Genomic DNA, 52736 nt, shown 5'->3' with positions numbered 1-52736 from the left:
GTAGCCGTGACAGCAACTATGACCACCACGATGACGCGCCCGCGCGCCATCTGGCCCCCCACCGGCTCGCCGCCGATCCGGAGGCCACCGGTCGAGGAGGGGACTGTGACACGGGTACCACGGGGGATCGGTCATGCCGACGCACCTGTGACCGTGTGGTCCCGGGCCACGGCCGACTTCGACCGTTGGCTCAGCGGCGACTCCGCCGCCCTCGATGAGCTGGTCGCGACGATGACCCCGATCCTGTGGCAGATCGCCCGCTCCTACCGGCTCACCCAGGAGCAGGCCGAGGACGTCGTCCAGAACACCTGGCTCACCTTCGTACGCAAGCACTCCTCGATCCTCGACACCGCAGCCGTCGGCGCCTGGCTCACTCTGACCACGCGCCGCGAGGCCTGGCGGGTCGCGAAGCGGTCCGGGCGGGACGTACCTGTGGAGGACGAGGCGCTCGAGTCCCGCGTCCCGACGCAGCGCTCCGCGGAGTCCCTGGTCGTCGAGGGCGACCGCAACTCCCTCATCTGGGCAGCCGTCGAGGGCTTGCCCGAGCGGTGCCGGCGACTGCTGCGCGTGGTCGCCTTCTCCGATCGGCCGGACTACGCCGGTCTGGCCGAAGAGCTCGACATGCCCATCGGCAGCATCGGCCCCACCCGCGGCCGCTGTCTCGGGAAGCTGCGGGACGCACTGCGCGCTGTGTTCGACGAAGGGGAGGTGTCGTGATGGGTCGCTCGGAGGAGCCCACTCGCGAAGAGCTGTTGGGCCTGGTTCGACAGGCTTATGTTGCCGGTGACCCCGTCCCCGGGGGCCTGATCTCCCGGATGCAGGCGGCCGCCGCAGGCGCCGCCGAGGAGTCCGGTCTCGGGCTCGACCTGGAGCTGATGCTCCTGGTGGAGTCCTCGGGTGCCGAGGCGGCCGGAGTACGCTCCTCCGCCCCTGCCTCCGCCCGCTCTGCCTACACGTTGCGCTTCGCCCAGTCCGGCGTGGATGTCCTGGTGCGTGTCGCGTCCGACACCGACACCACCGCCCGCCTCGACGGCTGGGTCGTCCCCGGCTCACCCATGACCGTCCGCGCCGTCCGCGCCGACGACGTCCGTACGCCGATCGTCGCCGTCACCCTCGGAGCCTCGGGTCGCTTCGAGCTCACCTCGTTGCCCGCCGGCCTCATCCGGCTGCGCTTCGAGCCTGCCGACGGCTCTGCTGCTTTTCTGACCCCCACGTTCGAGATCTGACCAGGAGTAACGATGGCCCACCGCCCCACCCGCAGAGAGCGCGAGCCCCTGCTGTCGGTCGCGTACGGTTCCACCGAGGCGCGAGTCCTCGACCCGACCAACGCGGTCGCCGTCGACGGCGTTGCTGCTCGCTCGACGATCTATTCGTCGTCCGTTCTGCTGATCTCCAAGTCGGTCGACTTCGAGGACACCTTCAAGCGCATCGAGAAGGCCGCGAAGGGTCTTGGCTGGCGTGCCATTGCTGAGGACGAGCCCGAGTGCGCGGTCGGGCTCCGGTTCGGCGTACGTCGCGTGCGGCTCGGGGTTCGGCCGGGCAAGGCATCACAAGCCCCCGATGCGTGGACGGTTTTGCAGTACTTGCGCGCCGAAGGTCTCGATAATGTTCGGGGCGTAAGCCTTGAACACGTGTTGGTTCCCGTGCCGCACAATCACCCGGATCCCCACAATCACCCGGACCCTCACAACCACCCGGACCCTCACAACCACCCGGACCCTCACAACCACCCGGACCCCCGCGGTCAAGACGGCGGGTCCGGCTACGACCCGCTGGGAACTGGCGGCCGGCAGCCGGTTGCATTCGTCGGCGCGCCGCCCAACCGGCGTCCAGATCACGACCTAGGGGACCGGACCAGACCGGTAGTCGCGATCTTGGACACCGGCTGCGGGCACCATCCATGGCTTGGCTTCGTCGAGCGCGACGTACGACTCGACAACCACCAGATCGGCTGGACGAGCGCCGTTCCAGACTCGGAGATTGACGGAGACCTGGTGGGTCGCCTGGACGGACTGATTGACCCGGTAGCCGGTCATGGCACGTTCATCGCTGGTCTGGTACACCAGGCCTGCCCGGACGCGGACATCTATTCGTGGCGCATCGTCCCGCCGGATGGCCCGGTGACGGAGACCGACTGGATCACTGCCCTTGCGCAGATCGCCGAGCTCGTCAGGCTTTATAGGAACGGTGATCCGCGCGGACGGCGAATCGACGTCCTCAGCTTGTCGATCAGCTACTACCACGAGACGCCGGCCGACGAACTGTTCGATGGGACGCTGTACGACATCCTGGCGGATCTCTCGGCAAACGGTACGGTCGTGGTCTGCGGCGCCGGAAACGATGCCACCTCACGTCCAGCTTTCCCCGCAGCCTTTGCCCCATGGGCGGATGGTCAAGGTCCGGTGCCTGAGCGTGCGGGTGAGTTGCCGATCGTCTCGGTAGGCGCGCTAAATCCCAACGGAACGGACGCGATCTTCAGCAACGCCGGACCATGGGTGCGTGCCTACGAGGTAGGAGCGGGCGTCGTGAGTACGTTCCCCGTCGCCTTCAACGGTGGCTATCAGCCAACACAAGCAACAGACTTCATGGGACGACGCCGGACGACCCTTGATCCAGACGACTTCAGCAGCGGGTTCGGGCTGTGGAGCGGGACCTCGTTCGCCGCGCCGCTGATGGCCGGTCGTATCGCGCACCATCTCTTCGAAAATGGCGCACCCGGCTCCGTTGAAGACGACGTGAAGCGCGCATGGTCCGCACTCGAAGAGCTGACGAGCCTGAGGCGCTGATCATGATGCGGCGGGGGGAAGATCCGCCCGAGGAGCTACATCGTCTCGGAGTAGCCGCGCTCAGCGCCGGCGACTCCGAAGAAGCGCGTGACCTGTTCCGAAGGGCGCAATCACTCGCTGACGACCCCAACCTCTTGGCGCGGATCGAGTCATCCATGGCGTTCCTTGCCGCGGATGAGTCGGATTTCGACCATGCCCTGGGCCGTCTTGATCGTGCGTTGGGGGGAGCCGGACTTTCCCCTGCGACTCGTGGCGCCCTGCTGCAGCAACGCGCCACGCTGCTCAGACGGGCGGGGCGTGCCAGTGAAGCCCTGGAAGCGTTTGGCCATGCGATCGACGCGCTTCAAGGCCAGCCAGCCAAACTTGCCAAAGCACATAACAACCGCGGCACTGTGTATCTCGACCAACGCGAGCCGGCTCTTGCCGCGCACGAGTTCGAGTTGGCGGCGATCGGCTACCGCGAATCCGACGACGAGGTGCTGGCGGCGCAGGCAGACCACAACAGGGCGTACGCGTTTTTCCTCGCCGGAGACTTGGTTGGCGCACTCGCGCTGATGGAGTCGTGCTATGACGCACAGGCTGCGGTGGGGCCATTGGTGAAGGCTGTGTGTGATGCCGATCGGGCAGAGGTGCTGATGGCAGCGGGGCTGATCCGGCAGGGCGGGGCGAAGCTGCGGCAGGCAGCTGAGGCTTATGGCTCGAAGGGGCAGCGTCAGCGACAGGGCGAGGTTGAGTTGGTGCTGGCGTCCCACCTGGTGGCGACTGATCCGACCGAGGCCGAGCGGGTGGCGCGCTCGGCGCTGGGGTGGTTCGAAGAGGCCAAGGCACCGGGGCTGGCGCTGCGGGCGCGGGCGGTGGCGTTCGAGGCGGCCGTGACCGCACGCCAAGATCCGAGCGAGGACGGCGAGGCGCTGGCCGGCCCGCTCGAAGAGCAAGGGCTGAGCTGGCCGGCGCTTCGGGTGCGTTTGCAGGCCCGGCTCGCGCGCATTCGTTCGGCCGAGAGCGCCGGCTTGCCGACAAGGTCAGCGAGCGGCAGGGTCATCGGTCCGGTCCCGCCGGAGGCGCCCATCGACATCCGCCTGCTGGAGCGAGAGCTGCGTGCCGAGCTGGCGGTCGCCGCTGGCCGTGCGGTGGCTGGGCTTCGCGAGCTGCGGGCCGGGCTCGATGACTTCCATCTGTGGCAGAGCTCGTTCGGCAGCCTCGACCTGCAGACCAACGTCGCCGGGCACGGCCGGACCTTGGCCAGGCGCGGCCTGGAGCTGGCCGTCGAGTCGGGCGAAACCGACGTGCTCTTCGAGTGGTCTGAGCGCTCGCGGATGCTGGCTTCGCGGGTCCAGCCGGTGCGGCCGCCGTCTGATCCTCAGCTCGCCGCCGACCTGGCCGAGCTGCGCGGTGAGGTGTCGCCCGAACGCGAGCACGAGCTGCGTGAGCAGATCCGTCAGCGAGCCTGGCGGGTCAAGGGATCGGGGCAGGTCTCCGACCCGATCTCACTGCCTGACCTGCGTGAACGCATCGGAGATCATGCGCTCGTCGGGTACGTCGTCGCCGCCGGACGGATCGTCGCGATCGTCGCGACCGACGACGCGGCCACCCGGATCGACCTCGGCGAGCAGGCCGCGCTCGGGTCGCTCCTGGGCGGCCTGCTGCCGGATCTCGATGTCGCCGCGACCGACCTCCCGGGGCCGCTGGGTGCCGCCGTACGCGGCGACCTGACTGCCCGGCTCCAGCAGCTCTCCGACCTGCTCGTCGCGCCGATCTTGGACCGGATCGGCGACCGGCCGGTCGTGCTGACTCCCTCGGCGGTGCTGGCGGCCGTGCCATGGACGCTCCTGTCGGGCTTCACCGGCCGGCCCGTCACGGTGGCCCAGAGCGCCACCGCCTGGCTGAGCCGCGCCGACACTCCGCTGCGCACCCAGGTAGCCGGATTCGTCGCCGGGCCCCGCGTCATGCGCGCCGCCGACGAGGTCGCTCACAGCGCCACCGCTTGGCGCGGCTCGCACATCCTCACCGGCGCCGACGCGACCGCATCCGCCGTCTCCGCGCTGGCGGCCGAGGTCGACGTACTCCACCTGGCCGCACACGGCCACCACTCCGCCGACAACCCGCTCTTCTCCGGCCTCGAGCTCGCCGACGGCACCTGGTACGGCTACGACATCGACGGCCTCTCCGCCGTCCCCGACGTCGTACTTCTTTCGGCCTGCGAGGTCGGACGCTCAACCATTCGCTGGGGCGAGGAGCTGATCGGCCTGGTCGGAGCCTGGTTGCACGCCGGCGCCCGCGCCGTGATCGCCTCGCCCGCGGTGGTGGCCGACGAGGCTGCGTACGAAGTCTTCAGCCGCCTTCACGGCGCCCTCGCGAAGGGCCTTGCTCCTGCCGAGGCCCTCGCCGAGTCCCTCCCGGCAGCGACCACGGACGCCCCGCCGGCCCCGTTCGTCTGCTTCTCGTAGGTCGGACTGGGAGCATCGGTGTCCGGGTGGGCGAGGACTTTTCCGGGCCCCGCCCACCCGGCGTGCTTCGCTAGTTGGGCTCGTTGTGTGGGGCTGCGAGAGCGTAGATCGCCAGCGCAGTCGGCACGATCGTTGCGCCTGCGAGGTACACGCGTGCCTTCAAGCCGTCGAACGACATTGGTCCTCCTCTCGTCGGGTAGATGGGAGATGGCTGCGGGAACGGGGTTGGTTCAGGACGCCAGGGGCGCGGTCGTCGTCGAGTGAATGAGGACCACCTGGCCGTCGGCACTCCCCCTCTGCATCAGTGGCCCTCGTTGTGCGGGGCTGCGAGGGCGTAGATCGCCAGGGCGGTCGGCACGATCGTTGCGCCTGCGAGGTACACACGTGCCTTCAGGTCGTCGAATGTCATTGGTTCCTCCTCTCGTGGGGTAGAGACGGAGATCGGTGCGAGTCACACCGACGGTTGGACGGACCCATCGTCAGCGTCGACTGGCTCTGAAACTTCCTCGGTGCGGGGCAGAGAGCAGGCGACGATCAACAGGACGAGGCCGGAGAACAGAAAGACGTCCCCGATGCTCAAAACCTTCATCAACACGGGAACTGGGATCAGGTCTGCGAGCGGGGTCCAGAACGGCGACACGTCCTCGAGGCGGATGTAGCCGGGGGCGTCGGTGGCCAGATCGGTCTCGGTGTAACCCGCAGTACGTGCGCCCGAAATGCTGTACGGCATCGCCCCGAGAACCGCGATCGGGATGGCGTTCGACATGGTTCCGAGCGGGATCAGTGACAAGGCCCAGCGACCCGTTGCCCGATTCCCTAGCGATCGGTTCAGCCAAGAGAAGGTCAGCGCGACGACGATGATGAAGACGGCGTAAACGCGCCGCTCTGTGGTCTCCGGAACCTGTTCTGGCCACCAGCCGCGGTAATGCACGAACTGGAGTGCGGCGGCGATGGCGATCAGCCACGTACCGCGGATTCTTCTCAGCGACACCGCGACGTTCGGGCGGGCGACGATGATGAGGCCGACGATTGCCGGCAGCACCATCAGCGTGAGCATTCCTGGGCCGGGCATGCGAAGCAGGCTAGTGGCGTTGCGCGGAACCCGGGAGAGGAATGAGGCAACTGGGATCGGGCTGCCGGAGGTGTCGGCAGCCGGCCTGGCGCATGTGGCAAAAAATTCTCAAAGCCCTTGTATCAGCGGGGCTCCTGCGAACTCCTTGGGGCTGTCCGGACCGAGATTCGGGGGAATTCGGTTCGGACGCTGGCGCCGCCGCCTTGGGGGAGGCAGGCGGTTTCGGGGCCACAACGTGGGTTGGGCAAGAGGGGGATGCCCAACCCGCGAGTGGCCAAGACATGGGCCGGGCGGGGCGGTGAGGGGATTGACTGCCCCGCCCGGCAACCTTCGATTCTTCCGCGCCGACGCGGCTACGGCAATGGTTCCGCCGCCGCAGAACTGAAATGTGTTCTAGGCGGAACGGTCGAGGCGGCCGAGGCGCTTGCCGAGTGCGGGGGTGACCCGGTCGACCCAGGTCGCGGTGATGTGGGAGTCGTCGTAGTAGGTGACGACGTCGCCGACGACGAGCGGGCAGCGCTCGGTGCAGACCAGGTCGACGATGTCGACGTACGCGGCCTCGGTGCCCTCGAGCGCCTCCTGGGTCACCTCGTTGGAGTCGACCTCGGTGCCGTCGGGCTTCACGACGCAGTCCTCGAGGAGGTTGCGGGCGTCGGAGAGACACTCGCCGGGGTCGCTGTCGACAGCGGGGACATCGGCGAAGACGCGTACGTCCGGGGTGACCTTCTCGAAGGCGCTGACGCCGTGGCGTACGCCTTCGCGCCACTGCACCTCGGTCGAGACGCCGTCGCGCTCCTCCATGTCGAGCATGCCGCGGGCGCCGACGACGATCGTGTCCGGATCGAGCTCGGCGATCTGCTCGTTGGTCCACGACCGGAAGTCCTCGCACTCCTCGACGGTCATCTTCGAGGACTTCTGCTTGACGCCGTACGCAGCGCAACCGAGCTTCACGAACGGGACCAGCTTCACGTGCTGGCGCTCGGCGAGGGTGTCGAGGGCCGGCAGCCACATCCCGATGTGTGAGTCGCCGACCACCGCGACGGTGCGCTCGGCCTTGCCGTCGCCGTAGACGCAGTCGCCGTCGAGCTTGGTCTCGCCGTAGCCGGCGTAGCAGTAGCCGCCGCGCTCGGCCCACGAGTCGGTGGCGTCGAACTCGACCTCCGGCGGTAGCGGCGCGCCCTCCTCGGCGGCCTTGACCGTCTTCTTCAGCACGCCGGTGACCGGCTTGTCGTCGGTCTCGAGGACGTCGGGGTTCTCCTTGAACCACTCCTCGGCGTTGGCCTTGGCGACGTCGACCTGGTAGCCGGCGTACGCCTGCGAGCTCGTACCCGCGACCAGGGCGAGAGCCGCGGCGGCGGGCCAGAGCGCCAGCGCGCGGCGGCCCTTGGTGAGGTGCGGGATCTTGTGGCGCTGGAACGGCATCTCGATCCAGTGGTAGCTCGCCGCGGAGGCGGCCAGGATGAGCGCCAGCATGATCAGCAGCTGGCGGACGCCGCCGCCGGGGATGGCCTCGGGGGCGAGGATCAGGATCGGCCAGTGCCACAGGTAGAGGCTGAACGAGATGTCACCCAGGTAGCGCAGCGGCTGCTTCGAGAGCAGCCAGCCGGTCGGGGTGGCGGGGCCGGCGACCAGGAGGGCGACCGTGGCGAGCACCGGGACCAGGGCGTGCCAGCCCGGGAAGTGCGTCGCCTCGCTGAAGTTGGTCGTGGCGTAGACGAGGGTGCCGACACCGGCGATGCCGAGGGCGGCTGCGTACGGCTTCTTGATCCGGGTCAGTCGTCCGGCGACGCAGGCGAGCAGCGCCCCGGCGGCGAGCTCGAACGCCCGCGCCGGGGTGGAGAAGTAGGCCGTGGTCGGGTCGGCAGCGGTGGCGTGCAGCGACCAGGCGAGGCTGACCACCGCAACGAGTGCGGCGAGCGCGGTGATCGCGCGGCGGCGGTGGTGCTTCGGGATCCAGAGGGCGACCGCGAGCACCAGCAGCGGCCAGACGACGTAGAACTGCTCCTCGACCGAGAGCGACCAGTAGTGCTGGAACGGCGAGGGCGCGGCGTTGTTGAAGTAGTCGACCGCCTCCTTCGCGAAGTGCACGTTCGCCAGGAAGACCGCCGCCCAGCCTGCGTCGCCCGCGATCTGGTCGGTGCGGGTCTGGGGCAGGACGATCGCGCTGTAGGTGAGCACGACCAGCATCGTCGCGGTCGCCGCCGGCAGGATGCGGCGGGCGCGGCGAGCGTAGAACTGACTGATGCTGACTCTGCCGCTGCGGTCGGTCTCACGCAGCAGCAGAGTGGTGATCAGGAACCCGGAGAGGACGAAGAAGACGTCGACTCCGACGAACCCTCCCTCGAATCCTGAGAGCCCCGCGTGTCCTGCGATCACTAGACCGACAGCGACGGCACGGAGACCTTGAACATCGGCGCGCCAATTCGAACCCATTCGATCAACAATAAGTCAATGGCCCGGTTGGGTCATAGCCGACGGTCCCGCTGGGTGGTCTGATTCTCAGCCGATTCTTCACCTTTGGCGAGCGAGACCGCAGCTGTGGCGAACGAATCTTCGGTTGTGGCGGACGAATGTGCAGTTTCGTCCGTCAGAACTCACGTCTCGGCTGACAGAAGTGAAGATTCGGTGAGAATCGGTCAGAGTCGCTCGCGGAGCCAGGCGAAGTCGCTGGCGTGCTCCGCTGCGCCGCCCGGGGTCTCGCAGATCACCGGGGCCCCGGCGTCGCGGACCACGCCGGCGAGGAGGTCGGGGTCGATGCGGCCGGCCCCGAAGTTGGCGTGGCGGTCGGCGCCCGAGTCGAACTCGTCGCGGGAGTCGTTGCAGTGGACCAGGTCGATCCGGCCGGTGATCTTGAGGACGTCCTCGACCACCGTCTCGAGCGGGTTGCCGCCGGCGTGGGCGTGGCAGGTGTCGAGGCAGAAGCCGACATTCTCCGCACCTTCGGCGGTGGAGATGGCCTCCCAGACGCCGGCGATCCGGTCGAGGTAGCGCGCCATCGCGTTGTCGCCGCCCGCGGTGTTCTCGATCAGGAGCGGAACCTTGATGTCGGTCGCCTCGATCGCCTTGCGCCAGTTGTCGAAGCCCTTCGCCGGGTCGTCGTCCTTGTTGACGTGGCCGCCGTGGACGATCAGGCCCTTGGCGCCGACCTCGGCCGCGGTGTCCATGTGCTGCTGGAGGAGCTTGCGGCTCGGGATCCGGATCCGGTTGTTCGTCGTGGCGACGTTGATGATGTAGGGCGCGTGGACGTAGAGATCGACACCCTGCTCCTCCGCGCGCGCCTTGAGGGCGGCTGCGCCGTCCGCGTACGTCACCACCGGGCCCTTGTAGGACTGCGGATCGCCCAGGAAGAACTGCACCAGGCCCGCGCCGCGCGCGGTCGCCTCGGCAACGGGGTCGGTCTGGTCTACGTGGGCACCGATCGCAACAGCCATGGCTTCAGTCTAGGACGCGGCACCGACATATGTTGGCTTGACTTCATACCTTACGGGGGTATGGTAGGCCGCATGGACGAGCACACCGGGCCCGAAGGCCACGCGGATCACGGATACCTCCACAACAAGAACAAGGAGGCCTATCTCAAGCGCCTCAAGCGCATCGAAGGTCAGGTGCGCGGGCTGCAGCGGATGGTCGAGGACGAGGCGTACTGCATCGACATCCTCACCCAGGTCTCCGCCTCGACCAAGGCGCTCCAAGCCGTCGCCCTCGGGCTGCTCGATGAGCACCTCGGACACTGCGTCGCCGGCGCGGTCCAGAACGGTGGCGCCGAGGCCGACGAGAAGCTCGCCGAGGCCTCTGCCGCCATCGCTCGCCTCGTCCGGTCCTGATTGTCAACAATCCAACAACCCAGAGAGATTCTCATGAGCACTCAGAACTTCACTGTCGTCGGTATGACCTGCGGACACTGCGTCTCCTCCGTCACCGAAGAGGTCACCGAGATCGCCGGCGTGAGCAATGTCGACGTCGACCTGGCCTCGGGCAACGTCACTGTCACCGCCGCTGAGCCGATCTCGGACGACGCGATTCGCGCGGCCGTCGAGGAGGCCGGCTACTCGCTGGCCTGATCATGATGACCCCCACCGCCGCGAATCCGACCGAGCAACAGCTCGAGATCGAGGGCATGGCCTGCGCGAGCTGCGTGCGCCGTGTCACCAAGGCCATCAGCCGTGTCGAGGGTGTCGAGGACGCCAACGTCAACCTCGCCACCGAGACCGCCCTCGTTCACTTCGACCCCACCCGCACCGACCTCGCCGAGATCAGCGCCGCCATCGAGAAGGCGGGCTATCAGGCCGTCCTGAGATCGTCGACTGTCGACAATCCACAGGAGCCGCACATCGACGAGGCGGCGACGGCTGAGTCGGGTCGGGACGTACGCCGCACGGAAGAGCTCGTCCAGCTCAAGCGGCGGTGGGTCACGGCCCTGGCGGTGGGGCTCGGCCTGATGGCCTTGATGTACATCCCGCTCCCCGTCGACGCCATGGAGCCGGTGATGTCGATCGTGCTCGTGGTCGCCGCGGTCACCCAGTGGTGGGCGGGCCGGGACATCTACGTCGCGGCGGCTCGAGGCGCACGCCACGGGACGGTCGACATGAACACTCTGGTCACGCTCGGCACCGGCATCGCCTTCGCCTACAGCGCCTTCGTGACCCTGTGGATGGGGCAGGCCGAGGCGTGGGGCCTGCCGCTCCACCTCTACTTCGAGACCGCCCTGGTCATCGTCGCGCTGGTGCTGATGGGCCGCTGGCTCGAGGCCCGTGCGAAGTCGCGTACGGCCGACGCGGTCAAGGCTCTCGTCGGCCTCATGCCGGAGACGGCCACGGTGGTCCGCAACGGCCGTGACGTCACGGTCCCGGTCGCGAACCTGCAGGTCAACGACCGGATTCGCGTACGCGCCGGGGAGAAGGTCCCGGTCGACGGCCGCATCGTCGCCGGATCGTCCTACGTCGACGAGTCCATGCTCACCGGCGAGAGCGACCCGGTGCGGAAGACCGAGGGCGACATCGTCATCGGCGCGACGATCAACCAGACCGGCTCGTTCGAGATCGAGGCGACCGCGGTCGGCGCCGAGACCACGCTGGCGCAGATCATCGCCATGGTCGAGTCGGCCCAGGGCTCCGGCACCAAGCTGCAGCGCCTCGCCGACCGGGTCTCGGCGGTGTTCGTGCCCGCCGTCCTCGTCGTGGCGGCGCTGACCTTCATCGGGTGGCTAGTCCTCGGCCCCGACGCCGAGCGTCTGACCAGCGCCGTCACCGCGGCCATCGCGGTCCTCATCATCGCCTGTCCGTGCGCCCTCGGCCTGGCCACGCCCGCCGCTGTCATGGTCGGCGCCGGCCGCGCCGCTGAGCTCGGCGTACTCGTCGGCTCCGGCGAGACCCTGGAGCGCGCCCGCTCCGTCACTGCGATCGTCTTCGACAAGACCGGGACGATCACCCACGGCAAGCCCGAGGTCTCCGAGATCACCCCGGCTGCCGGCTGGACTAGCGACGAGCTGGTGCGGATCGCCGCCGCCGCCGAGACCGGCAGCGACCACCCCCTCGCCACCGCGCTCCGAGCCCGTGCCGAGGCCTCGGCCGACACCGGAGACGCGGAGGTCTCGGCGTTCGAGGCCCACCCGGGCCGCGGGATCAGCGCGTACGTCGACGGGCGCCGGGTCGTCGTCGGCAACTCGGCGATGCTGGCCGAGGACGGCATCGACGCCGCCGACAACGGCTCCGTCCTGGTCGCGGTCGACGGCACGTACGCCGGATCGATCCGGGTCGCGGACCAGGTCCGCGACGAGGCCAAGGAGACCGTGCGCCTGCTCGAGGAGTCGGGCGTCGAGGTGCACATCCTCAGCGGCGACGCAGCCGCGACGGTGGCGAAGGTGGCCGACGAGGTCGGCGTACGTCACGCCGCCGGCGGCCTGCTGCCCGAGCAGAAGCTCGCCAGGATCCAGCAGCTCCAGGACGAGGGCAAGGTCGTCGCGATGGTCGGCGACGGGATCAACGACGCCCCGGCGCTGGCCCAGGCCGACGTCGGGATCGCGATCGGCACCGGCACCGACGTCGCCCTGGCAGCCTCCGACATCACCCTCGTGGGCGGCGACCTCCGCGGCGTGGTGACCGCGCTGGCGCTCTCCCGGCGTACCGTCGCGACGATCAAGCAGGGCCTGTTCTGGGCGTTCGCCTACAACGTGCTCCTCATCCCCGTCGCCGCGCTCGCCCTTCTCGACCCGGTCCTCGCCGGCGCCGCGATGGCGATGAGCTCGGTCAGCGTCGTCACCAACGCGCTGCGCCTGCGCGGCTTCCGCCGTCCCGAGACCCCCGAGGCGTACGCCGGCCGGGGCTTCGTCACCCGCGTCCGCGACGGCGGGTACCTCCTGGTCACGGCCGTGATCGCGATCTCGATCGGCGCCGGCCTGACCTACCTGAGTCGCACCGAGCCCGCTCAGCGCGGGATGAACGGCATCCTGGAATGGGCGCAGGGGATGAGCCCGATGCGTCCGTCGATGACGGAGATGCACGAGGTCGACATCGCCCCTGTCGCCTCCGACGAGTCGGGCATCGACGTCGCGATCACGCAACGTGAGGGTGGCCTCCGGTTCCTCGTCACGGACGCCGCGACCGGCGACCCGGTCACCGACCTCGGCCGCACCCACCAGGCCTGGATGCACGTGATCGTGACCAGCCAGGACCTCTCCTGGTTCCGCCACCTCCACGCCGAGCCGACCGGCCGACCGGGCGAGCTCGAGACCGACGTGACCTTCCCCGCCGGAGGCACCTACCGCGTCGACACCGAGTTCCGGCGCCGGGCCGACATGGCCGACGTGCTCGACCGGCAGCAGCTCACCGTCGAAGGTACGCAGCCCCCGGCCGTCCCGCTGGAGGCGAGCCCGAGATCGTCGACTGTCGACAATCTAACCGTCACGCTCGAGGGCACGCCGGTCGCCGACCAGCAGAGCGACCTGCACTTCAGGTTCGAGGACAGCACCGGGAAGGTTGTCGACAATCTGCAGCCCTACCTCGGCGCGGCCGGCCACGTCGTGGTCATGAGCGCGGACGGCGAGACGTTCGTGCACGGCCACGCCGAAGGCGACGAGCTGGCGGTCCCCGGTGCCTCGTTCGGGCCCGAGCTCGGGTTGCACCTGGACGTACCGAAGGCTGGTCTCTACCGCCTCTGGGCCCAGTTCCGGCTCGGCGACGGAGAGGTGATCACGGTGCCGTTCACGGTCGAGGCCGTGGATTCGGCCACGGAAACCGCTGGTTGATACCCTGACTCGTCCCTCTCCACAGACGGAGATGGGACATCGCATCAGCCCTCCTGCCATGGAGAGACCATGGCCGCCGAGTCCGTAGGAGGTGGAGAACGCTATGCGCGCCTATGAAGTAATGGTGATCCTCGAGCCCAGCCTCGATGAGCGCACCGTCGCCCCGACCCTTGACAAGTTCCTGAAGGTCGTCACCACTGATGGTGGCACCGTCGAGAACGTTGACGTCTGGGGACGCCGTCGTCTGGCCTATGAGGTCAACAAGAACGCCGAGGGCATCTATGCCGTCGTCAACCTGACCGCCGAGCCCAAGACCGTTCTGGAGCTCGACCGCCAGCTTGGCCTCAACGAGCAGATCCTGCGTACGAAGGTCATCCGTCCGTCCAAGTGACGCGGATGTCACCGTCGGTAATTGTCGGTGCGGGGTCCTATGTTTGGGCCCATACGGGAAATAGCTCCTGAACCGACACCGACACCCAGATCAGACTCAAGGGAGATCTCATGGCAGGCGACACCGTCATCACCGTGATCGGCAACCTCACCGACGACCCGGAGCTTCGCTTCACGCCGTCCGGTGCAGCCGTTGCCAACTTCACGATTGCTTCGACGCCCAGCAGCTTCAACCGTCAGACCAACGCGTGGGAGGACGGGGAGACCCTCTTCCTGCGCTGCTCGATCTGGCGCCAGGCTGCTGAGAACGTCGCCGAGTCCCTGCAGCGCGGCATGCGTGTCGTCGCTCAGGGTCGCCTGAAGTCGAGGTCCTACGAGACGCGTGAGGGCGAGAAGCGCACTGTCTTCGAGCTCGAGTGCGACGAGATCGGTCCCTCGCTCCGCTACGCGACCGCCAAGGTCACCAAGGCCAGCCGCCAGTCCGGCGGCCAGGGTGGCGGCGGCGGTTACAACCAGGGCGGCGGCGGTGGCTACAACCAGGGTGGTGGCTACGGCGGCCCCCAGGGCGGTGGCCAGCAGGCTCCGGCCGGTGGCAACGACCCGTGGGCCTCGCCGGCTCCGCAGCAGCCCGCCAACGCGGGCGGCGGCGCACCGGCCAACGACCCGTGGGCGACCCCGGGCGTGGGCAACGACGAGCCTCCCTTCTGATCAACAGATCCACATTCCGAATCCCTCAACCATTCCGGCGCTTGCCGGGCTTCTAGAAAGGAAGCACCACAATGGCCAAGGCAGTGATTCGCAAGCCTAAGAAGAAGGTTTGCCAGTTCTGCAAGGAGAAGGCGACCGGTGTCGACTACAAGGACGCCACCCTCCTCCGTAAGTTCATCTCCGACCGCGGCAAGATCCGTGCCCGTCGCGTGACCGGCAACTGCGTCCAGCACCAGCGCGACGTGGCCATCGCCGTCAAGAACGCGCGCGAGGTTGCTCTGCTGCCCTACACCTCCACCGGTCGCTGAGGAGGATCGACATGGCTACCAAGATCATCCTTCAGCAGGAGGTCACCGGGCTGGGTTCCGCCGGTGACGTCGTCGAGGTCAAGGACGGCTACGCCCGCAACTACCTGATCCCGCGTGGCGACGCCATCCGTTGGAGCCGCGGCGCCGAGTCGCAGGCTGACTCGATCAAGGCTGCGCGCTCGGCTCGCTCCGTGCGCGACGAGGCTCACGCCGCCGAGATCAAGGGCAAGCTCGAGGCCAACACGGTCAACGTGAAGGTCCGCGCCGGCAAGGACGGCCGCCTCTACGGCGCCGTCACCGCCGCCGACATCGCCTCCGCGGTCTCCGAGACCACCGGCGAGTCGATCGACAAGCGCACCATCGCGCTGGGCAATCCGATCAAGGCGCTCGGTGCTCACGAGGTCTCCGTCAAGCTCCACGACGAGGTGTCCGCCAAGCTGGCCCTCAACGTGGTCCCCGCTTGATCTAGGGATTCACCCAGGCCCGCCTCCTCCGGGAGGCGGGCCTGTTCGTTTTCGCCGAGAAGTCAGGTACGTCGGCCGAGACGTCACTCAGGTCGTTCGACCGGGCACCTGAGTGACATCTCGGCCGACGCGAGTGACGCCTCGGGTCAGAACTTGTTGGCGATGTCGGTCAGCTTCGCGACGTACGCCGGCCAGTCGTACTCCGACGGGATGTTGTCGCCAGCCCGGCGCCAGCCGACGGCACCGTCGGCCTCTTCACGAAGGATGTCGGCCTGTCCGCCGTGACCGGCGAGGTCGGCGAAGAGGTGCACCAGCATCTGGTGCAGGGTGACCTCCTCGTTGCCCCAGTGCGGCACGTGCCCGACGGCGTCCAGCGAGAGCGCCTCGATCGTCTCGTCACCGTGGGCGATGACCCGGCGGTAGAGGTCGATGATGCCCTCGATCGTCTCGTCCTCGGTGGCGTACCAGTCCGCCTGCGGGTCGATGTCCCACTGCTCTTCCGAGATCAGCTCCTCGGGATGCGGGAAGGGACGCCCGAACGTCGACCCGAGATAGACGGCCTCGACCCCGGTGACGTGCTTGATGATGCCGAGAAGGTTGGTGCCGGTCGGCGTACGCGGCAGCCGCGCCTCCCGCTCCGAGAGGCCCTCGACCTTGGAGATCAGCGCCTCGCGGCGGGTATCGATGTACGTCTTCAGGGTGCTCTTCGGATCGGCGGGCATGTCCTGACCTTGACGCCAAGCCGGGTTCGGCGCAACCGAGTATGCGGGTGAGGCTCAGACGCCGGTGACCAGCCAGCGGTCGCTGCGGGCACGGAGCGTCAGCACCACGAAGCGGGCGCCCATGAAACCGACCGCGAAGGTGATCCACACCCACACCAGCCCACCGCCAAGGGCGACGGCTGCCGCGACGAGCGGGACATAGGCGACGAGGGTCCAGACTCCACCCCAGGCCAGATAGCGCCCGTCGCCGGCGCCGATGAGCACCCCGTCGAGCACGAAGACGACGCCCGCGATCGGCTGCGCGATCGCCGCCACGATCACCACCGGCACCAACAGATCGCGCACCGCCTGGTCCTCGGTGAAGAGTGCGCCGAGGAACGGAGAGAGAGCAGCCAGGAGTACGCCGGCCACGACGCCGATCACGACGCCCCACCACACCATCCGGGCCGTGATGGCCCGGGTCTCCCGGGTGTCGCCGGCCCCGAGCGACCGCCCGGTCAGCGCCTGGGCGGCGATCGCGATCGCATCGAGCACGAACGCCAGGAACGTCCACAGAGTGAAGGCGATCTGGTGGGTCGCCAGGGCGACGGCCTGGTCGCCGACGGCGAGATGGGTGACGGCGTACGTCGTGACCAGCAGAGCCATGCGCAGCGTCAACGTGCGAACCACGAGGGCCACGCCGGCCCGCGCGGAGGCCCGGATCCCGGGCGCATCCGGGTGCAGCGGTACGCCTTGGCCGCGGGCGGCACGCACCACGACGTACGTCAGCATCCCGGCCGCCAGCACCTGTGCGATCACCGAGCCGATCGCCGAGCCGGCGATGCCGAGCCCGGCGCCGTAGACGAGGGCGAGGTTGAGCACGATGTTGAGTACGTTGGCCACGACCGCCGCGACCAGCGGGGTCTTGGTGTCCTGCAGCCCACGGAGCACACCGGTGGCCGCGAGCATCATCAGCAGCGGTGTCACCCCGAGGACGGCGATCCGGAGGTAGGTGGTCGCGGGGCCGACCACCTCGTCACCTGCGCCGACCGCCCGGCTGAGTGGCTCGGCCAGAACCATCACCGGGATCGTGACGACGACCCCGATGATCACCGCGAGCCAGATCCCGTCGATGCCCTGTCGAAGCGCGCCGGCGGTGTCGCCGGCGCCGATGCGGCGGGCGACCGATGCTGTGGTGCCGTACGCGAGGAAGACGCAGAGCCCGACGATCGTCTGGAGCACGACGCCCGCGACACCGAGGCCGGCGAGCTCGCGCGTGCCGAGATGACCGACGATCGCGGAGTCCGCCAGCAGGAAGAGCGGCTCGGCGACGAGGGCCAGAAAGGCGGGGATCGCGAGCCGCCAGATCTCCTTGTCGAGGCCTCGGCGGTCGGTCTTCGAGTAGCTCTTCGCATCCGCCCGGCTCGTCACGGTCTCAAGGTTAAACACCGTCGGCGCGAGGCGTTGTTCAGGGCAGGTGGAAAACCTGTGGAAAACGTCGTTGCGGCGCTATGTCGACAAAACGCCCAAGGGTGCACGACGATCTCGGCGATGAACCCCGATGGGCTGCCGACTTTCTTTCGTCCACAGCCTATGGACAACAAAATCCCAGGTCAGAGTAGCTTTACCAATCGGATGACCCTAGTTATGCACAGGCAGTTCCCCAGGCTGTTCACATTGACCAGGGTGTCGTCCACCGCTATCCCCCGGTTATCCCCAGGGCCTGTGGATAACCTGCTGTCGCCGATGTGGGATGCGACGTAGGGTCACGGAGACTTGAGGGTGTCGTCGAGGGTCGGCCCAGGACTGCGCGAGCAGAACTGTCGGTGCCCACCCGTAGCGTGGAACCGAATCGACCGAGATCACGCCGCGACGATCCGCAGACCACGGAGGGGCAAGGGAATGAGCGTCACTGAGACCGGCTCGATGGGCGGTCCGGGCGACTTCCCGGAGCCGCCGTTCGAGGAGTGGGGCGACGGCCCCGCGGCGTACGAACCGGGCAACGCCCCGCGCGCGGTCAACGACCGCACGCCACCGCAGGACATGGCTGCCGAGCAGGCTGTCCTCGGTTCGATGCTGATCTCGAAGGATGCCATCGCCGACGTCTCCGAGACGCTGCGCGGCACCGACTTCTACCGCCCGACGCACGAGACCATCTACGACGCGATCATCGATCTCTACGGTCGTGGTGAGCCCGCCGACATGGTCACCGTCGCCGACGAGCTGCGCCGCAAGGGTGAGCTGGAGCGCATCGGTGGCGCTCCTTACCTGCACACGCTCGCCTCCAACGTTCCGATCGCCGCCAACGCCGGTTACTACGGCGAGATCGTCCGCGAGAAGTCGGTCCTGCGCCGCCTGGTCGAGGCCGGCACCAAGATCGTGCAGATCGGCTACGCCGGCGAGGGCGAGGTCGACAACATCGTCGACGAGGCCCAGGCCGAGGTCTTCAAACTCACCGACAAGCGCTCCGGTGAGGACTACTCCCCGCTCGCCGACATCATGGATGGCGTCCTCGACGAGATCGAGGCGATCTCCAACCGCGAGGCCGGCCTCTACGGCGTCCCCACCGGCTTCGCCGACTTCGACGAGCTCACCAACGGCTTCCACTCCGGCCAGATGATCATCGTCGCGGCCCGACCCGCGATGGGTAAGTCGACCCTGGCGCTCGACTTCTGTCGTGCGGCCTCGATCCATAACAACCTGACCAGCGTCTTCTTCAGCCTGGAGATGAGCCGCTCCGAGATCACCATGCGTCTCCTGAGCGCCGAGGCCAAGGTGCCGCTCAACCACATCCGCAACGGCAACATGTCCGACGACGACTGGAACAAGCTGGCCCGCAAGATGGGCGAGGTCTCCAGCGCGCCGATGTTCATCGACGACAGCCCCAACATGACGATGATGGAGATCCGCTCCAAGGCCCGAAGGCTCAAGCAGCGCCACGATCTCCGGCTCATCGTCATCGACTACCTGCAGCTGATGAGCTCCGGCAAGAAGGTCGAGTCCCGTCAGCTCGAGGTCTCCGAGTTCTCCCGTCAGATCAAGCTGCTGGCCAAGGAGCTCGAGGTCCCGATCATCGCGCTGTCCCAGCTCAACCGTGGTTCCGAGCAGCGCGCCGACAAGCGCCCGGCCGTCTCCGACCTCCGTGAGTCAGGCTCGCTGGAGCAGGACGCCGACATGGTCGTCCTCCTGCACCGCGACGACGTCTACGAGAAGGAGTCGACCCGCCCCGGCGAGGCCGACGTGATCATCGCCAAGCACCGCAACGGCCCCACCCGCGACCTCGTCGTCGCCTTCCAGGGCCACTACAGCCGCTTCGTCGACATGGCCCACTGAGCGCGGGACACGTCGCTGAGACGCAGCGGAGACTGACCTCCGCCGATGGTCAGGATCCGGCCGCGTCGCTCGGGGATTGACCTTCCGCCGCAGCCTTGATCCCCTCCAGCGTCTGCCGCATTCCCGCGCGCTGGACCTCGGTGAACGTCGCTTGCCCTCCCAAGAAGCCATCGGTGAGCTTCAGCGACATGTCGGAGATGCCGTCGGGTGTTTCGCGCCGCTGAGTGAGTCGCGTACCGCCGTGGCTCGTCGGCTCGAGGCGGAAAGACCAGACGACCCAGTTCTCCTGGATCCGAAAGGCCAGCTCCTGTTCGGCCTCGAAGCGAACGATCTCCCCGTGAGTGGTCCACTCCAGATCGCCGTGACTGTTCCGATTGGTGAACTGCGCGCCGAGCTCGACCCGCTCGTACCCGTCTCGGAGTCGCGTGGAGTCCACCTGCGGACTCCACTGCGGGATGCTGCGTACGTCCTGAACGAGTTCCCAGACCTGGGCGGGCGCGGCGGCGATCTCGACGGAGTCCTGGAGCAGCGGTTCGTAGTCCTCGGGCACGGCAACCTCCTAGTTGTGCGACCGATCGGTCGTGCTTCCCGACTCTAGCGACGCAGAGAGATTTACGTCCAGTCGGACGTATAGAATGTCTCACGTGACTTCTGAGGGCTCCGAGGACGGACGACGTGCCAGAGGTGACGCGACCCGGCGCAAGGTGGCCCGCAAGGCGGCAGATATCGCGACCACCCACGGGTTGGACTCGATCACCGTCGGGTCACTGGCCGCACAGGTCGGGGTGAGCAAGAGCGGCATCCTCACCGTCTTCGACAACCGGGAGTCGATCCAGGTCGCGGCGGTGCGTGAGGCGTCGCGGGTCTATCGCGAAACGGTCATCGCGCCGGCACTGCCGAGCGAGCCGGGCAAGGACCGCCTGCGAGCACTGGTCGACGCCTGGGTGGCCTACCTGATGGCCAACACCTTCCCGGGCGGGTGCTTCATCGCCGCGACCACCGTCGAATACGGTCACCGTGAGGGCGTGGTCGCCGAGGCGGTGCGCGAGCTGAAGCGCCAATGGCTCGACTTCCTGGCCGCCGAACTGACGGCCGCGCACTCCGACGACCCGAGTGGCGATGCCTTCCGGATCGACGCCTTCCTCAATGCGGGCAACAACAACTGCCAGCTCTTCGGAGACGACGCCGAGCTGGAGCGCGCCCGAGACCTGGTCCTGCAAGTGATCGGGTGAGACGGACACGCCAGAGCTTCAGCTCCGTTGCTCGAGCGGCACGTACTCGAAGGTCGGACCGGCTGTCGTCTTCCCGTCGCCGGTAGGCATCTTCATCAGCGCCATCGCCTGCTTGCGGAGCCCGAACATGGCTCCGACAGCGTCCTGCATCTGGCTGGGATCGCCGTTGAAGGCCTGCTCGAGCAGGTACAGAACCAGGCTGTAGGTCTGGTTGAACTCCTCTTGGGCGACGCGGATGGGGCTGCCCTCCGGATAGTCCGCGGTACGCGGGTTGGGCCGCATCGGCAGCACACCGTCGAAGTCGATCGCGATCTCCTTGCCGGTCGGGCCGGACTGCGGTGTGTCCCCGGTCTGGTAGCGGCGGCCCAGGCGGAGCTCCTGGAACCTGTAGTAGTGCGCGACCTCGTCCCTGTCCGGGTGGAAGACGTCGCGATCGCCGTCCCACACGTTCGTACGCGCGGCGCCCTCGCCCTGCTCGACGATCTCGGCCAGCGCGGCCGAAGCGGACTTCAGGTCGACGACCGGCAGCACCTCGCCACCTCCGCCCCGGAGGTGGAACTCGCCGATCTGCCGGGCCGGGTCGCCACTGAACACGTTCTCCTCGCCGAGCTGGTCGCACAGGGTGCGCAGGCCGGCCTCGATCGCGGCGTAGAACTGCCCGATCGTCTGATACTCGTCACCCTGCGGCGGTGCGTCGACGGACGCCGGCTGTTCGATGCGCAGGAACAGCTCGAGCGCCTCGGGGCCGAACGGGACGAGATGGACGTGGACGGACCGGTCGCCGTGGGGCAGCGGATGGGGGTACGCCGGGAGCAGCTCCGGCGCGTCCAGCACGGGAGAGCCGCCGACGGCGTTGAGCAGGTTCGCGGCCAGCGCCAGATGGATCATCTCCTCCGCGAGGACCGTGCCCACGACCTGGGCGGCCTCGGGGTTGCGGGCCGGGTCCAGGGAGTAGAGCGCGCACAGGTAGGGAGGAATCGTCGCGTGCTCGAGCTCGATCGCCCACTGCAGGTGGCGGCGGAGATCGTCGATCGTGTCGATGGCGTGGGCGCCAGGGGAGTCCATGGGGTACCTCGGTTCGTCAGGTCGGTATCTCCCATCACGACCGGACCAGCCCTCGGTTTGTGACGGCGGGTCCGAAAGCGGGAATCGCATCCGCGGACCTTCTGTCACAGATCGACGTCCTGTCCGGTCCTCATTGATGAGCGCCGTTCCGGATCGGCCGGAACGCGAGATGGAAGGAACACCATGAAGATCGTCGTGATCGGCGGAACTGGCCTGATCGGCTCGAAGCTCGTCCGGAAGCTGGCCGAGCACGGCCATGAAGCGGTGCCCGCGTCACCCAACTCGGGCGTGAACACCCTGACCGGCGAAGGGCTGGCCGAGGTGCTGGAGGGCGCTGACGTCCTGGTGGACGTCTCGAACTCGCCCTCGTTCGCCGACGATGCCGTGCTGGACTTCTTCCGTACGTCCACCGGGAACCTCCTCGCCGCCGAGGAGAAGGCTGGGGTCGGACACCACGTGGCCTTGTCGGTGGTCGGCACCGAGCGTCTCGCCGAGAGCGGCTACTTCCGCGCGAAGATCGAGCAGGAGAGGCTGATCAAGGAGTCCGGCCGGCCGTACTCGATCGTGCACGCCACGCAGTTCTTCGAGTTCGTGGGCAGCATCGCCCAAGCGGCTACCGAGGGAAACACGGTCCGTCTGTCCGACGCGCGGATCCAGCCCATCGCGGGCGAGGATGTGGCCGCCGCGGTCGGCCGAGTCTCCGTGGGTACGCCGCTGAACGGCACGCTCGAGGTGGCCGGGCCCGAGCAGTTCGGTCTCGACGAGCTGATCCGCACCGGGTTGAGCTACCGCGGTGACGCCCGCGAGGTCGTCACCGACCCGGAGGCGCGCTACTTCGGTGCCCTGCTGGACAAGGACATGCTCCTGCCAGGCCCCGACGCGCAGTTGGCGGCCACCCGGTTCGCCGACTGGCTGCCGCTGAACCCGCCGCCGGCGAAGTGACCACGACCGATCACGATCGTCGCGCGGCGGCCCTCTGAGAGCCTCTAGAGTTTGGCTGGTGCCGGACGGCGACCGAGACGCGACGGTGGGGGCGGTGGGATGACGGATTCCGAGGTGCGTGATCTCGGTGACGCTGAGGATCTCGAGGCGGCGACCGCTGTCTTCACCCGGGTGCGACCGCGCCTGTTCGGGATTGCGTATCGCATGCTCAGCAGCGTCACCGAGGCCGAGGACCTGGTGCAGGACGTGTGGCTGCGCTGGCAGGCGTACGACCGGTCCACGGTGGCCAACCCGGAGGCGTTCTTGGCGACCACCACCACCCGGCTGGCCATCAACGTCCTGCAGTCGGCGCGGAAACGGCGTGAGACCTACATCGGGCCGTGGCTGCCCGAACCGGTTGACACCGGGGCGGACCCGTACCTGGGTGCGGAGCGGGCCGAGGCTCTGCAGTTCGCGTCTCTGCTGCTGATGGAGAGGCTCACCCCGAGCGAACGGGCCGCCTACGTCCTGCGAGAAGCCTTCGAATACTCCTACGCGCAGATCGCGGACATCCTGTCCTCGACCGAACCGGCCGTACGTCAGCTGGTCAGCCGGGCACGCAAGCACATCGCCGGCGAGCGGCGGGCGCCGGTGGCCGCGGAAGAGCAGCGGGAGCTGCTGACCACGTTCCTCACCGCTGCCCGCGCCGGCGATCTGGCCGCGTTGGAGCGACTCTTCACGCCGGACGTGACCAGCCTGTCCGACGGCAACGGCCGGACGGGTGTCGCCCGTACGCCGCTCGTCGGCGCCGAGCGGGTCGCGAAGTTCCTCAAGGCGATCTCCACCTGGTTCTGGGAGGGCGTCGAGGTGCGCTGGACGACCACGAACGGACAGACGTCCGCCGTACTCGTCCGCGACGGCTCCGCGTACGGCCTGGTCACCATCGACGCCACCGCCGACGGCATCGATCAGGTGTTCTGGCTGGTCAACCCCGAGAAGAACAAGGGCGTGTCCGCCGCAGGCTGAGTCGCCGAGGACACACCAGGCGACCGCGAAAGAACGGGGCACGATGTGCGCACATCCTGGGGTCCGCTCGATCGACACGACCTGGTCGTCCGCAGGTTCGCCGAAGCCTGTGGCAGGGGAGACGTCACCGCGCTGACCGCCGTCCTGGGCGTCGAGGTCGTCGGCACCTGCGACGCCGGCGGACTCGTACCCGCCCCTGACGAGCCTCTGCACGGTCAGGCAGAGGTCGCCCGCCTGGTCGCGACGCTGTGCGGGCAGACCGGTGTCGACCTGGCAGTCGAGTCGATCAACGGCCGCGCCGGCCTGGTCCTGCGCCACGGCTCTCGCGCTGTCGCGGTCATCGGCGCGGAGACGGCCGGGTACGAGATCGCGACGCTGTGGATCGTGCTCAACCCCGCCAAGCTGGGCGACTGGCACCGCAGTTGACCGGGCCCGCACGACGTGTGCCGTGCGGTCCCGGTCAGCTCAGTTCAGCTCCGCGACCAGCCCTTCGCCTGGAGCTCCTGCTCGGACACGAACTCGAGCATCGGCTTGCCCGGCTCGCAGAGCATCGTGACGGTGAACCGCACCGGGATGTCGTCGCGGTTGTTGCCGTCCTGGTAGTGGATGACGTCCCCGCCCGGCTCCCAGAAGGTCTCGCCGGCACGGACGACACGCGGCGGCTCGCCCTCGAGCTCGAACACCATCTCGCCCTCCAGCACGTAGCCGAAGGCCGGCCCGGAGTGGCGGTGCGGCGGGGTGCCGGGGTCGCCCGGCGGGTACTCGATGACGATCGTCATCGCGTGCGCCCCCTCCGGGATGAAGGGCGGTTTGGCTTCCTGAAGCACGGTCAATGACATGGGAGTCCTCCTCGATGAACGGTGCACTCGGTAGACCGGACAGCGGTGAGATCTGTGACTCCCGAGTTCGCGGGACGTCTGGGCCGACGGTCACGATGCAGGTGAGAAGAGCCGGTCCAGGTGCTGGTCGATGGCCGCGAGCGCGGCCTGGGGCTCGATCACGCCGAGCTCCAGCAGCGGCGTGAATCCGGTCAGCGAGAGGATGAGGTCCGTCTCGATCGCAAGGTCGCGGTCGGCGGAGATGTGCCCATCGGCCATCGCCTCTCGGATGAGACGCTCGACCATGTCGCGACCCTGGCGCAGGCCGACACCGGCCACCTCGCGCAGCTCGGGGTCGTGCAGCGCCTCGAGGACGTACGCCGCGTTCATCCGGCTGGTGGCGCGCGCATCGGGGTGCAGCGGGAGCATCTCGGTGAGCACCACCCGGAGTACGTCGCGGGGATGTGGAGGCTGCGCGACCCCGGTCAGGGCGCGCGCGACCCGGTTCGAGGTCTGTTCGGCGGCGAACTCCATCGCGAAGGTCAGCATCGCGGCCCGGGACGAGAAGTAGTGCTGCAGTTGCCCGAGGGAGACATCCGCTTCCCGGGCGACCTCGCGCATGGTCGCTCGCGGCCAGCCCTGTTGCTCGACCACCCGCCACAGCGCGTGCGCGATCGCCTCTCGTCGCTCGCGGTGGTCGACCTGCTTCGGCATCCTCGGTCCCTTCTCGTTTCAATACGCGTGACATAATACACGTGACTTATATCCGCAGAGGGAGGTGACCAACGGTGATGCCCTACGACCCGTACGCCTTCGCGATCGACGACGCGGTCGCCGTCGCCCTCCTCGCCGACTTCCAGGTCCGTAAGGCGATCGCACGTGGCGACTTCGACGACCTGCCCGGCAGCGGTGAGCCGATCGACCTACCGGACCAGCACGATCCGGAGTGGTGGATCAGGAGCCTCATCGAGCGTGAGCACGTTGTGCTGCTGCCACCGTCGATCCAGCTCCGCAAGGACGATGCCGCACTGGATGCGCGCCTGGATGAGCTGGAAGACGAGAAGGCCGTACGCCGCGAGATCGACGACTTCAACGCGCAGGTGATCCGCGCCCGCTATGAACCGCCGGCGGGCCCGCCGCTGATCACGATGCCACGCGACCCCGACACCACGGTTGCCGAATGGGCCGCCCGCCGCGCGGCGCGAGAGAGGAGACCTCGCGAACCGGCACGCACGGATGATCGGCGACGCCGTGGGTTTCGGCTCTTCCGTCGTCGCTGAGCGCCTCGGCGAGCGCCGCGCGTTCGGTACGCTCGCTCAATGGCCGACCTCGATGCCGTCGAAGACCGGATCTGGGCGCTTCTCGCCCGTTACCGCAACGAGCTCGAGGACGCGACGATCTACGGGATGCCGTCGTTGCGCTGGCCGGGCTCGGGCGCCCATGACTACTTCGCGGCGGTCAAGCGGAGCTCGCAGAAGGTGAGTCTCTACGCGATCGCCGTCGACACCTGGCCGGAGGCGCTCGATGGCTCGTCGGAGGCGTTCCGCAAGCGGCGTACGGGCAAGGCGACCTTCTCCTTTCCCGCGTTGGACGAGGAGATGGCCGCCGAGCTCGATGGGTTCCTGGAGCGGCTCTACCGGCGCTACCGCGAGCATCACGCCGGCTAGCGCACCGCTCGCTTCACCAGCTCGGTGAGCTTCTCCTCGACGGCCGGCGTCATCGACGTGACAGCGAAGACGGTCGGCCAGATGTCGCCGTCGTCGAGGTTCGCCCATTCCTGGAAGCCGACCTCGGCGTAGCGCATCTTGAACTTCCCGGCGGACTTGTAGAACGCCACGACCTTGCCGTCGGAGTTGGCGTAGGCGGGCATGCCGTACCAGGTCTTCGGGGCGAGGTCGGGCGCGTGCGTGGTGACGATCCGGTGGAGCGTCTCGCCGATCGCGCGGTCGTTGTCGTCCATCGCCTCGATCTTCTCGAGGCAGTCGGCGAGGTCGGCCTCGGCCTTCTTGCTGCCGGTCCCACGCTTGGCGGCCGTACGGCGCTCGGCCGCGGCCTCCTTCATGGCTGCCTTCTCTTCCTCGGTGAACGTGGTGCTCTTCGCCATCGGTCTTTCCTTCCTATCGGGTCCGTTGAGACGAGCCTAAGGAGGCAGAGGCTCCGTACGCTTCTTCGTTCCTGATCAGTCCGAGAGAGGCTTCTGGGCGAAGACGATCGCGCCGGGGACATCGTCGTCCGGCCGCATGAGGAGCTCGGCCTCGATGCTGAACCCGGCCTCGCGCAGCCACTGCGAGATCTGCTCGGGCGTACGGCGATGGGTGTCGACGTTGATCGCGCGCCCGGTGTAGCCGGTGGTCGAACGCCGAGTCTCGTCGCCGACATGGAACCCGACCAGCACCGAACCGCCGGGCCGCAGCACCCGCCGGAACTCCTCGAACACTCCGGGCACCGCCGCGTCGGGGATGTGGATGACCGACCAGAAGGCGAGTACGCCGCCGAGAGATCCGTCGGCCAGCGGCAGATCCGTCATCGACCCGACCTCGAACCCGAGGTCGGGATGGTCCTGCCGGGCGATGGCGATCATCTCGGGGGAGAGGTCGATCCCGAACGCGTCGACGCCGAGGTCGTGCAGATGCCGGGTGACGTACCCCGGGCCACAGCCGACATCGGCCACCGGCCCGCCCTCGCGCACAGCCTCGGCGAACACCGCCAGGCCGGCGCGGAGGTACGGACGGTCGTCCAGCAGGCCGCGTACCTTCTCGGCATAGCCGGCGGCATCGGTGTCGTACGACTCGCGGGTCTCGTTCAGCCAGTTGTCGGGCACAGAAATGACCCTAGGGCAAGGCGAAGCGCGAGATACTGAGGCGAGCCGCGTGGGGGCACGGCATCCAGCCGGTCTGAGAGACGAACGGACACGACCATGACCACGCATGACCGCCCGAGCAGGGCCGAGCTCCACGACCGGCCCGGATCGCTGCGGGGCACCTCCTGGGAGCTCTTCGACGACCCGTCGCGCGGGACGCCGTCCTTCGCGGACGAGGAGGCCGTGGTGGCCGCGGCCGGTCTCGTCCAGCTGGGCGAGGCCTACGGGCTGGACTACCCGATCGACGCCTTCATGCCCGGCATGTCGAGGACCGAGAAGCCAGCCGAGCACGTCATCTACGGCAACGACCCGGCTCACCGAGCCGACTACCTCGACCGTTACTACCTGCAGTCCTCGACCCAGGTCGACGGGCTGCGTCACCGGCGGGCCGACGACGTCGGGTTCTACGCCGGCACCGCTGACGAGCTGGTCATCCCGGGGACCGAGGAGATCGGCATCCAGGTCTGGGCAGATCGCCCCATCGTTAGCCGCGGAGTCCTGGTGGACATCGCCGGCCTCCTCGCCCGGCGCGAGGAGATGCTCGATCACGAGGCCGGTCAGCCGATCCCGTACGACTACATCGACCAGGCCCTCACCGCGCAGGCGATCGAGCTGCGTGCCGGTGACATCGTCATGCTGCACACCGGGTGGTGCGAGTGGTTCCTCGAGCTCACCGCCGAGCAGAAGCTGGCTCAGCAGGCCCTCGGCCGTGCCACGGGCATCGAGCAGAGCGAGGAGGTGCTCGACTGGGCGTGGGACTCCGGTCTCGCCCTGCTCGCGGCGGACACGTTCGCGGTCGAGTGCCTGCCGCCTGTGCCCGGTTCGCCCTTCGTCCAGTCGGCGCCGAACGACCGCGGCATGATGCACCAGGAGTTCCTGGCCAAGCTCGGCATGCCGCTCGGGGAGCTGTGGCGGCTCGGCCCGTTGGCGCGCCGCATGGACGCTTTGCAGCGGTGGGAGGCCTTTCTCAGCGTCAAGCCGCTCAACGTCACCGGCGCCACCGGTTCACCGGCGAACGCCGTCGCGATCATCTGATCGGTGCTTCGATCGCCCGCTAGGTTGGACGGTGAACGCAGCCGTCACCGGAGCGAGGGGAGTGCCGTGCGCCGCTGGGTGCGCAGGTCCTTGTGGGACGTCGTCCCGCGCGATCACCGGCAGGGTGACGCCGCGCTACGTCGCCGCCAGCTGGTCACGGTCGGCTTCGTCCTGCTCGGCGCCGTCGTGCTCGGGATCTCGCTGCGGATCGAGCCGGGCAGCGTCTGGTTCTACCCGGCGACCTTCGCTCTCGCCGGGGTGTGGGCCGTCGGTGCCTTCGCGTCGGGGCCGCTCCATCTCGGCCGGATCGACGCGTGGCGCCGGCGGGGGCAGAAAGAGCGCCGGTTCGTACGCCCGGTGCTGCCGCCGATCCTGCTCGGCCTCGGTCTGGCCGGGGTCTTCGTGATCGGCGGCCTGGTCGTGCGCGAGATCCCGTGGCTGGACCGGCAGGTCCGCTCGGTGCTCGACTTCGCCGACCAGGGCTCTCTCCCGATCCTGGTCGTGGTGACGGCCGTCAACGGGGTGGCCGAGGAGCTGTTCTTCCGCGGCGCGGTCTACGCCGCCCTACCTCGCCATCCGGTCGCCTGGACGTCGGTGGCCTACGTGATCGCGACGCTCGCGACCGGCAACGTGATGCTGGCCTTCGCCGCGATCCTGCTCGGGGTCGTGGTCGGGCTCGAACGGCGTGCATCCGGCGGCGTACTCGCGCCGATCCTCACCCACTGCGCGTGGTCGCTGTCGATGCTGCTGGCGCTGCCGCTGCTCTTCGGCTGAGAACTCAGACGCCCTTGCCCTCGGCCAGCCGCTCGGCCAAGGCACGTCGCACGGCCTCGCGATAGGGCAACGGCTCGCCGGGTACGACCTCGAGGATGCGCCGGTCCCGCGCGACCACCTCGGTGCTCATCGAGTCGATCAGGTTGCGCCCGGTGGTCAGGTCGATGTCGGTGACCAGCGCCAGCCAGTACGACGACAGTCGAGGCGTCAGCACCGGCACCGGGACGATGGGGGTCGTTCGGCCGGTGGCCACCTCGGAGGCGACGGTCAGCATGTCGACGTAGGTCATCGCCTCGGGACCTCCGATCTCGAAGATCTCGCCGACCGCGTCCTCGTTGTCGATGACACCCGCGAGGTAGCGGATCACGTCGTCGACGGCGATCGGCTGGGTCCGGGTGGCGGTCCACCTCGGCACGACCATGGCGGGAAGGTTCTTGACCAGCTGCCGGGTGAGCTCCCAGGAGACGCCGCCGTGCCCGACGACGATCGCGGCCCGCAGCACCGTGACCGGGACGCCGGCCTCGCCGAGCAGGGCTTCGACCTCGCGGCGAGAGCGCAGATGGGGAGAGAGGTCCCCGTCATCGTCGCCGAGGCCGCCGAGGTAGACGATCTGGCGCACCCCGGCCCGCTTTGCGGCCGCCCCGAAGGACCGTGCGGCCCGGGCGTCGCGCTCCTCGAAGTCGTCGTGGTCGAGCGAGTGCACCAGATAGACCGCCACATCGACACCGTCGAGCGCGGTCGTCAGGGTGGCGGGGTCGTTGACGTCGGCCCCCACCGGTACGCCGGGGCCGTCGTAGTCGTCCGGGCGCCGGGTCATCGCATGCACCGTGGTGCCGCGTCGGGTCAGCTCCGCGACCAGCCGCTGACCGATGAAGCCGGTCGCGCCGGTGACGAGCACGGTGGGCGAGGTCTCCATGGGTTGAGCCTACGGACGCGAGGGGTCGACCGGTCGGCAATCCTGTCCGCAGCCGCCCTCGGGCACGGGTCCAGAGGCGTGCGATGCCGGCCGGTGCAGCACGGCGCCGGTCGGCGTCACGAGGACGTCGGATCCCTCGACACGGCCGGTGCCGTCGACGATCAGCGCATGGTCGCGCGGCGTGAGCGGGGCGTACGTCAGGGTCAGGACCGGGTTCGCGGCCAGGTTGGCACGGGTGCCGCCGCCGGGATCCGAGATCCGCAGCGTCGAGCCCTCGACGACCGGGTCGACGACCACGACCTTGATCCGCTCGCCCGCGGTGGTCAGCAGGAAGCCGCTGCCGAACCGCTCGAGGGTCGAGGCGAGATCGGGCAGCGCGACCGGGATGCTCATGTCTCTCACCTTAGTCCCGAGGGGGATTTCAGAGCGCTGCTCTGTTACTGTCGGAGCAGCCAGAACCCGGCGGCACGACGTACGGGTCTCGAACGAAGGAGCAGCATCGTGGTCACCATCTCCAGCGACGGACCGGTATGGACACTCGACCTCGGGGAGGACGAGAACCGCTTCTCGCCCGACTGGCTCGAGGCGGTCGGCTCGGCGCTCGACCAGATCGAGTCGGCGACCGAGCCGGCGGTGCTGGTCACGATCGGCGGCGGCAAGTTCTACTCGAACGGGCTCGACCTGGAGTGGCTGGGGCAGAACTTCGACCAGCACGACGCGTACGTCGCCCGGGTCCAGGACCTCTTCGCGCGCATCCTCACGTTGCCGGTCCCGACGGTCGCCGCGGTCAACGGACACGCGTTCGGCGCGGGTGCCATGCTGGCGATGGCCCATGACTACCGCGTGATGCGTGAGGACCGCGGCTACTTCTGCTTCCCCGAGGTCGACATCCACATCCCCTTCACCGTGGGGATGAATGCCCTCGTCACCAGCAAGCTGACCCCGCGCACCGCGCTCGACGCGATGGCGACCGGGCGCCGCTACGGCGGAGCTGACGCCACGGCGGTGGGCATCGTCGATGCCACCGCCTCGTCGGAGAAGCTGTTCGAGGCGGCCGCCGGCTTCGTACGCGATCTTGCGGGCAAGGACCGCGCCACCCTCGGCACGATCAAGGCCCGGATGTTCGCGGATGTCGTCACGGCGCTCGGCGCCGGCAACGACGACCCTGCCTGATCCCGGCATGGGGCGTCCACGGCAGTACGACCTCGCCGACCTTCTCGCGCATGCCCGGGATCTCTGGATCGGGCGAGGCGTCGACGGCCTGACGATCCGAGCGCTGAGCGCGGCGTCGGGTGCGTCCAACGGAGCGGTCTACCACGCGTTCGGGTCGCGCGACGGCCTCCTGGCGCGGGTCTGGGCCGAGGAGGCCGGCCGCTTCCTCACGTTCCAGCGCGACCGAGTCACGGAGGCGAGGCGGGAGGGCGATGCGACCGAGGCGCTGGTCGCGGCAGCGCTCGCCCCCGCGGCGTACGCGACGGACGACGAGGACGGCGCCCGGCTCCTGCTGGCCGTGACCGCGGACGATCTGCTGACCTCGGAGCTCGACGAGGAGGGACGTACGCAGCTGCTCGGCCTCCAGAAGGAGCTCGGTGCGCTCCTCGTCGAGCTCGCCTCCGCGCTGTGGGAGCGGCACGACCGTGCGGCCGTCACGAGTGTGCGCCACTGCGTCGTCACCCTGCCCGGGGCACTGCTGCTGAACGCCGACCGCATCACCGACCCGCTTGCTCGGCACGCCCTCGAGCACGCGGTCCGTGGCATCGCGGCCGCGTCACCGCCGGACCGGCGCTGAGGGAGGATGGGGAGGTGACTCGCCCCGACTCCGCGTACCGCTCGGACTGCTCACGATGCGCCGGCCTGTGCTGCGTCGCGCTGTCCTTCACCCGCTCGGCGGACTTCCCCGAGGACAAGGCGGCCGGCGATCCGTGCCGCCACCTCGGCCCCGACTTCGGGTGCGGGATCCACGACCGGCTGCGCGACCGCGGGTACACCGGGTGCACGGTCTTCGAGTGCTCCGGCGCCGGTCAGCAGGTCACCCAGGTGACCTTCGGCGGCGCCGACTGGCGTACGGAGCCAGACCTTCGGCAGAGCATGTTCGACGTCTTCGACGTGATGCGGCAGCTCCACGAGATGCTGGCCCTGCTCGAGGAGGCGGCATGGCGCGGCACCGCGACCGACCTCTCCGGGGCGACCGAGCTGGTGTCCGCGGCGGCGGGCGGCGCTGCCGAGCAGGTCCTCGCCACCGACATCCCTGCGCTCCGCACGGTCGTCGGGACTGCGCTCCGGCAGGTGAGTGCGGAGGTACGCCGCCCCGCCGGCCCTGCGCTGAGCGGCGCCGATCTCGTCGGCCGGGACCTCCGCCGGCGAGACCTGCGGCGCGCCGACCTCCGGAGCGCTCTCCTGATCTCCGCCGACCTGAGCCGCGTGGACCTGGCCGATGCCGACCTGCTCGGCGCCGACCTCCGCGATGCCGCGGTCGCCGGTGCGGACCTGTCCCGAGCGCTCTTCCTCGGCCAGGCGCAGGTCAACGCCATGCGTGGAGACGCGAGCACGCGCCTGCCGGACGGCCTCGCCCGCCCGGCGCACTGGAGATAGACGGCACCCTGGAAAACGGGCGAGAGCGGCAGCCGGACCTGGATCCGGCTGCCGCTCTCGCGTGGTCGTGACGGATCAGGCCAGCGTGGCCGTGTCGATCACGAAGCGGTAGCGCACGTCGGAGGCCAGGACCCGGGCGTACGCCTCGTTGATCTGGTCTGCCGAGATCACCTCGATCTCGGAGCCGATGCCGTGCTCGGCGCAGAAGTCGAGCATCTCCTGGGTCAGCGCGATGCCGCCGATCATCGAGCCGGCGAAGTTGCGCCGGTTGGTGATCAGCGAGAACACGTTGACGCTCAGCGGCTCCGCGGGTGCGCCGACGTTGACCATCGTGCCGTCCACGGCGAGGAGGCCGAGGTAGGCGTCGAGGTCGATCTTCGCGCTGACGGTGTTCACGATCAGGTCGAACGAGCTGGCCAGCTGCTCGAAGGTCGCCGGGTCGGAGGTGGCGTAGTAGTGGTCCGCGCCGAGCCGCAGCCCGTCCTCCTGCTTCTTCAGCGACTGCGAGAGCACGGTGACCTCGGCGCCCATCGCGTGGGCGAGCTGGACACCCATGTGGCCGAGGCCGCCGAGGCCGACGATCGCGACCTTCTTGCCGGGGCCGGCGCCCCACTTCTTCAGCGGCGCGTACGTGGTGATGCCGGCGCACAGCAGCGGCGTCGCGGCTGCCGCGTCCATGCCCTCGGGCACCTTGAGCGCGAAGTGGGCGTCGACGACGACGTGGGTCGAGTAGCCGCCCTGGGTGAACGAACCGTCGCGGTCCTTCGCGGCGTACGTCCCGACGCCGCCGCCCGGGGTCGAGCAGTGCTGCTCGTCGCCGTTGCGGCAGTTGTCGCACTCGCGGCACGAGTTCACGAAGCAGCCGACGCCGACGCGGTCGCCGACCTGGTGGTTGGTGACCGACGAGCCGACCTCGGTGACGCGACCGACGATCTCGTGACCCGGGACGACCGGGAACGGCTGCGGGCCCCAGTCACCGTTGACGGTGTGGATGTCGGAGTGGCAGATGCCGGCGAACTCGATCGCGATGAGGACGTCGTTGGCGCCCACCTCACGGCGCTCGATGGTGGTCGGGGCCAGCGGCTCGCCGGCGGAAGGTGCTGCGTACGCGTTGACGCGCATGGAGGTTCTCCTGAGTCTGAGATGGGTGTGGATCAGTGGTTCTCGCGGCCGCGGATCTGGTCGGCCAGCGTGTGTGCCTGCGCGCCGATCTCCTCGGCGCGCGCCTCGTCGCCGGCCGCGACGGCTCGCCAGTAGTCGGTCTTGAGGCCGACGTACGTCCGACGCAGCTCGAGGTTCTCGGCCTCGCGGGCGAGGTGAGCGGCGTGCTCGGTGAGCATGTCGATCTGCTCGGCGGCACCGTCGCGACCGAGGCGGCTGTTGGTGACGTACGTCCTCATGTCGTCGATCGAGAGGCCGATCGCGGCCAGGCAGGCGACGCCGGTCAGCTGGTCCAGGTCGGTCTCGTCATAGACCCGGTGGCCGCTGCTGGCGCCGCGGCTGACCGGCGAGATCAGCCCGATCGTCTCGTAGTAGCGCAAGGTGCTGGCCGGCAGTCCGGTCAGCGTCGCCACCTCTCGGATCGTGTACGTCCGAGTCGTTGATGCAGTCACACCAAGGACGCTAAGAACTTCAAGTACTTGAAGTCAAAGGGATGATTTATCGACTTGTGTATTTGGCTTGCCGGGCGGCCGAGAGCCGGGCGTACATTGCGATCATGGCCATCCGCACCCATGCCGGCGTCGACAGCTACCTCGACGGTCTGCCGGAGTGGCAGCGCGACATCTGCCGCGATCTGCGCGAGATCATCCACGACGCCGACCCGGAGATCGAGGAGACGATCAAGCGGACGGTCCAGCCCTACTTCGTGCTGCAGGGCAACGTGTGCGCGCTGCTCGCCACCAAGGACCACGTCAACCTGTTCCTCTACGACCCGACCGTCCCCGATCCGGCGGGGATCATCAACCAGGGCCACGGCAACGCCACCGGGCGAGCCATCCAGGTCTACCGGGACGACCCGATCGACCGTCCGGCGCTGACCGAGCTGCTGCGCGCCATCGTCGCCAACAACCGGGCCGGCGGCTGGCGCCGCCTGCAGAAGGGCTGACCCCCGCGACCAGCGCATTTCGCGTTCCTGTCGGGTCCGATCAGGCCCAGCGGAAAAAGTTCGAAACTTCCGCTTGACCTTGACCCAGCGTCAACCCTCGACGCTATTCGACATGAACCCGACACCAGCAATCCAGATCGCCGGACTGACCAAGTCCTACGGCGACGTACACGTCCTCCAGGGCGTCGACATGAGCGTCGAGCAGGGGAGCATCTTCGCCCTCCTCGGCTCCAACGGCGCCGGCAAGACCACGACCGTGAAGATCCTGACCACGCTGCTCAAGGCGGACGGTGGCCAGGCGACGGTCAACGGCTTCGACGTGGCGACCCAGGCCAACGACGTACGTAGGTCCATCAGCCTCACCGGCCAGTTCGCGGCCGTCGACGAGATCCTGACCGGTCGCGAGAACCTCATCCTGATCGCCAAGCTGCTCCGCGAGAAGAACCCGGGCGCGGTCGCCGACGAGCTACTCGCGCGGTTCTCGCTCACCGAGGCCGGCAACCGCAAGGTCGCGACGTACTCCGGTGGCATGCGTCGCCGGATCGACATCGCGATGAGCCTGATCGGCAACCCGCCGGTGATCTTCCTCGACGAGCCGACCACCGGTCTCGACCCGGAGGCCCGGATCGAGGTGTGGCAGGCGGTCAAGGAGCTCGCCGAGAGCGGCACGACGGTCCTGCTCACCACGCAGTACCTCGAAGAGGCCGAGCAGCTCGCCGACCGGATCGCGATCCTCCACGAGGGCCGCATCATCGCCAACGGAACCCTCGCCGAGCTCAAGGCGATGTTCCCGCCGGCCAAGCAGGAGTACGTCGAGAAGCAGCCCACCCTCGAGGAGATCTTCCTCGCCATCACCAGCAAGTCCAACGGCACGTCCGCCAGCACGAACAACGTGAAGGAGTCACGATGACCACCCGATTCTTCGGCGACACCGCCGTCCTGCTCGGCCGCTCCCTGCGACACATCGGCCGCAGCCCCGACACCATCGTCACCACCGCGATCACACCGGTCGCGATGATGCTCATGTTCGTGTACGTCTTCGGCGGCGCGATCGACACCGGCTCGCACGAGAGCTACGTCAGCTATCAGCTACCCGGCATCCTGTTGATCACCATCGCCTCCGGCATCGCCTACACCGCCTACCGTCTGTTCCAGGACAAGAACGGCGGCATGTTCGACCGGTTCCAGTCGATGCCGATCGCCCGATCCGCGGTGCTGTGGGGTCACGTGCTGACCTCGGTGGTCGCCAACATGATCTCGCTGGTCGTGGTGGTGCTGGTCGCCCTGCTGATGGGCTTCCGCACCGGCGCGAGCGTGCTCGACTGGCTCGCGGTCGTCGGCATCCTGGCCCTGTTCACCCTCGCGCTGACCTGGCTCGCGGTGATCCCGGGCCTGACCGCCGGCACGGTCGAGGGAGCCAGCGCGTTCTCCTACCCGCTGATCTTCCTGCCCTTCCTCAGCTCGGCGTTCGTGCCGACCGACACCATGCCCGGCCCGGTGCGAGCCTTCGCCGAGCACCAGCCGGTCACCTCGATCGTCGACTCCATCCGGGCGATCTTCTCCGGTCAGGAGCTGGGCAACGAGCTCTGGATCGCACTGGCCTGGTGCGTCGGCCTCCTGGTCGTCGCGTACGTCCTGGCCACCAGCGCCTACCGCCGCAAGTTCGCCTGACCGATCCGAACGATCCGAGCGATCCGACAAATTCATAAGACAGCGACGGCTGGTCGAGGGCACCATTCGGGGATGCTCACGATCAGCCAGCTGGCGTCCTACGCCGGGGTCACCGTTCGGGCCGTGCGTCACTACCACGCCAAGGGGTTGCTGGTGGAGCCCGAGCGCGACCACTCGGGATACCGGCGCTACGACGCCGCTGCTGTGGTCGACCTGATCAAGATCCGCATCCTCGCCGACGCCGGCGTCCCGCTCTCCCGTGTCAAGGAGCTGCTGGACGCCGGCGACGACGATTTCAAGAAGGCGGTCGCCGAGATCGACAAGCGCCTGCGTCTCGAGATCCGAGAGCGCCAGGGCCACCGCGAGCGGATCGCCCGGCTCGTCCACGGAGACGGGCTGGCCCTCCCGCCCGAGGCGGTCGCCTACCTGGAACGGATGCGGGAGCTCGGCATCCCGGAGCGGATGATCGAGGGCGAACGCGACGCCTGGATCCTCGTCGCCGCGCAGCAGCCGCAGAGCATGGAGGCCTTCATCCGCAACAAGGTCGGCCAGCTCGACGACCCCTCCGTCGTGGAGACCTATCGCGAGATGGAGGCCATGCTCGACTGGGAGCCGGGCGACCCCCGTCTGGAGACCATCGCCGACCAGATCGTCGCCCAGATGGACGCGGTATCCGACGAGGACTGGGTCGCCTACGTCGACGGCGACCAGGCCATGCCCGACGAGCTCGCCGCCCTGCTCGACGCCATGTTCGTCGAGCAGGTCCCCGTCGCCCGCGACCTCATGCGTCTGGTCGAGAAGCGCGGTTACACCGGCTGGACCAAGCTCGAGCGCATCAACAAGTAGACGACGTACGCCGCTTCGGCCGCTCCGCCTGCGGCGGGCCGGCTCGGGCTCAGGAGCGGGCGATCCCGAGGAGGTCGCGCACGAGCCCGGCGGGCGGCCGCGCCCCGCCGACCCACACGGCCCGGAACTCCCGGGACAGGTCCAGCTCCGCCACCGGCACGCTGACGAGCGTTCCGAGATCGAGGTCGGCCTGAGACGCTCGGCTCGACACGAACGCCGGTGACCCGCCGGCGCGTACCGCGGCGAGGATGGCGGCGTTCGTCGCGAACTCCACCTCCGGGTCCGCCAGCCGCGCGCCGATGGCGGCGAGCGCAGACTCCACGACGGCGCGCGTGCCGGACCCACGCTCGCGCGAGGTCAGCGGCCGGGTAGCGAGCTCGCTCGCGCTGATCCCGGACCGACGGCGGGCCCAGCGGTCGTCGGGCGCTGCGACCAGCACGAGCTCGTCGAACCCGACTCCCGTGGTTGCGAGCCCCTCGGTGTCGACCGGGCCCTCGACGAAGCCCAGGTCCGCCTCCCCGTGGCGTACGGCGGCCACGACGTCCTCGGAGTTGGCGGCGCGCAGGCTCACCGCCACCCGCCGCTGCTGCCTCAGACGTACGAGCCAGCGGGGGAGCAGGTATTCGGCGGTCGTCATCGAGGCGTGCACGTGCAGCTCGTCGGAGCGACCGCGGCGCAGCGTCTCCAGGGCGTTCTCGATCTCGTCGGCGCGTTCGAGCAGGTCACCGCTCCACTCGACCAGCAGCTTGCCCGCCTGGGTCAGCTCCGATCCGCGGTGGGCGCGCTGCACCAGGACCAGACCGACCTGGGTCTCCATCGCCCGCAGCCGCTCCGAGGCCGACTGCTGCGAGATCCCCGCCGCGCGGCCCGCGGCGCCGATGCTGCCCAGCCGGGCGACGTCGGTGAGCAGCCGGAGCGACGGCAGATCGGGCAGCATGGTCACAGAATATCCTTGTGAGTCCACAGCGAACCGGGTGCTACCGGCGCCCGCCGCGGGCGCCGAGCATGGAGGCATGAGCCTTCCGTACGGTCCGAACTGGTACGCCGCCACCATGGGGACCGGCATCGTCGCCGTCGTGCTTCCGGGCCTTCCCTTCCAGGTGCCGGGAGCGACGCCGGTCGCGCTGGCGTTCTGGGTGGCGGCGAGTCTGCTGCTGACGGCCACGGTGGCGGTGATGCTCGTCAGCCTCCGCCGGGATCCCGCGCTGCTTCGCCGCCACTACGACGATCCGGTGATGTCGCACTTCTACGGAGCCCCGGCCATGGCGCTCATGACGGTCGGCGCGGGCGCGGTCGGGGTCGGCAGGGACGTCCTCGGCGCTTCGGTCGCGTTGGGGCTGGGTGCGGTGCTGTGGAGCGTGGGCACGGGCCTCGGTCTGTGGACCGCGGTCGCCGTGCCCTACCGGGCGATCACCCACCACCAGGTCGGCGACGACAGCTCCACGGGAGGCTGGCTGATGCCGGTCGTACCGCCGATGGTGTCGGCGACGACCGGCGCTGCCCTGGTGCCGCACGTCGCGGCCGGCCAGGCCCGCGAGACCCTCCTCATGGTCTGCTACGCCTTCTTCGGCCTCACCGTCGTCGCCGGGTTCCTCGTGCTCAACCAGCTCTGGCAGCGACTCGTCCGCCACGGTGCCCTCGCCCCCGCGACACTGCCCACCGTCTGGATCGTGCTGGGCTTCCTCGGGCAGTCGACCACCGCGGTTCACCATCTCGGCGACCTCGCGCCCGCCGTGGTGCCCGACTACGGCCACGCGCTCAGCATGCTCGCGGTCTGCTACGGCGTCCCGGTCTGGGGCTTCACGGTGCTGTGGACCGTCCTGGCGCTCGCCCTGACGGTGCGGCAGGCCCGCGACGGTCTCCCCCTGGCGCCGACCTGGTGGTCGTTCACGTTCCCGATCGGAACCGTCGCGACGGGCAGCAGCGCCCTCGCCTCCGCAACCGGCCTGGCCCTCTTCGAAGTCGGCGCCGGACTCGCGACGCTCGGGCTGCTGGTGGGCTGGCTCGCCGCTGCGTACGCGACGGTTCGCCTGTTCACCCGTGTGACGCCACCGGCGCCGGAACGCGACCTGCGCCTCCCCGGTGTCGAGCTCGCGTTTTCAGGGCCGCGGAGCAGGAGGGTGACAGGATAGGAAGATCTCCCGACGCAGAGAGGACCGACGACATGCCCGACTACGTCGCAGCCATCGACCAAGGCACCACGAGCACCCGCTGCATGATCTTCGACCACGGTGGCAAGGAGGTGGCCCGCCACCAGCTGGAGCATCAGCAGATCCTGCCGAAGGCCGGCTGGGTCGAGCACAACCCGGTGGAGATCTGGGAGCGCACCAGGGCGGTGATCCAGATCGCGCTCGGGAGCAAGGGCCTGACGGACAAGGACATCGCCGCGCTCGGCGTCACCAACCAGCGCGAGACCACCGTGGTGTGGAACAAGAGGACCGGACGGCCCTACTACAACGCGATCGTCTGGCAGGACACCCGCACCGACCGGATCGCCTCCGCCCTCGACAAGGACGAGCGTGGCGACATCATCCGCCGCAAGGCAGGGCTCCCGCCCGCGACGTACTTCGCCGGAGGCAAGATCCAGTGGATCCTGGAGAACGTCGACGGTGTCCGCGAGGCAGCGGAGAACGGCGATGCCATCTTCGGCACCACCGACAGCTGGATCGTCTGGAACCTGACCGGTGGCCCCGCCGGGGGAGTGCACGTCACCGACGTAACCAACGCCAGCCGCACGATGCTGATGGACCTCGAGACCCTCGACTGGGACGACGAGCTCCTCGGCTTCTTCGACATCCCGCGCCAGATGCTCCCCGAGATCCGGCCCTCCTCCGATCACAACGCCTACGGCACCACGCTGGAGAGCGGTCCGCTCGGCGGAGAGGTCCCGATCACCGGCATCCTCGGCGACCAGCAGGCGGCCATGGTCGGCCAGGTCTGTCTGGATGCCGGCGAGGCCAAGAACACCTACGGCACCGGCAACTTCCTCCTCCTCAACACCGGCCAGGAGCTCGTACGCTCCCAGAACGGCCTCCTCACGACGGTCTGCTACCAGTTCGGCGACCAGCCACCGACGTACGCCCTGGAGGGCTCGATCGCCGTCACCGGCTCCGCCGTGCAGTGGCTGCGTGACCAGCTGGGGGTGATCAGCAACGCCACGCAGGTCGAGGCGCTGGCCAAGACGGTCGAGGACAACGGCGGGGTCTACTTCGTCCCGGCGTTCTCCGGTCTCTTCGCCCCCTACTGGCGCTCGGACGCCCGCGGCGTGATCGTCGGCCTGTCCCGGTTCAACAACAGCGGCCACATCGCCCGCGCGGCCCTGGAGGCGATCTGCTACCAGAGCCGTGACGTCGCCGAAGCGATGGAGAAGGACTCCGGCGTACGCCTCGAGGTCCTCAAGGTCGACGGCGGCATCACCGCCAACGAGCTGTGCATGCAGATCCAGGCCGACGTCCTCGGCGTCGAGGTCAGCCGTCCGGTCGTCGCCGAGACCACCGCCCTCGGTGCCGCCTACGCCGCCGGGCTCGCCGTCGGTTTCTGGAAGGACACCGACGAGCTCCGCCAGAACTGGAACGAGTCCAAGCGCTGGACGCCCGCTTGGACCGAGGAGCAGCGCGAGACCGGGTACGCCGGCTGGCGGAAGGCCGTCGACCGCACGCTCGACTGGGTCGACGTCGACTGACGGCGTCGTTTCAAAACCGCCTGTTTGGGGTATGTGCGGGGCGACCCTTCGGACGTACGTTGCGAGTGGGCCCGGCCGGGGCCCAGGACCTGCCTCGACCGGTCTGTTGGCAAACGACGACCGAGGAGGCAGCGATGTTCATCCAGATGATTCAGGGCCCCTGCACCAAGCAGGACGAGGCCCACCAGTTGCTCGACGAGTGGCGGCGCGATCTGGCGCCGGGCGCGACCGGGTGGCTGGGCGGCACCTACGGATTCACCGACGACGGCCAGCTGATCGGGGTGGTCCGCTTCGAGTCCCGTGAGGCGGCGATGGCCAACTCAGGCCGCCCCGAGCAGGGGGAGTGGGCCGCGAAGATGGCCGAGGTCATGGACGGGCCGATGGAGTTCCACGACTGCGACGACGTCACGCTGCTCTTCGACGGCGGCTCCGACGACGCCGGGTTCGTGCAGATCATCCGTGGCCGGGTCGACGACACGAGCCGACTCAAGGCGATGATGACGACCGACACTACCCAGCTGCACGAGATGCGCCCCGAGATCCTCGGCGGCACCCTCGCGATCGAGGCGGACGGCAGCTTCGTCGAGACGATCGCGTTCACCAGCGAGGCCGAGGCCCGCAAGGGCGAGCAGATCGAGCCCCCGGAGGACGTACGCCGCGAGCTCGACTACGCGATGCAGGGCGCGACGTACTACGACCTCCACCGCCCCTGGTTCGAGAGCGCCTGAGGAGGCCCGCGATGTTGACCGACAGCAGTGTGAGGGCGAACATCCCGGCCGCCGACCTCGGGCGGGCACGCCGTTTCTACGCCGACAAGCTCGGACTCGAGCCGAGCGAGGAGAGCGACGGCTGGCTGGTCTACACGACAGCCGGCGGGACGTCCTTCCACCTCTACGAGACCGAGCAGGCGGGCAAGGCCGGGCACACGATCGCCCAGTTCCACGTGGCCGACGTCCGCAAGGAGACCGAAGCCCTACGCGCCAAGGGGGTCAGCTTCGAGCACTACGACATGCCCGGAATGACCTGGGACGGTGACGTCGCCGGCCTCGGTGAGGCGGGACATGCCGCCTGGTTCAAGGACAGCGAGGACAACATCCTCTGCATCGACGACGCGGTGCCTGCCTGAGGGGGATGACCGAGGGGCTCGGCTCAGCCGGGTCCCTCGCCCGCACCGACGTGCTGAGCCAGGTACGCCTGCAGACCCACGCGATCGATCGCGTCGAGCTGGGCCTCGAACCAGTCGGCGTGCTTCTCCTCGTCGCGGACCATCTCCTCGAAGACGGCCGCGGTGCCGTGGTCGCCGAGCTCGTGGCATTCCTTGGCGCCGGCGTTGAACTGCGCGACCGCGGCGCGCTCGCTCGCCAGGGCCAGGGAGAGCATCTCCTCGGCGGTCTCACCGACCTGGATGGCGTTGAGGCGCTGCACGTTGGGGTGGCCGTCGAACATCAGGATCCGGTTGATCAGGTCGTCGGCGTCGCGCATCTCGTCGATGGAGAGGTCGTAGAAGACCTTGCCGAGCTTGGGCAGGCCCCAGTTGTCGAGCATCCGAGCATGCAGGAAGTACGTGTTGGTGACCGTGAGCTCGAATGTGAGCGCCTCGTTGAGGAGCTCGACGACGCGTGGATCGACTGGCTGCATGACCTACCTCCGGTAACGGGATCTTTCCCGATACTCGCATGGCACCCCGGGAGTGAGGACAGACTCAGTTTGTGACCGGTTGCGTACGTCAGCTCGCGGCGCCGTCGGCCACGAGGTGCGAGCACTCCTGCTCGAGATGCTGGCTGACCAGCTTCTTCACCGAGAAGATGCACGAGCCGCAGTCCTGAGCGGCTCCCGTCGAGCGGCAGATCGCACTGACCGTGCGCGCCCCGTCGGCCAGCGCAGCGTCGACGTCACGGTCCGTGACGACTCGGCACTGGCAGACGATCATGCGATTAGGTTAGCCGAACCTAATCAAGAAGACGAGCGGGCGACCCAATTCTTACCTTCGGTCCTGTCGCGGCCATTCACATTCTCCCGGTATGGTCCAGGTCACACCGTCGCTCCCGCCCTCGGAGGATCTCTTGCGCATCGCAGTCATCGGCACCGGCTTCGGCGGCCTGGCCGCCACGATCGAGCTCAAGAAGCGCGGCCACGACGACATCGTCGTGTTCGAGAAGGCCGGAGACGTCGGCGGTGTCTGGCGCGAGAACACCTACCCGGGCGCCGCCTGCGACGTACCTTCCAGCCTCTACTCCTACTCCTTCGAGCCCAACCCGCACTGGCCCCACAAGTTCTCCCGCCAGCCCGCGATCCTCGACTACATCCACCGGGTCGTCGACAAGTACGACGTACGCCGCCACATCCGGTTCCACACCGAGGTGACCGCCGCCCGCTGGGACGACGAGTCGAAGACCTGGCAGCTCGAGCTCAGCACGGGCGAGACGGAGACGGTCGACCTGTTCGTCCCCGCCGTCGGCCAGCTCTCCCGGCCCTCGATCCCGAACATCCCCGGCGCCGACACGTTCCGGGGAGAGGGCTTCCACTCCGCCGAGTGGAACCACGACCTGAGCCTCCACGACAAGCGGGTCGCGGTGATCGGCACCGGCGCCAGCGCCATCCAGTTCGTGCCCGAGGTGCGCAAGGACGCGGCGCAGGTGCTCCTCTTCCAGCGCTCGGCGCCCTATATCGTCCCGCGCAAGGACTTCGAGCGCACCGACGCCGCCAGTCCGATCCCGCAGCTCCTCAACCGCGCGAAGATCTGGGTCCAGGCCGAGTGGCTCACCACGTCCTTCCACGTCAAGCCGTTCGGTGCGGTCATGCGGGCCTGGTCCAAGCGCCACATGAAGGCGCAGACCGCGGCGAAGCCGGGGCTCTTCGAGAAGGTCTGGCCCGACTATCCGTTCGGCTGCAAGCGCATCCTCTTCGCCGACGACTACCTGCCGGCCCTCGCCCAGCCCGACGTGGACGTGATCACCGACGACATCGTCGAGATCACCCCGACCGGCGTGACGACCGCCGACGGGCAGCACCACGAGGTCGACGTGATCATCTGGGGCACCGGCTTCAAGGCCACCGACTTCCTCGCCCCGATGACGATCACCGGCACCCAAGGCCGCGACCTGCACACTCATTGGAAGGACGGTGCCCACGCCTACCACGGCATGACCGTCCCGGGTTTCCCCAACCTGCTGATCATGTATGGCCCCAACACCAACACCGGTGGCGGCTCGATCATCTTCTTCCTGGAGACACAGGCCCGCTACCTCGGCCGGTACGCCGACCACGTCGCCGACGCCGGCCCGCTCGAGGTGCGGGCGGAGGTCGAGGAGGCCTACGACGCCCGGATCCAGGACAAGCTGGCCGACAGCGTCTGGAGCAAATGCACCTCCTGGTATCGCGAGCGGAACGGCCGCATCACCACCAACTGGCCCAGCATCTCGGCCCATTACCGCCGCAGCGCCAGCTACGACAAGGCCGACTACACGCCGGCCTGAAACGATCTGATGGGTCATTGTGACCATCTTGTGCATTCCCTAATTCGTGTGTGAGGCCACATACTCGAAGGGATGACTACCTCAACCCCCCGGCGGCGACACTTCGCCGCGAGTCCTTTCAAGGCAGATCCCGAGCCGGTCATTGAGCAGTTCGAGTCAGGGGACCTGGTTTCCCACGACTCCTTCGGCCTGGGTCGGGTCGTCAACAAAGAAACGGCCGCAGTCACTGTCGACTTCGGTCCCCGACTGGTGCGTATCGCCAGCCCCTTCCCCAAGCTTTCCAAGCTCTGACCACGGTCTGAGCTGCACGAGAATCGCCCTCCCCGAGCCTTGCTCGGAGAGGGCGATCTCGTTTGTGAAGGACCTACCTCCGTTTCACCGGGTAGGCCGCGTCGACCTCGACCTCGACGAGCCATCCGTCGACGGGCAGGTTCTCGATCTCGAGCGCGAACCGCGACGGCCGGGCAGGATTGACGACCATCGGAGCCGCCGGCGCAGCTGTGCCGAGCGGCACCGGGATCGCCTCGCCGGTCGAGACCGACGTGTTCGCGAAGAACTGCCGGTAGGCCCGGTTCCAGCCCGCGAAGTCCATCTTCGCCTCGCCCGCGGGGTTCTGCAGGAAGACGCGCATCGTGATCACGTCGTCGTAGGAGAGCCCGGCCGCCTCGAGGTTCTCCCCGATCCGGCGCAGCACGTTGATCCCCTGGGCCTCGGTGATGGTCACGCCCGGCGGCAGCTCACCGCCCGGGAACACCGCGGTGTCGATGTAGGCCGCCTCGCCGCTCGCCCCGGTGTTGAGCCGGGACGGACCGAGTCCGCTGGTCTTGTAGATCGCGGCCTCCGGCCCGATCGCGACGCCGTTGGCGATCGACGGGTTGTCCTGTCCCGCGGGCAGCACCGAGATCGTCTCCCCGCCACGCGGCGGGAAATCCGACCACTTGCTCCCGGCGACCGCCGCCGTCGGAGCGACCAGAGCCGCGGTCAACCCGACCACAGCCACCACCTTCGTACGCGGCGACATCATGCCGTCACCCGCGCGTGCAGCTTCTCGACGGCTGCCCGGGCAGCCGTGATCGCGCCGTGCTGCCAGGCCACGGAGTGGCTGAGGTGGTCACCGGCGAAGTACGTGTTGCCGGTGGCGTCCAGCAGCCGCGTGTAGAGCGGATCGGTGTCGGCCATCGTCGAGTAGGCCCAGGCTCCCTCGGAGAACTTCTGCGACTTCCAGTCCTGGCTGTAGGAGGCGGTGATGCCCTTGCCGTAGACGTCCCCGAAGATCTGCTTGCCCATGTCCACCGCTCGCGAGAGCCGCTGGGCGGGGCTGAGCGCACCGTAGGCGTCGGCCGCGCTACCGGTGTTGTAGTAGCCGATCATCGTGCCCTTGTCCCCGTTGAACCCGTACGACGGGTGCCACAGGTTGCGCAGGTCGAGGCGGGTGTTGGTGATGCCGCCGTAGATCCGGAAGTCCTCCTCCCACCAGCGCCGGTCGTACTCGATCCCGATCTTGCCGGCGTTCGACGGCCCGAAGGACTTCAGGCTCGCGGTGATGTCGGCGCCGAGGTTGTGCTGGACCTTGGCCGCGATGTTCGGCGGCATGCAGTTGATCGCGAAGTCCGCCTTGATGGTCTCGGTCCTGCCGCGAGCCTTGTAGGCCACGGAGACGCCGGTCGAGGTGTTGTTCCACTCGATGACCTCGGCCCCGTAGCGGATGTTGCGTGCCCCGATGGCCTGGGCGAACGCGTGGGGGATCGCGTCCATGCCGCCGACCGGCTGGTACATCATCATCGCCTGGTCGTAGCCGAACTCGAAGGAGAAGTACTGACCCAGCCCGGCGGCGAGGACGGCACTCATCGAGTTCGGTGCGACCTCGGTGCCCGACTCCTGGCCGGCCCCGGGCTCGACCGTGTAGCCCGCGCGGCTGGAGCCGGTGTAGGCGTACCCCTCCGCCTTGGAGCCGAGGTCGCCGAAGTTCCTCAGGAAGGCGATCAGCGCCTCCTTGTCGGCGGCGGTCAGCTCCTCGTCCAGGGCACCCTTGTCGGTCGCCTTCGCGAGCAGCTCGGAGACATAGCCGTACGTGTCCGCCTTGGCGTGACGCATCTGCACCGCGCCGATGCCGTGGTCGCCGGGGTAGTAGAGCAGTGCGTTGGCGTTCTGGTTGGTGAACGCCTCGATCGGGACGCCCAGCTCCTTGCAGTAGTCCAGCGTGATGTGGCTCTGCGGCAGCCGCCCCGGCCCCGCGTTCATGTACTGACCCTTGGAGAACCCGGCCACCTGCGTGACCCCGTTCAGATCGGTCACCCGGGTCCCGCCGCGCACGGTGAAGTTGCGACCGCCCGGCCGCTCGCGCCCCTCGAGCACCGTGACCTTGTAGCCACCCTTGAGCAGCTCGTACGCAGCGGTGAGCCCGGCGATCCCGCCGCCGAGGATGACCACCGACTTGCTGCCGGCCCGGGCGAGATCGGAAGGCTTGGGAGGAGTGAAGCTGGGGGTCTCCGCGGCGTGAGCCGAGGTGAGCCCGAGAGCACCCATGCTGTGCAACATGACTCCCGCGCCACCGGCGAGGCCGACATTGCGCAGGAAGTTCCGACGTGACTGAGTCTGCGTCATGTGGGGTATCCAATCTGTTGGGGACGCCCCGAAACGTAGGAAGCCTTTGTTGCACCGCGATTGCAATTGCGTCTCACTGGAATGCGCATTCCTGAACTGGCGAGTAGTCCTAGGATCGATCCGTGACCGTCACCATCCGCGATGCAGCTCCCGCCGACGTACCCGAGATCCTCCGCCTCGTCCACGCCCTGGCCGTCTACGAGAAGGAGCCCGACGCCGTCGAGGCCACGGAGGTCGACTTCACCGCGGCGCTCTTCCCTGAGTCCGGCACCCCGACCACCCGCTGCCTCATCGCTGAGGTCGAGGGCACGATCATCGGCATGGCGGTCTGGTACGTCACCTTCTCCACCTGGACGGGCCGCAACGGCATCTGGCTCGAGGACCTCTTCGTCGACCCGGCCCACCGCGGCGCCGGCGCCGGCAAGGCTCTCCTCGTACGCCTCGCCGAGATCTGCGTCGAGAACGACTGGCGCCGCCTCGAGTGGTGGGTGCTGACGTGGAACGAACCGTCGATCGCCTTCTACCGCTCCCTCGGGTCGGTCCCGCAGGACGAGTGGGAGGTCCACCGCATCGACGGCGCCGCGCTGAAAGAGCTGAGCGCCGCCGGCGGTAGCTGACCTCAGGCGTACGCAGCGGCGAACCGCCGAGCCCACTCCCCGAAACCGCGTGCCGGCCTGCCCAGCACCTCCTCGACGTGCGGGCTGACCGCCCGCTCGTCGGCGGTCGGCTGCCCGAGGATGGCGAGCGTCCCCTCGACCACCTCCGGCGGCATGAACGCCGACATCTGGCGGCGTGCCTGCTCCGGGGACAGCTCGACGAACTCCAGCGGACGCCCGGTCGCCGCGGCGATCTCCTCGACCCGTTGCCGCGGCGTGGTCGCGGTGGGACCGGTGATCTCGTACATCCGCCCCGAGTGACCGTCCTCGGTCAGAGCCACCGCGGCGACCTCGGCGATGTCGAGGGGATCGACGACGGGAAGCGCGACATCTCCGTACGGCGCGTGGACGGCGTTCATCTCCTTGATCATCGGCACCCACGCGAGCGCGTTGCTCGCGAAGCCACCGGGGCGCAGGATCGTCCACTCCATCGCCGAGCCCCGCACCGCCTCCTCGAGCTCGGCGAGCGGTGCGTGCGACGGCGTCCCCGGCCGGGTGCCGACGGCCTGCGAGGACAACAGCACCACGCGGCGTACGCCTGCCGCCTCGGCGTGCTTCATCAGTGCCGGTCCGTCGACATGAGCGCCGGCGCCGCTGACCAGCAGGAACAGCGCCTCGGCACCCGAGAGGGCGGGCGCCAGGGTCGCGACGTCGGAGAGGTCGGCCACCGCGGTGACGACTCCGGGACGGGAGGGCAGTGCCGCCGACGTCGCGCGCGAGACTGCCGTGACGCTGTGCCCGGCGTCGGCCAGCAGTTCGACCAGCGGTCCTCCGACGTTCCCCGTCGCTCCTGTGATGACGATCATCGAGGTCTCCATTCATGAGTTGAGATCTGGTTTCGGACGACGTTAGATCCCTCGATACAGTGGGTTCCCCAAGGTAAGTATTGGAGCGAGATGACCTGGCGACCGAGCGCTGACGAGCCCGTGGAGGCATGCCCGATCACCCCGGCGGTCGAGCTGATCTTCAGCCGATGGACCACCCCGATCCTGTGGACGCTGCACGAGTTCGGGACCCAGCGCTTCGTGGAGCTGGAGCGCCGACTCGGCACGATCTCCTCGAAGGTGCTGACCCAGCGCCTACGCCAGCTCGAGCGCGACGGCCTCGTCGAGCGCCGCTACCACGCCGAGGTGCCACCCCGGGTGGAGTACGACATCACCGACCTCGGCCGCAGCCTGCAGCCGGTCTTCGCCGCCGTCGGCAACTGGTCGGAGGCGAACATGCCGGCCGTGGAGACGGCGCGGCAGGCCTACACCGGTCCGCTACCCCGCTGAGGCCGGCTCCGGGGCAGCCCCCGGCCCGGGCAGCACGTCGATGTCATCGGCATGCATCGGCTCGCCGCAGTGCGAGCACCGCAGGTCGACCCGCCCGATCTCCCCGCACGCGTGATGCCGGTAGAGCACGGGCGGCCCGGCCTCGCCCGCGAGCCACTTGTCACCCCACCCGACCATCACCATCAGCACGTCGACGAGCTCGCGCCCCTTCTCCGTCAGCACGTACTCATAGCGCGGCCGGTTGTCGTACGCCTGCTTCTCCAGCACCCCGTGCTCGACCAGATGCCCGAGTCGCTCGGTGAGCACCTTCCGCGAGATCCCGAGATCCGCCTGGATCTGGTCGAAGCGGTTCATGCCGACCCAGATGTCGCGCAACACGAGAGGCGACCACGGCTCCCCGATCACATCGAGCGTCCGCGCGATCGAGCAGGCCATGTCACCGAAGTTCGTACGTTGCATGCCCCGAATCTACCATTTGGGGTTCCCTGAAGGAACTCCGAGTGTTACGGTCACAGAGTCTCTTCAGGAAACTCCGACCTCAGGGAGCGATCATGAGCAAGGTCCTCGCAGCACTCTCGGTCTCAGTCGACGGCTTCATCACCGGACGTGGCCCCGGCCCCGGTCGCGGCCTGGGGGACGGTGGGGTCCTCTTCGACTGGTACTTCGACGGTGACACCCCCAGTCAGGTCAACGACGGCTTCAAGCTCTCCGAGCCGAGCGCCCGCGTCTTCGACGCCCTGGCCGCACGCGACGGGGTCAGCCTCGCCGGCCGCAACACCTACGACGACTCCGGCTGGGACACGGGAGGAGCACCGCATCCCACGGCTCCGCTGGTCGTGCTCTCCCACCGTCCGGCGCCTGCGACGCACGCCCGGCAGACCTTCGCCACCACCATCGAGGACGCGATCGCTCTCGCCAAGGAGCAGGCCGGCGGCAAGGACGTCGGACTCATGGGCGGTGGCGTCGTGACCGAAGCACTGCGGGCCGGCCTCGTCGACGAGATCGTCCTCCACCAGATCCCGGTGCTCCTCGGCGCCGGCCGCCGCTTCTTCAACGAGCTCCCCGATCACATCTCGCTCGAGATCGTCGACGTCGTCCCCGCCCCCGGCGTCACCCACCTCCACTACCGCGTCATCCGCTGATTCACAGCAAGGAGAAGACCGATGATCAACCCCGACGTACGCCCCTTCCTCGAGGGGACCGCCCTGGCCCATGTCGCCACCATCGGACCCGACGGCGCCCCGCGCACCTCCCCGGTCTGGATCGGCACCCACGGCGACCACGTCGTCTTCCTCACCGGAAACCGCGGCCGCAAGTACCGCAATCTCCATACCGACCCGCGGATCGCGCTCTCCCTGGCGCCGCAGGAGAACGACTTCATGCCGGTGATCCTCCGCGGCCGCGTCGTCGGCTGGGTCGAGGACGACACGCGCTGGGAGATCATCGACGAGCTCGCCACCCGATACACCGGCACGCCCTACCCCCGCGATGTCGACGCGTACGGCGACCGTGCCGTCGCCCTGATCGACCTCGACTACCAGCACATCGGCGTCGGCTGAGCCGGCCGCCGGTTCAGTTCTCCCCGAGGACGGTCGCGACGAGTCCCTCGACCTCCTCCGTACGCAGCGGCACCGGCGTCATCAGCCGCCGATAGAACACCGCGCCGGCCAACGCCTCCGCCGCCCGCTCCGGATCCCCGACATCCTGCCCCGACTCCCGCAGCCGGGTGAGTGCATCGACCAGCCGCGTACGCCGCTGCGCGCTGTAGCGGTGGTGCAGCTCCCGCAGGCCTGGGTCGCGCTCGGCGCCGTCGAGCACGGCGGGGAGGCAGTCGGACATCAGTGACGACTGCATGGCAGAGGCGAGATGGGCGACGATCGCGACCACATCGGCGCGCGGGTCCCGCCCGCCGGCTTCCGGGCGCGGCTGAACGTTGAGCGTCTCCATGGCCGCAGCGACCAGACTGAGCCGGTCGTGCCCCAGCCGGTAGATCGTGCTCCGGGCGACGCCGGCACGGGTCGCCACCCCGTCGATGCTGAATCCGCCGTATCCCCGCTCCGCGAGCTCCGCCAGCGCCGCTTCGAGCACTCTCTCCCGGCTGCGCACCACTCGGGGATCCGTACGCCCTTGACGAGAAGCCATGTGCGGAGCCTACTATGCAACAGTAGTGTTGCAGAGAGGAGAGACAGATGATTCCAGGATTCCGCTACATCGTCGACGACATCCCTGCCGCCGTCGCCTTCTACCGCGAGCTCGGGTTCGAGGACGTCGGTCCGAGAGCCGGCGGCTTCGCGATGCTCGAGGGTCACGGGCTGCGGCTGATGCTGAACACCCCTGGTGCCGGCGGCGCAGGGCAGGCCGCCGACGACGGCAAGGTGCCGAGCCCCGGTGGCTGGAGCCGTATCCAGCTCGAGGTGGCCGATGTCGACCAGGAGCTCCGTCGTCTGAGTGAGGCCGGAGCTCGGGTACGCACCAGCCGCATCGATGGCCGGGGCGGCGCCCAGGCCGTGGTCGAGGACCCGGCCGGCAACCCGGTCGAGCTCTTCACGCCCGCCTGACCGGTGGTCACGAGGCCCCTGGTGCCGGGTGGAGCAAACGGCCCACGGGGCCTTGTGTCGGGGGTCTAGAGTGGGGCCCAGAACATCGCACGAAAAAAGTTGCCCTGGCGATTTGAAACGGCGTCAGGGTGTGTGTAGTGTTCTCCGAGTCGCCAGGGTGCGGCGGGAAGCAAGCGCGAGTCTTCGGGCGGGCTTCCGGCCCCGGAGCGGCCACCTCCACTCTTCGAGCATCGCTCGAGCCAGGGTGTTCTAGATGTTGATCTTCGAATCGGCGAAAGAACCTCAAGGTCTGGTTCAACCAGATCAGTACGGCCATGGGTGGGACCGGTTGAAGCGATAAACACCGCGGGTTTCCCGAATTGGTGATTAGAGCGAAAGCCACTAAAGTCCTCCAGGACTGAGGCGGATAAGGCTTCAAACTTTCAGCAAGAAGGCGCGGAAAGCGCCGAATTGCGAAAGCGAGAATAGCTCCGCTAAAGTTCTGAAAGACAAAGCAGAAACACAACTGCTAATCCAGCGGAAAGCGCGAAAGCGCCGAGTTGGTAAAGCGAGAGTGGCTCTGATAAAGTCTGCGGGGCAGGACCGGAAGAAGGCTTCTGGAGCTGGCAAGGAAACGCGAGAGCGGCGAATTGCGAAAGCGAAAGAGTGCCTGATAAGGTTCAGCACGAAGCAGAAACAAGCAGAACAAAATGAAATAGCCGCCGGACTGGCTGAGACGGATGTCTGAAATCTACCGGTGTGCGTGTGATTCTTGAGAACTCAACAGTGTGTCATAGTCGACGAATTAGTTTGTTATGCCCCGTCGACCACATCCCAAGGGGATGATGGTTGATGGTTTCTTTGACAATTGATTCTGGCAAACACGATCTTTGATCGTATGTCAGTGTCTCCTGTCAGGGCATCTCTTTTTCCAGACGCGGTGTTTGCACGGTGTTTGGTGTTGTTTTTCAACGGAGAGTTTGATCCTGGCTCAGGACGAACGCTGGCGGCGTGCTTAACACATGCAAGTCGAGCGGAAAGGCCCTTCGGGGTACTCGAGCGGCGAACGGGTGAGTAACACGTGAGTAATCTGCCCCAGGCTCTGGGATAGCCACCGGAAACGGTGATTAATACCGGATACGACAACCGATTGCATGATCTGGTTGTGGAAAGTTTTTCGGCCTGGGATGTG

At 68.3% G+C, this 52736-nt stretch carries 62 protein-coding genes and 1 rRNA gene; 39 read left to right on the top strand and 24 right to left on the bottom strand.

The genetic code is table 11. The features are described 5' to 3' along the window. Positions 1 to 105 precede the first annotated feature (105 nt). From ACIO3S_RS00315 to ACIO3S_RS00305, 3 genes are read left to right on the top strand one after another with little or no spacing between them, the layout of a single operon-like run. The gene (locus ACIO3S_RS00315) at positions 106 to 717 is read left to right on the top strand and encodes an RNA polymerase sigma factor (RefSeq protein WP_400458404.1); all 612 of its coding nucleotides are present in this window, start codon (positions 106 to 108) and stop codon (positions 715 to 717) included. Further along, positions 717 to 1226, top strand: a complete 510-nt coding sequence (locus tag ACIO3S_RS00310) for a hypothetical protein (protein WP_160026133.1) — start codon at positions 717 to 719, stop codon at positions 1224 to 1226. Before ACIO3S_RS00315 ends, ACIO3S_RS00310 begins: the two co-directional genes overlap by 1 nt. Positions 1227 to 1238: 12 nt before the next feature. Continuing rightward, positions 1239 to 2786, top strand: a complete 1548-nt coding sequence (locus ACIO3S_RS00305; protein WP_400458402.1) for a S8 family serine peptidase — start codon at positions 1239 to 1241, stop codon at positions 2784 to 2786. 149 nt (positions 2787 to 2935) lie between these two features. Here the strand turns inward: ACIO3S_RS00305 and ACIO3S_RS00300 are convergent, their stop codons facing one another. Next, complete coding sequence (locus ACIO3S_RS00300) at positions 2936 to 3538, bottom strand: hypothetical protein (RefSeq protein ID WP_400458400.1); 603 nt, start codon at positions 3536 to 3538, stop codon at positions 2936 to 2938. Between ACIO3S_RS00300 and ACIO3S_RS00295 the strand changes: the two genes are divergently transcribed. After that, positions 3524 to 5233: a CHAT domain-containing protein gene (locus ACIO3S_RS00295; protein WP_400458398.1), complete on the top strand. Its 1710-nt coding sequence runs from the start codon at positions 3524 to 3526 to the stop codon at positions 5231 to 5233. The genes ACIO3S_RS00300 and ACIO3S_RS00295 overlap by 15 nt on opposite strands. Positions 5234 to 5684: 451 nt before the next feature. Here ACIO3S_RS00295 and ACIO3S_RS00290 read toward each other — a convergent pair whose 3' ends face one another. The 3 genes from ACIO3S_RS00290 to ACIO3S_RS00280 all read right to left on the bottom strand — a co-directional run bounded on the left by ACIO3S_RS00290 (position 5685) and on the right by ACIO3S_RS00280 (position 9736). Further along, on the bottom strand, positions 5685 to 6305 hold the full coding sequence (locus ACIO3S_RS00290; RefSeq protein ID WP_400458396.1) for a DUF5317 family protein: 621 nt from the start codon (positions 6303 to 6305) through the stop codon (positions 5685 to 5687). A gap of 393 nt (positions 6306 to 6698) precedes the next feature. Beyond that, positions 6699 to 8738: an acyltransferase family protein gene (locus tag ACIO3S_RS00285; RefSeq protein WP_400458394.1), complete on the bottom strand. Its 2040-nt coding sequence runs from the start codon at positions 8736 to 8738 to the stop codon at positions 6699 to 6701. Between the two features lie 203 nt (positions 8739 to 8941). Further along, positions 8942 to 9736 (bottom strand): deoxyribonuclease IV, encoded by a 795-nt coding sequence (locus tag ACIO3S_RS00280; protein ID WP_400458392.1) that lies wholly within the window; start codon positions 9734 to 9736, stop codon positions 8942 to 8944. A gap of 72 nt (positions 9737 to 9808) precedes the next feature. Here ACIO3S_RS00280 and ACIO3S_RS00275 point away from each other — a divergent pair, with 72 nt between their 5' ends. The 7 genes from ACIO3S_RS00275 to rplI all read left to right on the top strand — a co-directional run bounded on the left by ACIO3S_RS00275 (position 9809) and on the right by rplI (position 15418). Then, positions 9809 to 10129: a metal-sensitive transcriptional regulator gene (locus ACIO3S_RS00275; RefSeq protein WP_008355454.1), complete on the top strand. Its 321-nt coding sequence runs from the start codon at positions 9809 to 9811 to the stop codon at positions 10127 to 10129. A 33-nt stretch (positions 10130 to 10162) separates the two neighbouring features. Then, positions 10163 to 10366 (top strand): copper ion binding protein, encoded by a 204-nt coding sequence (locus tag ACIO3S_RS00270; protein WP_160026139.1) that lies wholly within the window; start codon positions 10163 to 10165, stop codon positions 10364 to 10366. A 5-nt stretch (positions 10367 to 10371) separates the two neighbouring features. After that, positions 10372 to 13548, top strand: coding sequence for a heavy metal translocating P-type ATPase (locus ACIO3S_RS00265; protein WP_400458389.1), 3177 nt, complete (start codon positions 10372 to 10374; stop codon positions 13546 to 13548). Positions 13549 to 13651: 103 nt separating this feature from the next. Then, positions 13652 to 13939 (top strand): 30S ribosomal protein S6, encoded by a 288-nt coding sequence (gene rpsF, locus ACIO3S_RS00260; protein ID WP_091044123.1) that lies wholly within the window; start codon positions 13652 to 13654, stop codon positions 13937 to 13939. A 110-nt stretch (positions 13940 to 14049) separates the two neighbouring features. Then, positions 14050 to 14646 carry a single-stranded DNA-binding protein gene (locus ACIO3S_RS00255; RefSeq protein ID WP_160026141.1) on the top strand — a complete coding sequence of 199 codons (597 nt, stop codon included), beginning with the start codon at positions 14050 to 14052 and terminating at the stop codon, positions 14644 to 14646. Positions 14647 to 14717: 71 nt separating this feature from the next. After that, the gene (gene rpsR / locus ACIO3S_RS00250) at positions 14718 to 14954 is read left to right on the top strand and encodes a 30S ribosomal protein S18 (RefSeq protein WP_008355445.1); all 237 of its coding nucleotides are present in this window, start codon (positions 14718 to 14720) and stop codon (positions 14952 to 14954) included. A gap of 11 nt (positions 14955 to 14965) precedes the next feature. Then, a complete protein-coding gene (gene rplI, locus ACIO3S_RS00245; protein WP_160026142.1) occupies positions 14966 to 15418 on the top strand; it encodes a 50S ribosomal protein L9 in 453 nt (150 codons plus the stop codon). 146 nt (positions 15419 to 15564) lie between these two features. On the opposite strand, the gene ACIO3S_RS00240 is transcribed toward rplI, so the two are convergent. Continuing rightward, complete coding sequence (locus ACIO3S_RS00240) at positions 15565 to 16140, bottom strand: DinB family protein (RefSeq protein WP_400458385.1); 576 nt, start codon at positions 16138 to 16140, stop codon at positions 15565 to 15567. Between the two features lie 54 nt (positions 16141 to 16194). Next, positions 16195 to 17550, bottom strand: a complete 1356-nt coding sequence (locus ACIO3S_RS00235) for an MATE family efflux transporter (RefSeq protein ID WP_400458383.1) — start codon at positions 17548 to 17550, stop codon at positions 16195 to 16197. A gap of 471 nt (positions 17551 to 18021) precedes the next feature. Here ACIO3S_RS00235 and dnaB point away from each other — a divergent pair, with 471 nt between their 5' ends. After that, positions 18022 to 19452 carry a replicative DNA helicase gene (dnaB, locus tag ACIO3S_RS00230; protein ID WP_160026145.1) on the top strand — a complete coding sequence of 477 codons (1431 nt, stop codon included), beginning with the start codon at positions 18022 to 18024 and terminating at the stop codon, positions 19450 to 19452. Positions 19453 to 19501: 49 nt separating this feature from the next. Here the strand turns inward: dnaB and ACIO3S_RS00225 are convergent, their stop codons facing one another. Further along, positions 19502 to 20002: an SRPBCC family protein gene (locus ACIO3S_RS00225; RefSeq protein ID WP_400458381.1), complete on the bottom strand. Its 501-nt coding sequence runs from the start codon at positions 20000 to 20002 to the stop codon at positions 19502 to 19504. A gap of 94 nt (positions 20003 to 20096) precedes the next feature. Between ACIO3S_RS00225 and ACIO3S_RS00220 the strand changes: the two genes are divergently transcribed. Next, positions 20097 to 20684 carry a TetR/AcrR family transcriptional regulator gene (locus ACIO3S_RS00220; protein WP_400458380.1) on the top strand — a complete coding sequence of 196 codons (588 nt, stop codon included), beginning with the start codon at positions 20097 to 20099 and terminating at the stop codon, positions 20682 to 20684. Between the two features lie 18 nt (positions 20685 to 20702). Here the strand turns inward: ACIO3S_RS00220 and ACIO3S_RS00215 are convergent, their stop codons facing one another. Next, positions 20703 to 21749, bottom strand: coding sequence for a ferritin-like protein (locus ACIO3S_RS00215; RefSeq protein ID WP_400458379.1), 1047 nt, complete (start codon positions 21747 to 21749; stop codon positions 20703 to 20705). 183 nt (positions 21750 to 21932) lie between these two features. Between ACIO3S_RS00215 and ACIO3S_RS00210 the strand changes: the two genes are divergently transcribed. The 3 genes from ACIO3S_RS00210 (at position 21933) to ACIO3S_RS00200 (ending at position 24122) form a co-directional block, all read left to right on the top strand. Beyond that, the gene (locus ACIO3S_RS00210; protein WP_350837776.1) at positions 21933 to 22691 is read left to right on the top strand and encodes an SDR family oxidoreductase; all 759 of its coding nucleotides are present in this window, start codon (positions 21933 to 21935) and stop codon (positions 22689 to 22691) included. 99 nt (positions 22692 to 22790) lie between these two features. Further along, complete coding sequence (locus ACIO3S_RS00205; protein ID WP_400458377.1) at positions 22791 to 23696, top strand: RNA polymerase sigma-70 factor; 906 nt, start codon at positions 22791 to 22793, stop codon at positions 23694 to 23696. A 45-nt stretch (positions 23697 to 23741) separates the two neighbouring features. Further along, positions 23742 to 24122 carry a hypothetical protein gene (locus ACIO3S_RS00200; protein WP_400458376.1) on the top strand — a complete coding sequence of 127 codons (381 nt, stop codon included), beginning with the start codon at positions 23742 to 23744 and terminating at the stop codon, positions 24120 to 24122. Between the two features lie 44 nt (positions 24123 to 24166). Here ACIO3S_RS00200 and ACIO3S_RS00195 read toward each other — a convergent pair whose 3' ends face one another. Together ACIO3S_RS00195 and ACIO3S_RS00190 are read right to left on the bottom strand one after the other, a co-directional pair. Next, a complete protein-coding gene (locus tag ACIO3S_RS00195) occupies positions 24167 to 24535 on the bottom strand; it encodes a cupin domain-containing protein (RefSeq protein ID WP_400458374.1) in 369 nt (122 codons plus the stop codon). 90 nt (positions 24536 to 24625) lie between these two features. Beyond that, a complete protein-coding gene (locus tag ACIO3S_RS00190) occupies positions 24626 to 25228 on the bottom strand; it encodes a TetR/AcrR family transcriptional regulator (protein ID WP_400458373.1) in 603 nt (200 codons plus the stop codon). Positions 25229 to 25305: 77 nt separating this feature from the next. Between ACIO3S_RS00190 and ACIO3S_RS00185 the strand changes: the two genes are divergently transcribed. Both ACIO3S_RS00185 and ACIO3S_RS00180 read left to right on the top strand, forming a co-directional pair. Then, positions 25306 to 25794: a DUF1992 domain-containing protein gene (locus ACIO3S_RS00185; protein WP_400461037.1), complete on the top strand. Its 489-nt coding sequence runs from the start codon at positions 25306 to 25308 to the stop codon at positions 25792 to 25794. 39 nt (positions 25795 to 25833) lie between these two features. Next, a complete protein-coding gene (locus tag ACIO3S_RS00180; protein WP_400458371.1) occupies positions 25834 to 26181 on the top strand; it encodes a hypothetical protein in 348 nt (115 codons plus the stop codon). Here ACIO3S_RS00180 and ACIO3S_RS00175 read toward each other — a convergent pair. Both ACIO3S_RS00175 and ACIO3S_RS00170 read right to left on the bottom strand, forming a co-directional pair. Further along, positions 26178 to 26618: a hypothetical protein gene (locus tag ACIO3S_RS00175; protein WP_350717635.1), complete on the bottom strand. Its 441-nt coding sequence runs from the start codon at positions 26616 to 26618 to the stop codon at positions 26178 to 26180. The genes ACIO3S_RS00180 and ACIO3S_RS00175 overlap by 4 nt on opposite strands. Before the next feature lie 75 nt (positions 26619 to 26693). Further along, complete coding sequence (locus tag ACIO3S_RS00170; RefSeq protein ID WP_400458369.1) at positions 26694 to 27335, bottom strand: class I SAM-dependent methyltransferase; 642 nt, start codon at positions 27333 to 27335, stop codon at positions 26694 to 26696. Positions 27336 to 27431: 96 nt separating this feature from the next. On the opposite strand from ACIO3S_RS00170, the gene ACIO3S_RS00165 reads away from it, so the two are divergent. Then, the gene (locus ACIO3S_RS00165) at positions 27432 to 28409 is read left to right on the top strand and encodes a cyclase family protein (protein ID WP_400458367.1); all 978 of its coding nucleotides are present in this window, start codon (positions 27432 to 27434) and stop codon (positions 28407 to 28409) included. A 66-nt stretch (positions 28410 to 28475) separates the two neighbouring features. Beyond that, positions 28476 to 29183, top strand: coding sequence for a CPBP family intramembrane glutamic endopeptidase (locus ACIO3S_RS00160; RefSeq protein ID WP_400458365.1), 708 nt, complete (start codon positions 28476 to 28478; stop codon positions 29181 to 29183). A gap of 4 nt (positions 29184 to 29187) precedes the next feature. Here ACIO3S_RS00160 and ACIO3S_RS00155 read toward each other — a convergent pair whose 3' ends face one another. Then, a complete protein-coding gene (locus ACIO3S_RS00155) occupies positions 29188 to 30099 on the bottom strand; it encodes an NAD(P)H-binding protein (RefSeq protein ID WP_350837794.1) in 912 nt (303 codons plus the stop codon). A 9-nt stretch (positions 30100 to 30108) separates the two neighbouring features. After that, positions 30109 to 30492, bottom strand: coding sequence for a pyridoxamine 5'-phosphate oxidase (locus ACIO3S_RS00150; RefSeq protein WP_400458363.1), 384 nt, complete (start codon positions 30490 to 30492; stop codon positions 30109 to 30111). Positions 30493 to 30600: 108 nt separating this feature from the next. Between ACIO3S_RS00150 and ACIO3S_RS00145 the strand changes: the two genes are divergently transcribed. Genes ACIO3S_RS00145 through ACIO3S_RS00135 form a run of 3 tightly spaced genes read left to right on the top strand, consistent with a single transcriptional unit; the run spans position 30601 to position 32691 of the window. Then, entirely contained in the window at positions 30601 to 31272 is a 672-nt protein-coding gene (locus ACIO3S_RS00145; protein WP_400458362.1) for an enoyl-CoA hydratase-related protein, read from the top strand. A gap of 7 nt (positions 31273 to 31279) precedes the next feature. Continuing rightward, a complete protein-coding gene (locus ACIO3S_RS00140) occupies positions 31280 to 31888 on the top strand; it encodes a helix-turn-helix domain-containing protein (protein WP_400458360.1) in 609 nt (202 codons plus the stop codon). Positions 31889 to 31902: 14 nt separating this feature from the next. Beyond that, positions 31903 to 32691 carry a pentapeptide repeat-containing protein gene (locus ACIO3S_RS00135; protein ID WP_400458359.1) on the top strand — a complete coding sequence of 263 codons (789 nt, stop codon included), beginning with the start codon at positions 31903 to 31905 and terminating at the stop codon, positions 32689 to 32691. A gap of 75 nt (positions 32692 to 32766) precedes the next feature. Here the strand turns inward: ACIO3S_RS00135 and ACIO3S_RS00130 are convergent, their stop codons facing one another. Continuing rightward, on the bottom strand, positions 32767 to 33813 hold the full coding sequence (locus ACIO3S_RS00130; RefSeq protein WP_400458357.1) for an NAD(P)-dependent alcohol dehydrogenase: 1047 nt from the start codon (positions 33811 to 33813) through the stop codon (positions 32767 to 32769). A 32-nt stretch (positions 33814 to 33845) separates the two neighbouring features. Then, complete coding sequence (locus ACIO3S_RS00125; RefSeq protein ID WP_350837804.1) at positions 33846 to 34304, bottom strand: MerR family transcriptional regulator; 459 nt, start codon at positions 34302 to 34304, stop codon at positions 33846 to 33848. A gap of 104 nt (positions 34305 to 34408) precedes the next feature. On the opposite strand from ACIO3S_RS00125, the gene ACIO3S_RS00120 reads away from it, so the two are divergent. From ACIO3S_RS00120 to ACIO3S_RS00105, 4 genes are all read left to right on the top strand, one after another. After that, positions 34409 to 34798, top strand: a complete 390-nt coding sequence (locus tag ACIO3S_RS00120; RefSeq protein ID WP_400458355.1) for a DUF1801 domain-containing protein — start codon at positions 34409 to 34411, stop codon at positions 34796 to 34798. A 112-nt stretch (positions 34799 to 34910) separates the two neighbouring features. Continuing rightward, a complete protein-coding gene (locus tag ACIO3S_RS00115; RefSeq protein WP_400458354.1) occupies positions 34911 to 35708 on the top strand; it encodes an ABC transporter ATP-binding protein in 798 nt (265 codons plus the stop codon). Continuing rightward, positions 35705 to 36469, top strand: coding sequence for an ABC transporter permease (locus ACIO3S_RS00110; RefSeq protein ID WP_350717659.1), 765 nt, complete (start codon positions 35705 to 35707; stop codon positions 36467 to 36469). Before ACIO3S_RS00115 ends, ACIO3S_RS00110 begins: the two co-directional genes overlap by 4 nt. A 72-nt stretch (positions 36470 to 36541) precedes the next feature. After that, positions 36542 to 37315 (top strand): MerR family transcriptional regulator, encoded by a 774-nt coding sequence (locus ACIO3S_RS00105; protein WP_400458352.1) that lies wholly within the window; start codon positions 36542 to 36544, stop codon positions 37313 to 37315. 49 nt (positions 37316 to 37364) lie between these two features. Here the strand turns inward: ACIO3S_RS00105 and ACIO3S_RS00100 are convergent, their stop codons facing one another. Further along, positions 37365 to 38252: a LysR family transcriptional regulator gene (locus tag ACIO3S_RS00100; RefSeq protein ID WP_400461035.1), complete on the bottom strand. Its 888-nt coding sequence runs from the start codon at positions 38250 to 38252 to the stop codon at positions 37365 to 37367. A gap of 76 nt (positions 38253 to 38328) precedes the next feature. Here ACIO3S_RS00100 and ACIO3S_RS00095 point away from each other — a divergent pair, with 76 nt between their 5' ends. The 4 genes from ACIO3S_RS00095 (at position 38329) to ACIO3S_RS00080 (ending at position 42123) form a co-directional block, all read left to right on the top strand. Continuing rightward, the gene (locus ACIO3S_RS00095) at positions 38329 to 39447 is read left to right on the top strand and encodes a TDT family transporter (protein WP_400458351.1); all 1119 of its coding nucleotides are present in this window, start codon (positions 38329 to 38331) and stop codon (positions 39445 to 39447) included. Between the two features lie 32 nt (positions 39448 to 39479). Then, complete coding sequence (gene glpK / locus ACIO3S_RS00090; protein WP_400458349.1) at positions 39480 to 40997, top strand: glycerol kinase GlpK; 1518 nt, start codon at positions 39480 to 39482, stop codon at positions 40995 to 40997. Positions 40998 to 41131: 134 nt separating this feature from the next. Continuing rightward, positions 41132 to 41725, top strand: a complete 594-nt coding sequence (locus ACIO3S_RS00085; protein ID WP_400458348.1) for a hypothetical protein — start codon at positions 41132 to 41134, stop codon at positions 41723 to 41725. Between the two features lie 11 nt (positions 41726 to 41736). After that, positions 41737 to 42123, top strand: coding sequence for a VOC family protein (locus tag ACIO3S_RS00080; RefSeq protein WP_350837829.1), 387 nt, complete (start codon positions 41737 to 41739; stop codon positions 42121 to 42123). A gap of 23 nt (positions 42124 to 42146) precedes the next feature. On the opposite strand, the gene bfr is transcribed toward ACIO3S_RS00080, so the two are convergent. Beyond that, positions 42147 to 42635, bottom strand: a complete 489-nt coding sequence (bfr, locus tag ACIO3S_RS00075) for a bacterioferritin (RefSeq protein ID WP_400458345.1) — start codon at positions 42633 to 42635, stop codon at positions 42147 to 42149. 88 nt (positions 42636 to 42723) lie between these two features. Beyond that, the gene (locus ACIO3S_RS00070; RefSeq protein WP_160026189.1) at positions 42724 to 42927 is read right to left on the bottom strand and encodes a (2Fe-2S)-binding protein; all 204 of its coding nucleotides are present in this window, start codon (positions 42925 to 42927) and stop codon (positions 42724 to 42726) included. Positions 42928 to 43060: 133 nt separating this feature from the next. On the opposite strand from ACIO3S_RS00070, the gene ACIO3S_RS00065 reads away from it, so the two are divergent. Continuing rightward, positions 43061 to 44473, top strand: coding sequence for a flavin-containing monooxygenase (locus ACIO3S_RS00065; protein ID WP_400458343.1), 1413 nt, complete (start codon positions 43061 to 43063; stop codon positions 44471 to 44473). Positions 44474 to 44545: 72 nt separating this feature from the next. After that, positions 44546 to 44764, top strand: a complete 219-nt coding sequence (locus ACIO3S_RS00060) for a hypothetical protein (protein ID WP_141790972.1) — start codon at positions 44546 to 44548, stop codon at positions 44762 to 44764. Positions 44765 to 44837: 73 nt separating this feature from the next. Here ACIO3S_RS00060 and ACIO3S_RS00055 read toward each other — a convergent pair whose 3' ends face one another. Beyond that, the gene (locus ACIO3S_RS00055) at positions 44838 to 45467 is read right to left on the bottom strand and encodes a Rid family hydrolase (RefSeq protein ID WP_400458341.1); all 630 of its coding nucleotides are present in this window, start codon (positions 45465 to 45467) and stop codon (positions 44838 to 44840) included. A 26-nt stretch (positions 45468 to 45493) separates the two neighbouring features. Further along, a complete protein-coding gene (locus ACIO3S_RS00050; RefSeq protein WP_400458340.1) occupies positions 45494 to 47077 on the bottom strand; it encodes a flavin monoamine oxidase family protein in 1584 nt (527 codons plus the stop codon). Between the two features lie 122 nt (positions 47078 to 47199). On the opposite strand from ACIO3S_RS00050, the gene ACIO3S_RS00045 reads away from it, so the two are divergent. Next, positions 47200 to 47694 (top strand): GNAT family N-acetyltransferase, encoded by a 495-nt coding sequence (locus ACIO3S_RS00045; RefSeq protein ID WP_400458338.1) that lies wholly within the window; start codon positions 47200 to 47202, stop codon positions 47692 to 47694. 2 nt (positions 47695 to 47696) lie between these two features. Here the strand turns inward: ACIO3S_RS00045 and ACIO3S_RS00040 are convergent, their stop codons facing one another. Next, a complete protein-coding gene (locus ACIO3S_RS00040) occupies positions 47697 to 48539 on the bottom strand; it encodes an NAD(P)H-binding protein (protein WP_400458336.1) in 843 nt (280 codons plus the stop codon). Between the two features lie 90 nt (positions 48540 to 48629). Here ACIO3S_RS00040 and ACIO3S_RS00035 point away from each other — a divergent pair, with 90 nt between their 5' ends. After that, a complete protein-coding gene (locus tag ACIO3S_RS00035) occupies positions 48630 to 49007 on the top strand; it encodes a winged helix-turn-helix transcriptional regulator (RefSeq protein ID WP_400458334.1) in 378 nt (125 codons plus the stop codon). Here the strand turns inward: ACIO3S_RS00035 and ACIO3S_RS00030 are convergent. Next, a complete protein-coding gene (locus tag ACIO3S_RS00030; protein ID WP_160026196.1) occupies positions 48996 to 49466 on the bottom strand; it encodes a helix-turn-helix domain-containing protein in 471 nt (156 codons plus the stop codon). The genes ACIO3S_RS00035 and ACIO3S_RS00030 overlap by 12 nt on opposite strands. Before the next feature lie 92 nt (positions 49467 to 49558). Between ACIO3S_RS00030 and ACIO3S_RS00025 the strand changes: the two genes are divergently transcribed. Next, positions 49559 to 50149: a dihydrofolate reductase family protein gene (locus ACIO3S_RS00025; protein ID WP_400458332.1), complete on the top strand. Its 591-nt coding sequence runs from the start codon at positions 49559 to 49561 to the stop codon at positions 50147 to 50149. 21 nt (positions 50150 to 50170) lie between these two features. Continuing rightward, the gene (locus ACIO3S_RS00020) at positions 50171 to 50566 is read left to right on the top strand and encodes a TIGR03618 family F420-dependent PPOX class oxidoreductase (protein WP_400458330.1); all 396 of its coding nucleotides are present in this window, start codon (positions 50171 to 50173) and stop codon (positions 50564 to 50566) included. A 13-nt stretch (positions 50567 to 50579) separates the two neighbouring features. Here ACIO3S_RS00020 and ACIO3S_RS00015 read toward each other — a convergent pair whose 3' ends face one another. After that, on the bottom strand, positions 50580 to 51149 hold the full coding sequence (locus ACIO3S_RS00015) for a TetR-like C-terminal domain-containing protein (RefSeq protein ID WP_400458328.1): 570 nt from the start codon (positions 51147 to 51149) through the stop codon (positions 50580 to 50582). A 47-nt stretch (positions 51150 to 51196) separates the two neighbouring features. Between ACIO3S_RS00015 and ACIO3S_RS00010 the strand changes: the two genes are divergently transcribed. Further along, on the top strand, positions 51197 to 51565 hold the full coding sequence (locus ACIO3S_RS00010; RefSeq protein WP_400458326.1) for a VOC family protein: 369 nt from the start codon (positions 51197 to 51199) through the stop codon (positions 51563 to 51565). A 947-nt stretch (positions 51566 to 52512) separates the two neighbouring features. After that, positions 52513 to 52736, top strand: a 16S ribosomal RNA gene (locus ACIO3S_RS00005); the annotation flags it as partial.

The sequence above is a fragment of the Nocardioides sp. NPDC087217 genome, from assembly GCF_044744805.1.
Classification (GTDB): Bacteria; Actinomycetota; Actinomycetes; order Propionibacteriales; family Nocardioidaceae; genus Nocardioides.
This window is presented reverse-complemented; position numbering and strand designations above follow the sequence as displayed.

What these genes read in the sequence shown, in the direction of transcription:
- ACIO3S_RS00310 (WP_160026133.1), top strand. Translation starts at nt 717, where the DNA reads ATGGGTCGCTCGGAGGAGCCCACTCGCGAAGAGCTGTTGGGCCTGGTT.
- ACIO3S_RS00305 (WP_400458402.1), top strand. Translation starts at nt 1,239, where the DNA reads ATGGCCCACCGCCCCACCCGCAGAGAGCGCGAGCCCCTGCTGTCGGTC.
- ACIO3S_RS00290 (WP_400458396.1), bottom strand. Translation starts at nt 6,305, where the DNA reads ATGCCCGGCCCAGGAATGCTCACGCTGATGGTGCTGCCGGCAATCGTC.
- ACIO3S_RS00285 (WP_400458394.1), bottom strand. Translation starts at nt 8,738, where the DNA reads ATGGGTTCGAATTGGCGCGCCGATGTTCAAGGTCTCCGTGCCGTCGCT.
- ACIO3S_RS00280 (WP_400458392.1), bottom strand. Translation starts at nt 9,736, where the DNA reads ATGGCTGTTGCGATCGGTGCCCACGTAGACCAGACCGACCCCGTTGCC.
- ACIO3S_RS00275 (WP_008355454.1), top strand. Translation starts at nt 9,809, where the DNA reads ATGGACGAGCACACCGGGCCCGAAGGCCACGCGGATCACGGATACCTC.
- ACIO3S_RS00270 (WP_160026139.1), top strand. Translation starts at nt 10,163, where the DNA reads ATGAGCACTCAGAACTTCACTGTCGTCGGTATGACCTGCGGACACTGC.
- ACIO3S_RS00265 (WP_400458389.1), top strand. Translation starts at nt 10,372, where the DNA reads ATGACCCCCACCGCCGCGAATCCGACCGAGCAACAGCTCGAGATCGAG.
- rpsF (WP_091044123.1), top strand. Translation starts at nt 13,652, where the DNA reads ATGCGCGCCTATGAAGTAATGGTGATCCTCGAGCCCAGCCTCGATGAG.
- ACIO3S_RS00255 (WP_160026141.1), top strand. Translation starts at nt 14,050, where the DNA reads ATGGCAGGCGACACCGTCATCACCGTGATCGGCAACCTCACCGACGAC.
- rpsR (WP_008355445.1), top strand. Translation starts at nt 14,718, where the DNA reads ATGGCCAAGGCAGTGATTCGCAAGCCTAAGAAGAAGGTTTGCCAGTTC.
- rplI (WP_160026142.1), top strand. Translation starts at nt 14,966, where the DNA reads ATGGCTACCAAGATCATCCTTCAGCAGGAGGTCACCGGGCTGGGTTCC.
- ACIO3S_RS00240 (WP_400458385.1), bottom strand. Translation starts at nt 16,140, where the DNA reads ATGCCCGCCGATCCGAAGAGCACCCTGAAGACGTACATCGATACCCGC.
- dnaB (WP_160026145.1), top strand. Translation starts at nt 18,022, where the DNA reads ATGAGCGTCACTGAGACCGGCTCGATGGGCGGTCCGGGCGACTTCCCG.
- ACIO3S_RS00215 (WP_400458379.1), bottom strand. Translation starts at nt 21,749, where the DNA reads ATGGACTCCCCTGGCGCCCACGCCATCGACACGATCGACGATCTCCGC.
- ACIO3S_RS00210 (WP_350837776.1), top strand. Translation starts at nt 21,933, where the DNA reads ATGAAGATCGTCGTGATCGGCGGAACTGGCCTGATCGGCTCGAAGCTC.
- ACIO3S_RS00205 (WP_400458377.1), top strand. Translation starts at nt 22,791, where the DNA reads ATGACGGATTCCGAGGTGCGTGATCTCGGTGACGCTGAGGATCTCGAG.
- ACIO3S_RS00195 (WP_400458374.1), bottom strand. Translation starts at nt 24,535, where the DNA reads ATGTCATTGACCGTGCTTCAGGAAGCCAAACCGCCCTTCATCCCGGAG.
- ACIO3S_RS00190 (WP_400458373.1), bottom strand. Translation starts at nt 25,228, where the DNA reads ATGCCGAAGCAGGTCGACCACCGCGAGCGACGAGAGGCGATCGCGCAC.
- ACIO3S_RS00185 (WP_400461037.1), top strand. Translation starts at nt 25,306, where the DNA reads ATGCCCTACGACCCGTACGCCTTCGCGATCGACGACGCGGTCGCCGTC.
- ACIO3S_RS00180 (WP_400458371.1), top strand. Translation starts at nt 25,834, where the DNA reads ATGGCCGACCTCGATGCCGTCGAAGACCGGATCTGGGCGCTTCTCGCC.
- ACIO3S_RS00175 (WP_350717635.1), bottom strand. Translation starts at nt 26,618, where the DNA reads ATGGCGAAGAGCACCACGTTCACCGAGGAAGAGAAGGCAGCCATGAAG.
- ACIO3S_RS00165 (WP_400458367.1), top strand. Translation starts at nt 27,432, where the DNA reads ATGACCACGCATGACCGCCCGAGCAGGGCCGAGCTCCACGACCGGCCC.
- ACIO3S_RS00155 (WP_350837794.1), bottom strand. Translation starts at nt 30,099, where the DNA reads ATGGAGACCTCGCCCACCGTGCTCGTCACCGGCGCGACCGGCTTCATC.
- ACIO3S_RS00150 (WP_400458363.1), bottom strand. Translation starts at nt 30,492, where the DNA reads ATGAGCATCCCGGTCGCGCTGCCCGATCTCGCCTCGACCCTCGAGCGG.
- ACIO3S_RS00140 (WP_400458360.1), top strand. Translation starts at nt 31,280, where the DNA reads ATGGGGCGTCCACGGCAGTACGACCTCGCCGACCTTCTCGCGCATGCC.
- ACIO3S_RS00130 (WP_400458357.1), bottom strand. Translation starts at nt 33,813, where the DNA reads ATGCGCGTCAACGCGTACGCAGCACCTTCCGCCGGCGAGCCGCTGGCC.
- ACIO3S_RS00120 (WP_400458355.1), top strand. Translation starts at nt 34,409, where the DNA reads ATGGCCATCCGCACCCATGCCGGCGTCGACAGCTACCTCGACGGTCTG.
- ACIO3S_RS00115 (WP_400458354.1), top strand. Translation starts at nt 34,911, where the DNA reads ATGAACCCGACACCAGCAATCCAGATCGCCGGACTGACCAAGTCCTAC.
- ACIO3S_RS00110 (WP_350717659.1), top strand. Translation starts at nt 35,705, where the DNA reads ATGACCACCCGATTCTTCGGCGACACCGCCGTCCTGCTCGGCCGCTCC.
- ACIO3S_RS00105 (WP_400458352.1), top strand. Translation starts at nt 36,542, where the DNA reads ATGCTCACGATCAGCCAGCTGGCGTCCTACGCCGGGGTCACCGTTCGG.
- ACIO3S_RS00100 (WP_400461035.1), bottom strand. Translation starts at nt 38,252, where the DNA reads ATGCTGCCCGATCTGCCGTCGCTCCGGCTGCTCACCGACGTCGCCCGG.
- ACIO3S_RS00095 (WP_400458351.1), top strand. Translation starts at nt 38,329, where the DNA reads ATGAGCCTTCCGTACGGTCCGAACTGGTACGCCGCCACCATGGGGACC.
- glpK (WP_400458349.1), top strand. Translation starts at nt 39,480, where the DNA reads ATGCCCGACTACGTCGCAGCCATCGACCAAGGCACCACGAGCACCCGC.
- ACIO3S_RS00085 (WP_400458348.1), top strand. Translation starts at nt 41,132, where the DNA reads ATGTTCATCCAGATGATTCAGGGCCCCTGCACCAAGCAGGACGAGGCC.
- ACIO3S_RS00080 (WP_350837829.1), top strand. Translation starts at nt 41,737, where the DNA reads ATGTTGACCGACAGCAGTGTGAGGGCGAACATCCCGGCCGCCGACCTC.
- bfr (WP_400458345.1), bottom strand. Translation starts at nt 42,635, where the DNA reads ATGCAGCCAGTCGATCCACGCGTCGTCGAGCTCCTCAACGAGGCGCTC.
- ACIO3S_RS00070 (WP_160026189.1), bottom strand. Translation starts at nt 42,927, where the DNA reads ATGATCGTCTGCCAGTGCCGAGTCGTCACGGACCGTGACGTCGACGCT.
- ACIO3S_RS00060 (WP_141790972.1), top strand. Translation starts at nt 44,546, where the DNA reads ATGACTACCTCAACCCCCCGGCGGCGACACTTCGCCGCGAGTCCTTTC.
- ACIO3S_RS00050 (WP_400458340.1), bottom strand. Translation starts at nt 47,077, where the DNA reads ATGACGCAGACTCAGTCACGTCGGAACTTCCTGCGCAATGTCGGCCTC.
- ACIO3S_RS00040 (WP_400458336.1), bottom strand. Translation starts at nt 48,539, where the DNA reads ATGATCGTCATCACAGGAGCGACGGGGAACGTCGGAGGACCGCTGGTC.
- ACIO3S_RS00035 (WP_400458334.1), top strand. Translation starts at nt 48,630, where the DNA reads ATGACCTGGCGACCGAGCGCTGACGAGCCCGTGGAGGCATGCCCGATC.
- ACIO3S_RS00030 (WP_160026196.1), bottom strand. Translation starts at nt 49,466, where the DNA reads ATGCAACGTACGAACTTCGGTGACATGGCCTGCTCGATCGCGCGGACG.
- ACIO3S_RS00025 (WP_400458332.1), top strand. Translation starts at nt 49,559, where the DNA reads ATGAGCAAGGTCCTCGCAGCACTCTCGGTCTCAGTCGACGGCTTCATC.
- ACIO3S_RS00020 (WP_400458330.1), top strand. Translation starts at nt 50,171, where the DNA reads ATGATCAACCCCGACGTACGCCCCTTCCTCGAGGGGACCGCCCTGGCC.
- ACIO3S_RS00015 (WP_400458328.1), bottom strand. Translation starts at nt 51,149, where the DNA reads ATGGCTTCTCGTCAAGGGCGTACGGATCCCCGAGTGGTGCGCAGCCGG.
- ACIO3S_RS00010 (WP_400458326.1), top strand. Translation starts at nt 51,197, where the DNA reads ATGATTCCAGGATTCCGCTACATCGTCGACGACATCCCTGCCGCCGTC.